The sequence below is a fragment of the Embleya sp. NPDC020630 genome (genome assembly GCF_044334985.1).
Classification (GTDB): Bacteria; Actinomycetota; Actinomycetes; order Streptomycetales; family Streptomycetaceae; genus Embleya.
Genome location: NZ_JBIRUB010000025.1, coordinates 1 through 56,785 on the forward strand (window position 1 = coordinate 1; position 56,785 = coordinate 56,785).

The 56,785-nt window shown below is 70.6% G+C and carries 57 protein-coding genes and 5 pseudogenes; 26 read left to right on the forward strand and 36 right to left on the reverse strand.

What is annotated here, in order from left to right:
* Positions 1-174: 174 nt before the first annotated feature.
* Positions 175-1,194 (reverse strand): restriction endonuclease, encoded by a 1,020-nt coding sequence (locus tag ACH4XV_RS41810; RefSeq protein ID WP_395798729.1) that lies wholly within the window; start codon positions 1,192-1,194, stop codon positions 175-177.
* 634 nt (positions 1,195-1,828) lie between these two features.
* Between ACH4XV_RS41810 and ACH4XV_RS41815 the strand changes: the two genes are divergently transcribed.
* Together ACH4XV_RS41815 and ACH4XV_RS41820 are read left to right on the forward strand one after the other, a co-directional pair.
* Positions 1,829-2,149: a hypothetical protein gene (locus tag ACH4XV_RS41815; protein WP_395798730.1), complete on the forward strand. Its 321-nt coding sequence runs from the start codon at positions 1,829-1,831 to the stop codon at positions 2,147-2,149.
* 584 nt (positions 2,150-2,733) lie between these two features.
* The gene (locus ACH4XV_RS41820; RefSeq protein WP_395798731.1) at positions 2,734-3,438 is read left to right on the forward strand and encodes an AAA family ATPase; all 705 of its coding nucleotides are present in this window, start codon (positions 2,734-2,736) and stop codon (positions 3,436-3,438) included.
* A 174-nt stretch (positions 3,439-3,612) separates the two neighbouring features.
* Here ACH4XV_RS41820 and ACH4XV_RS41825 read toward each other — a convergent pair whose 3' ends face one another.
* Complete coding sequence (locus ACH4XV_RS41825) at positions 3,613-4,398, reverse strand: hypothetical protein (RefSeq protein ID WP_395798732.1); 786 nt, start codon at positions 4,396-4,398, stop codon at positions 3,613-3,615.
* Positions 4,399-4,975: 577 nt separating this feature from the next.
* The gene (locus tag ACH4XV_RS41830; protein WP_395798733.1) at positions 4,976-5,812 is read right to left on the reverse strand and encodes a hypothetical protein; all 837 of its coding nucleotides are present in this window, start codon (positions 5,810-5,812) and stop codon (positions 4,976-4,978) included.
* Positions 5,813-6,540: 728 nt separating this feature from the next.
* On the opposite strand from ACH4XV_RS41830, the gene ACH4XV_RS41835 reads away from it, so the two are divergent.
* Positions 6,541-6,708 carry a hypothetical protein gene (locus tag ACH4XV_RS41835; RefSeq protein WP_395798734.1) on the forward strand — a complete coding sequence of 56 codons (168 nt, stop codon included), beginning with the start codon at positions 6,541-6,543 and terminating at the stop codon, positions 6,706-6,708.
* A gap of 200 nt (positions 6,709-6,908) precedes the next feature.
* Here ACH4XV_RS41835 and ACH4XV_RS41840 read toward each other — a convergent pair whose 3' ends face one another.
* From ACH4XV_RS41840 to ACH4XV_RS41870, 7 genes are all read right to left on the reverse strand, one after another.
* On the reverse strand, positions 6,909-7,052 hold the full coding sequence (locus ACH4XV_RS41840; RefSeq protein ID WP_395798735.1) for a hypothetical protein: 144 nt from the start codon (positions 7,050-7,052) through the stop codon (positions 6,909-6,911).
* A 215-nt stretch (positions 7,053-7,267) separates the two neighbouring features.
* Positions 7,268-7,519 carry a type II toxin-antitoxin system RelE/ParE family toxin gene (locus ACH4XV_RS41845; RefSeq protein WP_395798736.1) on the reverse strand — a complete coding sequence of 84 codons (252 nt, stop codon included), beginning with the start codon at positions 7,517-7,519 and terminating at the stop codon, positions 7,268-7,270.
* A complete protein-coding gene (locus ACH4XV_RS41850) occupies positions 7,516-7,812 on the reverse strand; it encodes a hypothetical protein (RefSeq protein WP_395798737.1) in 297 nt (98 codons plus the stop codon). Before ACH4XV_RS41850 ends, ACH4XV_RS41845 begins: the two co-directional genes overlap by 4 nt.
* Before the next feature lie 340 nt (positions 7,813-8,152).
* Positions 8,153-9,316, reverse strand: coding sequence for a methyltransferase domain-containing protein (locus tag ACH4XV_RS41855; protein WP_395798738.1), 1,164 nt, complete (start codon positions 9,314-9,316; stop codon positions 8,153-8,155).
* Positions 9,313-9,435, reverse strand: coding sequence for a hypothetical protein (locus ACH4XV_RS41860; RefSeq protein WP_395798739.1), 123 nt, complete (start codon positions 9,433-9,435; stop codon positions 9,313-9,315). The genes ACH4XV_RS41855 and ACH4XV_RS41860 overlap by 4 nt, the downstream gene beginning before the upstream one ends.
* A 200-nt stretch (positions 9,436-9,635) precedes the next feature.
* Entirely contained in the window at positions 9,636-9,977 is a 342-nt protein-coding gene (locus ACH4XV_RS41865; protein WP_395798741.1) for a hypothetical protein, read from the reverse strand.
* A gap of 455 nt (positions 9,978-10,432) precedes the next feature.
* Complete coding sequence (locus tag ACH4XV_RS41870; RefSeq protein WP_395798743.1) at positions 10,433-11,749, reverse strand: tetratricopeptide repeat protein; 1,317 nt, start codon at positions 11,747-11,749, stop codon at positions 10,433-10,435.
* A gap of 144 nt (positions 11,750-11,893) precedes the next feature.
* Here ACH4XV_RS41870 and ACH4XV_RS41875 point away from each other — a divergent pair, with 144 nt between their 5' ends.
* Positions 11,894-12,217: a DUF6210 family protein gene (locus tag ACH4XV_RS41875; protein ID WP_395798745.1), complete on the forward strand. Its 324-nt coding sequence runs from the start codon at positions 11,894-11,896 to the stop codon at positions 12,215-12,217.
* Between the two features lie 250 nt (positions 12,218-12,467).
* Here the strand turns inward: ACH4XV_RS41875 and ACH4XV_RS41880 are convergent, their stop codons facing one another.
* The gene (locus ACH4XV_RS41880) at positions 12,468-13,364 is read right to left on the reverse strand and encodes a hypothetical protein (protein ID WP_395798747.1); all 897 of its coding nucleotides are present in this window, start codon (positions 13,362-13,364) and stop codon (positions 12,468-12,470) included.
* Positions 13,365-13,724: 360 nt separating this feature from the next.
* Here ACH4XV_RS41880 and ACH4XV_RS41885 point away from each other — a divergent pair, with 360 nt between their 5' ends.
* Positions 13,725-13,970: a hypothetical protein gene (locus ACH4XV_RS41885; RefSeq protein WP_395798749.1), complete on the forward strand. Its 246-nt coding sequence runs from the start codon at positions 13,725-13,727 to the stop codon at positions 13,968-13,970.
* 332 nt (positions 13,971-14,302) lie between these two features.
* On the opposite strand, the gene ACH4XV_RS41890 is transcribed toward ACH4XV_RS41885, so the two are convergent.
* Positions 14,303-14,734, reverse strand: a complete 432-nt coding sequence (locus ACH4XV_RS41890) for a DUF1877 family protein (protein WP_395798751.1) — start codon at positions 14,732-14,734, stop codon at positions 14,303-14,305.
* A 667-nt stretch (positions 14,735-15,401) separates the two neighbouring features.
* On the opposite strand from ACH4XV_RS41890, the gene ACH4XV_RS41895 reads away from it, so the two are divergent.
* Both ACH4XV_RS41895 and ACH4XV_RS41900 read left to right on the forward strand, forming a co-directional pair.
* Positions 15,402-15,836, forward strand: coding sequence for a hypothetical protein (locus tag ACH4XV_RS41895; protein WP_395798753.1), 435 nt, complete (start codon positions 15,402-15,404; stop codon positions 15,834-15,836).
* 139 nt (positions 15,837-15,975) lie between these two features.
* Positions 15,976-16,539, forward strand: coding sequence for a hypothetical protein (locus ACH4XV_RS41900; RefSeq protein ID WP_395798755.1), 564 nt, complete (start codon positions 15,976-15,978; stop codon positions 16,537-16,539).
* Between the two features lie 224 nt (positions 16,540-16,763).
* On the opposite strand, the gene ACH4XV_RS41905 is transcribed toward ACH4XV_RS41900, so the two are convergent.
* Positions 16,764-17,138 carry a hypothetical protein gene (locus tag ACH4XV_RS41905; protein WP_395798757.1) on the reverse strand — a complete coding sequence of 125 codons (375 nt, stop codon included), beginning with the start codon at positions 17,136-17,138 and terminating at the stop codon, positions 16,764-16,766.
* Between the two features lie 307 nt (positions 17,139-17,445).
* Between ACH4XV_RS41905 and ACH4XV_RS41910 the strand changes: the two genes are divergently transcribed.
* From ACH4XV_RS41910 to ACH4XV_RS41925, 4 genes and pseudogenes are all read left to right on the forward strand, one after another.
* Positions 17,446-18,279, forward strand: coding sequence for a hypothetical protein (locus ACH4XV_RS41910; RefSeq protein WP_395798759.1), 834 nt, complete (start codon positions 17,446-17,448; stop codon positions 18,277-18,279).
* Complete coding sequence (locus ACH4XV_RS41915) at positions 18,276-19,250, forward strand: helix-turn-helix domain-containing protein (RefSeq protein WP_395798760.1); 975 nt, start codon at positions 18,276-18,278, stop codon at positions 19,248-19,250. Before ACH4XV_RS41910 ends, ACH4XV_RS41915 begins: the two co-directional genes overlap by 4 nt.
* 316 nt (positions 19,251-19,566) lie before the next feature.
* Positions 19,567-20,043, forward strand: coding sequence for a hypothetical protein (locus ACH4XV_RS41920; RefSeq protein WP_395798762.1), 477 nt, complete (start codon positions 19,567-19,569; stop codon positions 20,041-20,043).
* Between the two features lie 78 nt (positions 20,044-20,121).
* A pseudogene (locus ACH4XV_RS41925) lies at positions 20,122-20,892 on the forward strand (transposase).
* A 34-nt stretch (positions 20,893-20,926) separates the two neighbouring features.
* Here ACH4XV_RS41925 and ACH4XV_RS41930 read toward each other — a convergent pair.
* Positions 20,927-21,781 carry a carbohydrate-binding protein gene (locus tag ACH4XV_RS41930; RefSeq protein WP_395798873.1) on the reverse strand — a complete coding sequence of 285 codons (855 nt, stop codon included), beginning with the start codon at positions 21,779-21,781 and terminating at the stop codon, positions 20,927-20,929.
* Positions 21,782-22,472: 691 nt separating this feature from the next.
* On the opposite strand from ACH4XV_RS41930, the gene ACH4XV_RS41935 reads away from it, so the two are divergent.
* The 5 genes and pseudogenes from ACH4XV_RS41935 to ACH4XV_RS41955 all read left to right on the forward strand — a co-directional run bounded on the left by ACH4XV_RS41935 (position 22,473) and on the right by ACH4XV_RS41955 (position 27,311).
* Positions 22,473-23,660: a HAMP domain-containing protein gene (locus ACH4XV_RS41935; protein ID WP_395798764.1), complete on the forward strand. Its 1,188-nt coding sequence runs from the start codon at positions 22,473-22,475 to the stop codon at positions 23,658-23,660.
* 55 nt (positions 23,661-23,715) lie between these two features.
* Complete coding sequence (locus ACH4XV_RS41940; RefSeq protein WP_395798766.1) at positions 23,716-23,913, forward strand: ATP-binding protein; 198 nt, start codon at positions 23,716-23,718, stop codon at positions 23,911-23,913.
* 217 nt (positions 23,914-24,130) lie between these two features.
* Positions 24,131-25,522: a DUF4082 domain-containing protein gene (locus ACH4XV_RS41945; RefSeq protein ID WP_395798768.1), complete on the forward strand. Its 1,392-nt coding sequence runs from the start codon at positions 24,131-24,133 to the stop codon at positions 25,520-25,522.
* A 254-nt stretch (positions 25,523-25,776) separates the two neighbouring features.
* A pseudogene (locus ACH4XV_RS41950) lies at positions 25,777-26,507 on the forward strand (M4 family metallopeptidase); the annotation flags it as partial.
* A gap of 243 nt (positions 26,508-26,750) precedes the next feature.
* Complete coding sequence (locus ACH4XV_RS41955) at positions 26,751-27,311, forward strand: TetR/AcrR family transcriptional regulator (protein ID WP_395798770.1); 561 nt, start codon at positions 26,751-26,753, stop codon at positions 27,309-27,311.
* 342 nt (positions 27,312-27,653) lie between these two features.
* Here ACH4XV_RS41955 and ACH4XV_RS41960 read toward each other — a convergent pair whose 3' ends face one another.
* The 5 genes and pseudogenes from ACH4XV_RS41960 to ACH4XV_RS41980 all read right to left on the reverse strand — a co-directional run bounded on the left by ACH4XV_RS41960 (position 27,654) and on the right by ACH4XV_RS41980 (position 32,474).
* Complete coding sequence (locus ACH4XV_RS41960; RefSeq protein WP_395798772.1) at positions 27,654-28,586, reverse strand: hypothetical protein; 933 nt, start codon at positions 28,584-28,586, stop codon at positions 27,654-27,656.
* A 353-nt stretch (positions 28,587-28,939) separates the two neighbouring features.
* Positions 28,940-29,652: pseudogene (locus tag ACH4XV_RS41965) on the reverse strand (methyltransferase domain-containing protein).
* A gap of 96 nt (positions 29,653-29,748) precedes the next feature.
* Positions 29,749-30,150: a GNAT family N-acetyltransferase gene (locus tag ACH4XV_RS41970; RefSeq protein ID WP_395798774.1), complete on the reverse strand. Its 402-nt coding sequence runs from the start codon at positions 30,148-30,150 to the stop codon at positions 29,749-29,751.
* 42 nt (positions 30,151-30,192) lie between these two features.
* Entirely contained in the window at positions 30,193-31,224 is a 1,032-nt protein-coding gene (locus tag ACH4XV_RS41975; RefSeq protein ID WP_395798776.1) for a GlxA family transcriptional regulator, read from the reverse strand.
* 653 nt (positions 31,225-31,877) lie between these two features.
* The gene (locus ACH4XV_RS41980) at positions 31,878-32,474 is read right to left on the reverse strand and encodes a PP2C family protein-serine/threonine phosphatase (RefSeq protein WP_395798778.1); all 597 of its coding nucleotides are present in this window, start codon (positions 32,472-32,474) and stop codon (positions 31,878-31,880) included.
* A gap of 553 nt (positions 32,475-33,027) precedes the next feature.
* Between ACH4XV_RS41980 and ACH4XV_RS41985 the strand changes: the two genes are divergently transcribed.
* Positions 33,028-33,297 (forward strand): hypothetical protein, encoded by a 270-nt coding sequence (locus ACH4XV_RS41985; protein WP_395798780.1) that lies wholly within the window; start codon positions 33,028-33,030, stop codon positions 33,295-33,297.
* Between the two features lie 22 nt (positions 33,298-33,319).
* Here the strand turns inward: ACH4XV_RS41985 and ACH4XV_RS41990 are convergent, their stop codons facing one another.
* From ACH4XV_RS41990 to ACH4XV_RS42000, 3 genes are all read right to left on the reverse strand, one after another.
* A complete protein-coding gene (locus ACH4XV_RS41990) occupies positions 33,320-33,523 on the reverse strand; it encodes a hypothetical protein (protein ID WP_395798782.1) in 204 nt (67 codons plus the stop codon).
* 279 nt (positions 33,524-33,802) lie between these two features.
* Positions 33,803-34,834 (reverse strand): transposase, encoded by a 1,032-nt coding sequence (locus ACH4XV_RS41995; RefSeq protein WP_395798784.1) that lies wholly within the window; start codon positions 34,832-34,834, stop codon positions 33,803-33,805.
* Positions 34,835-35,682: 848 nt separating this feature from the next.
* Positions 35,683-36,705, reverse strand: coding sequence for an NAD(P)-dependent alcohol dehydrogenase (locus tag ACH4XV_RS42000; RefSeq protein ID WP_395798786.1), 1,023 nt, complete (start codon positions 36,703-36,705; stop codon positions 35,683-35,685).
* Positions 36,706-36,823: 118 nt separating this feature from the next.
* Between ACH4XV_RS42000 and ACH4XV_RS42005 the strand changes: the two genes are divergently transcribed.
* A complete protein-coding gene (locus tag ACH4XV_RS42005; RefSeq protein WP_395798788.1) occupies positions 36,824-37,654 on the forward strand; it encodes a helix-turn-helix transcriptional regulator in 831 nt (276 codons plus the stop codon).
* A 158-nt stretch (positions 37,655-37,812) separates the two neighbouring features.
* Here the strand turns inward: ACH4XV_RS42005 and ACH4XV_RS42010 are convergent, their stop codons facing one another.
* The gene (locus tag ACH4XV_RS42010; protein WP_395798790.1) at positions 37,813-39,090 is read right to left on the reverse strand and encodes an MFS transporter; all 1,278 of its coding nucleotides are present in this window, start codon (positions 39,088-39,090) and stop codon (positions 37,813-37,815) included.
* 18 nt (positions 39,091-39,108) lie between these two features.
* Here ACH4XV_RS42010 and ACH4XV_RS42015 point away from each other — a divergent pair, with 18 nt between their 5' ends.
* From ACH4XV_RS42015 to ACH4XV_RS42025, 3 genes are all read left to right on the forward strand, one after another.
* Entirely contained in the window at positions 39,109-39,714 is a 606-nt protein-coding gene (locus ACH4XV_RS42015; protein ID WP_395798792.1) for a TetR/AcrR family transcriptional regulator, read from the forward strand.
* 131 nt (positions 39,715-39,845) lie between these two features.
* Positions 39,846-39,956, forward strand: coding sequence for a transposase (locus ACH4XV_RS42020; RefSeq protein WP_395798794.1), 111 nt, complete (start codon positions 39,846-39,848; stop codon positions 39,954-39,956).
* Between the two features lie 606 nt (positions 39,957-40,562).
* Entirely contained in the window at positions 40,563-41,462 is a 900-nt protein-coding gene (locus tag ACH4XV_RS42025) for a GNAT family N-acetyltransferase (protein ID WP_395798796.1), read from the forward strand.
* 380 nt (positions 41,463-41,842) lie between these two features.
* Here ACH4XV_RS42025 and ACH4XV_RS42030 read toward each other — a convergent pair whose 3' ends face one another.
* Positions 41,843-42,985 (reverse strand): hypothetical protein, encoded by a 1,143-nt coding sequence (locus ACH4XV_RS42030; RefSeq protein ID WP_395798798.1) that lies wholly within the window; start codon positions 42,983-42,985, stop codon positions 41,843-41,845.
* A gap of 1,160 nt (positions 42,986-44,145) precedes the next feature.
* Positions 44,146-45,432: a WD40 repeat domain-containing protein gene (locus ACH4XV_RS42035; RefSeq protein WP_395798800.1), complete on the reverse strand. Its 1,287-nt coding sequence runs from the start codon at positions 45,430-45,432 to the stop codon at positions 44,146-44,148.
* Between the two features lie 215 nt (positions 45,433-45,647).
* Here ACH4XV_RS42035 and ACH4XV_RS42040 point away from each other — a divergent pair, with 215 nt between their 5' ends.
* Both ACH4XV_RS42040 and ACH4XV_RS42045 read left to right on the forward strand, forming a co-directional pair.
* Positions 45,648-45,794, forward strand: a complete 147-nt coding sequence (locus ACH4XV_RS42040) for a hypothetical protein (protein ID WP_395798802.1) — start codon at positions 45,648-45,650, stop codon at positions 45,792-45,794.
* A gap of 67 nt (positions 45,795-45,861) precedes the next feature.
* On the forward strand, positions 45,862-46,008 hold the full coding sequence (locus ACH4XV_RS42045; protein WP_395798804.1) for a hypothetical protein: 147 nt from the start codon (positions 45,862-45,864) through the stop codon (positions 46,006-46,008).
* 261 nt (positions 46,009-46,269) lie between these two features.
* On the opposite strand, the gene ACH4XV_RS42050 is transcribed toward ACH4XV_RS42045, so the two are convergent.
* From ACH4XV_RS42050 to ACH4XV_RS42070, 5 genes are all read right to left on the reverse strand, one after another.
* Positions 46,270-46,998, reverse strand: coding sequence for a hypothetical protein (locus ACH4XV_RS42050; protein ID WP_395798805.1), 729 nt, complete (start codon positions 46,996-46,998; stop codon positions 46,270-46,272).
* A 158-nt stretch (positions 46,999-47,156) separates the two neighbouring features.
* Positions 47,157-47,588, reverse strand: a complete 432-nt coding sequence (locus ACH4XV_RS42055; RefSeq protein ID WP_395798807.1) for a hypothetical protein — start codon at positions 47,586-47,588, stop codon at positions 47,157-47,159.
* 281 nt (positions 47,589-47,869) lie between these two features.
* Positions 47,870-48,712 carry a hypothetical protein gene (locus ACH4XV_RS42060; protein ID WP_395798809.1) on the reverse strand — a complete coding sequence of 281 codons (843 nt, stop codon included), beginning with the start codon at positions 48,710-48,712 and terminating at the stop codon, positions 47,870-47,872.
* Positions 48,709-49,692: a hypothetical protein gene (locus tag ACH4XV_RS42065; RefSeq protein WP_395798810.1), complete on the reverse strand. Its 984-nt coding sequence runs from the start codon at positions 49,690-49,692 to the stop codon at positions 48,709-48,711. Before ACH4XV_RS42065 ends, ACH4XV_RS42060 begins: the two co-directional genes overlap by 4 nt.
* Positions 49,685-49,885 (reverse strand): hypothetical protein, encoded by a 201-nt coding sequence (locus ACH4XV_RS42070; RefSeq protein ID WP_395798812.1) that lies wholly within the window; start codon positions 49,883-49,885, stop codon positions 49,685-49,687. Before ACH4XV_RS42070 ends, ACH4XV_RS42065 begins: the two co-directional genes overlap by 8 nt.
* 375 nt (positions 49,886-50,260) lie before the next feature.
* On the opposite strand from ACH4XV_RS42070, the gene ACH4XV_RS42075 reads away from it, so the two are divergent.
* The 3 genes and pseudogenes from ACH4XV_RS42075 to ACH4XV_RS42085 all read left to right on the forward strand — a co-directional run bounded on the left by ACH4XV_RS42075 (position 50,261) and on the right by ACH4XV_RS42085 (position 52,291).
* A complete protein-coding gene (locus ACH4XV_RS42075; protein WP_395798813.1) occupies positions 50,261-51,250 on the forward strand; it encodes a hypothetical protein in 990 nt (329 codons plus the stop codon).
* A gap of 333 nt (positions 51,251-51,583) precedes the next feature.
* Positions 51,584-51,727: pseudogene (locus tag ACH4XV_RS42080) on the forward strand (hypothetical protein); the annotation flags it as partial.
* Positions 51,728-51,862: 135 nt separating this feature from the next.
* Entirely contained in the window at positions 51,863-52,291 is a 429-nt protein-coding gene (locus ACH4XV_RS42085; RefSeq protein WP_395798877.1) for a DUF3592 domain-containing protein, read from the forward strand.
* Between the two features lie 107 nt (positions 52,292-52,398).
* Here the strand turns inward: ACH4XV_RS42085 and ACH4XV_RS42090 are convergent, their stop codons facing one another.
* From ACH4XV_RS42090 to ACH4XV_RS42115, 6 genes and pseudogenes are all read right to left on the reverse strand, one after another.
* Positions 52,399-52,557 (reverse strand): hypothetical protein, encoded by a 159-nt coding sequence (locus tag ACH4XV_RS42090; protein WP_395798815.1) that lies wholly within the window; start codon positions 52,555-52,557, stop codon positions 52,399-52,401.
* Positions 52,558-52,575: 18 nt separating this feature from the next.
* A complete protein-coding gene (locus tag ACH4XV_RS42095; protein ID WP_395798879.1) occupies positions 52,576-53,130 on the reverse strand; it encodes a hypothetical protein in 555 nt (184 codons plus the stop codon).
* A gap of 160 nt (positions 53,131-53,290) precedes the next feature.
* A pseudogene (locus ACH4XV_RS42100) lies at positions 53,291-54,109 on the reverse strand (transposase); the annotation flags it as partial.
* 251 nt (positions 54,110-54,360) lie between these two features.
* Positions 54,361-54,717 (reverse strand): hypothetical protein, encoded by a 357-nt coding sequence (locus ACH4XV_RS42105; RefSeq protein ID WP_395798817.1) that lies wholly within the window; start codon positions 54,715-54,717, stop codon positions 54,361-54,363.
* Positions 54,718-54,781: 64 nt separating this feature from the next.
* Entirely contained in the window at positions 54,782-56,248 is a 1,467-nt protein-coding gene (locus ACH4XV_RS42110) for an NF041680 family putative transposase (RefSeq protein WP_395798819.1), read from the reverse strand.
* Positions 56,249-56,392: 144 nt separating this feature from the next.
* Positions 56,393-56,599: a hypothetical protein gene (locus tag ACH4XV_RS42115; protein ID WP_395798821.1), complete on the reverse strand. Its 207-nt coding sequence runs from the start codon at positions 56,597-56,599 to the stop codon at positions 56,393-56,395.
* Positions 56,600-56,785 lie beyond the last annotated feature (186 nt).

Sequence of the window (56,785 nt, forward strand, 5' to 3'; positions counted from 1 at the left end):
TTGGACCACACCGCCGAAGACCACTACCGGCCCCGAGCCGGCGGACGGACGCGCGCCGGTGGCCGCACACGCCGACACGGCACGTGAAGGCGACCGGAACCGGGCTCCTGGTCCCGGGAGCAGGAGCAGAGTCGGGATCGGGCGGACTGGACTCGGCCCATGGACGACGCGACGTCAGGCGTCCGGGGCCTTGTAGCGGCGCACCCTGTCGGACACGTGGCGGTCGAAAAGGTCCAGCGCATGCGTATCACCACCCAGTAGTTCGTCCACGTCGTCGCTGTCCCACAACAGGACGGTGCGTCCGTTGGGTTCGTGGAGTGCGTGTTTGCGGCATGCCTCGGTGAAGCCCGACATGGAGACGTAGAGGCCAGCGACGATGGACGGCCTCCTGCCCAATTTTCCCGTCAGGTCGGAGAGCGCACGCGGTTGAAGTGCTGGTTTCTGCCAGCGGCACTCGATGATGGCTCGGAAAGGCTTGTGCACGAAGAAGTCGATCTGCTCGCCGTCCCGCTTCTTTCCACGCTCGACCTCGCAGCCGTGCGCAGTGAGCAAATCACCGAACCATGCCTCGAAACGAGTGCCCCGCACCCCGTCCTTCAGTTCCCGGATCTCGGCCAATCGTCCGCGCAGGGATGCGAGGGCCTTCCTGTCGATGCCGCGGCCGGTCAACGCTGCGATCGCGTCCTTCAGTCCTGACATGGTCATCGCGCTCTGGGCATGCCTGTCGGCCGTCTCACGGCCCCAGTGGTGCGCGTTCGAGGTTCCGATGTCCGGAGCGCGGTCGATGTCGAACCGCTGGCCGAGTTCGTAGGTTTCCAAGAGCGTGAAGCCGTCGTCGACGGCCGCGATGTCGCGGACACGCCGTTCGTGGTCGGCTCTGGTCGCCATGTCCCACCGGGCCAGTTGTGGGTCCTCCCAACGCTCCAGCAGCGTCACGACGTCCTGCGGCGCGGGACGGACGAACACCCATTCCCGGACCAACGAAACCACCACCAGGATCTCCACGGGCCCGAGCAGCACGAACGATGCGGCGTGCGCGTCGACGAGTTCCTCGTACAGGTCTTCGACCCTTTGACGATATGCGGTGAGGTGGATCGACCACTGTTGCCGTGTGTACGAGGCCCAGCCCTCGGCATACGCCCGGGACGGCACGAAAACGCTCGCGTCCTCGAAACGAACGGAATCACCGGTCATCCCGCCACCCACCCCTCCGTAACAGCCGGCCGTTGGATCATCGAGACCAGGGTTCCCCAGTCCGCTCCCTGCGGCGGGACTTTCCCGTCGACCGAGGGATCGTGTCGCCGCTTCGGTGAAGCGCCCCCCGCTTTTGGGCGCCGACCGTCGGACCTTCACGTCGACGGCATGCGGCTTTCAGCCGGTTCGGCAACCACCGTCCGAGTCCACCGAATGGGCGGACACGCGGGTGGACGGGGTTCTACCGTCGACGATATGTGGGGTGGACGACGTGGCGAGGCGCCGGAGTTCGGTTTCGGGCGGCGTGGGCGGCCGTTGTGGACCGAGCGCGACCGTGACGCCGAGGACGTGCGCCGGGTGTTGCGGCGGGCGCGGTGTCGGGAGTTCTCCGATCGTCGTGGGGGCTTCGTCGTCGAGGGCGGCGCGGACGGCGGGCCGTTCGCTCTGGCGTGCGCGTCCGAGTCCCTGCCCGGTCGCGGGGAGGTCGCGCGGTACGCGGCTGCGCTGCGCGCGGCCGGGGTATCACGTCGAGCCCGACGCGGACGACGACGCCTCGCTGTCGGTGTGGCGGCCGGGAACGGTGCCCTCTCCGCGCCGGGTCGACCGCGCACCGGCGCGCGAGTTGGTGGCACGCGTGATCCGGACCGTCACGATCCTCGGCGACCCGAACACGCCGCCGACGCAACGCTGGGACCTGGTCCGCAGCGTCAACGCCGCGAAACCGGCCCCGGTCCGCCTCACCCGGCTGTCGGCCCGCGACCGGGCGACCCTGGAAACCGCGCTGCACGACCTGGCCGTCGCGCACGACAGGGACCTGTCGGCCCACACCCTGGTCATCGTCGAACTCCTCGACCGCCTCGCCCAGGCCACCGACCGACCCCGCGACGAAGTGCTCCAGGACGTGGCGCTCGCCTTGGAACAGGCCCTGCCGCCCAAACCGGACCACGGCACGTAACCTCCCGATCCCCCGCGACGCCGGCGGCACGCGACCGCAGGACCGACGGCGGCGCCGAACTCGATCGGCGACCGCGCTCGCCAGGGCCGGTCCGGTCCCGGCCGTCGGCTGGGCACCGCTGGAACCGTATCCCCGAGCGCTGGCCCCTTGGCGGTGCGTGTGCACGGAGTGCGGAACCGAGGGCTCGCCCCGGTACGCGCACCTGAAATCGCGCGGCCGCGCCTGCCGGGTCTGCTCCACGGCGCGTGTCGCGGCGCAGCTGCTCGAGGCGGAACGCCCGCGCGCGCAGACATGCGCGCGGCCGGGGTCTGGAGCCGTTGGAGTCCTTTCCGGGGGCGGGCGCACCGTGGCGGTGTCGGTGTCTGGCTTGTGGTCTGGTGGGCGCGCCCGCATTCGTGGGGGCCGTGTTCCGGCCGTGCTCGTCTGTCGAGGGTCGGCGCGGCAGTACCCGTTGTCACCGACGTGCATCCGCGGGAATCACCGGCGGTGGGTGCTTCCCCGGTTTCCGGGGCGTGGTGGGCCGTACGCGGTCAGACTGGGTCGGGTCCGGGGGGCCTGTGGTCGAGAGGATTCGTCGCGTGTGGGTGGAACCCGAAGTTGGCGTCGATGCGGTGTCCGGGTGGGGCACGGCGGTGACCGCCGGGCTGTTGGAGGTCCACGAGGCGGTGCGGGAGGTGGTCGCGACACCGGCCGTGTTGTGTGTCACCGGCGTGCCCGGGATCGGCAAGACCGACGCCGTCGCCGCCGCGTTGCACGCCCGGCGTGGGGAACGCGACCGGGATGCGGCGTGGTTGACGTTCCGCTCTCGCCCGACGATGCCGACGGTGCGTGACGCGCTGTGGCAGCGGCTGTGGCCGGGGAGGTTGACCCCGCGGTCGCGGGTCGACTTCGAACACGGGGTCACCCGCGCGTTCGAACGCAGCCCCCGCGCCGTGGTCGTCGACCGCGCCGACGTCTTGCCGAAGGACGCGTTGGAGTACTTCGCGGCGTTGGCCGAGGATCGACACGTGGACATCGCCCTGGTCGTGATCGGCTCCCCCGCCTGGGGTATGACGTTGCCGAAAAAGGCGCCGAACCTGTACTCCTTCACCTACCGCCGGGTGCGTTTGGAGCCGTTGACGGACACCGAGGCGGTCACGGTCGTCCCGGACCTGCACCCGGTGTGGGCCGACACCACGGCTCGAGAGATCACCGACCTGAACCGGCATGTCGCGGGGACACTGCACGGGTGGCACCAGGTCACCGCGCGCCGACTCGCCGCCGCGCCCACTCCCGCGTCGGGTGCGTAGCGCGTTCACCGAAGGCGGACCATCGCGTATCGAGGCCGACGGGAATTCCGACGGAGCACGGGAGTTCCGCCGCTGATCGCCACGGTCCCGGCAGACGATGTTCGTCCGGTTCGGGTGAACCGCCCACGCCGGTGGCCTGATCGGTGCGACGGGGTGCTCCGGGGTTGGGGATCGTCACCGGCTCGGGAAGGGCCGGTTCTCGTTCTCGCCGGGGCGGCAGCCGCTTTCGGTCTCGCTTGCCGCGGCGGCCAGCCATGTGCGACACGCGTCGTGGAAGTCCTTGCGCAGTGCGGAAAGCGCGTTCTCGAATGCGGTGGTCGCGGGATCGAGGAGGTACACGCCGTCCTCGAACTCTTCGAAGCCGATCTTCTCCCAGCCGGCGGTGATCCTGGCCGTGATCCGGTCCCACCGTTCCTGGCTCGGCTCCCAGCCGGCCTCGCGGTCGGAGATCCCGGGCATGCAGGCGACGGCCCTGGCTCCCGGGCGCAGCCGGTCGATCGCCTCCGCGGCCAGGATCGGGCCCAGGCCGAGCCCGCGCCACGGTCTGTCCAGGACGACCCGATCCATGACCAGCAGGTCGGATCCGGTGAACTCCAGGCATTTGTCGGCTCGTTCGCGGAAGTCTCCACTGTTCTGGTCGAGCAATGCGCAGGCGATCAGGTGGAGTTCGTGGGTCTCCTCCTCCATCGCCCGCCACGCGTTCGTTTCCTGGTACAGGTGGATCCGGAAGAACTGCATCCGGCCCACCTCGATGCCGTACTCCTCGTATACCGGGCAGTCGGCGTCGTCGCAGTACTCCGGGCAGCGGGTGTCGTCATGCACCTCGTAGCCGTGTCGCACGATCACGCTCCAGCGCTCGATCGTGCGGTCGTGGGAAACGTCGCGCACCGGGTGCCGCAACGAGTACTCGAGGTGCAATGCGGACGGGTCGCCGGGCAGGCGTCGTGCTGTCGTGGTCACCTCGTCAGCCTAGGGCCGGGCCCGGAACCGAGTGGCTCGTCGCCAGGACTCGCCTCGCCGGGGCCGGCGTATGCCGCGTTTCGTCCGCTCCCGGCCGCGATGACGCCGTCGATGCGCGTGTTCACGGTGCGGACGGACCGGTCGGCGCCCCCGCGTTCGGGGGACGCCGGCCGCGCCCTCCACGTCGTGGCGCACCGGGCAAAGGAGTACGTCCCGCCGGGTGCGGTGGTCCGAGTCGCGTCCTCGCCCGTGGCGTGGCCCGTCGTTGCGCACTCTCGGCCTGGGGCATGGGTCGCTTCGGTCGCTGGTTGTCGGAGAGGGGCGGCCGGACGGTCGCCGAACGGCTCCGAGACAAGTGGGGGCGGTGACCGGGTGGCGACGAGCGGTCGGCCGACGCACCGCGGGCCGGAGGCATTGCCAACCGTGTCCCGGATGTCATCCAGAGCCGTTAGTTTTTCGGTCCCCGGAATACGGGAGCCGGGCGCGAGGCTGGCGCCCGGGTATCGAGCTGTGACCGCGAACTCCGGTACATGGAAAGGCAGTGTCGGGTTCGTCGGGCAGTGAGCCGTGCCGTGGATCAGGCACACGCGTGGGATTCCACGTGTCCCGGGTCGGCGGCTTCGACGAGGCGCGAGTCGGACAACTCCCAGGCGTGCCGGTACGCGGCCGGGCCGCGGGTCACCTCGACGGGAACGGGTGGCAGAGCCGGGTTCCTTGCCTCGGTGGCGGCTGCGGGAGTCGGCTTCGCCTTCGCCCCATGGAGGCAGTTCATGGGTGTGACGGCGAAGGGGCGGCCGTTGTTGGTCACCAGGAGATGTCCCGGTTTGTTCCGGATGCGGTAGTCGATGCGAATGTCGAACGACACGGCGTGCGTCGTGGTGATGGATCTGATCATCAGGACGTCTTCCCGATCGTTGAGTGTCAGGGTCTTGCCCTGGAAGAAGAGACCCCCCGGACGGGGCTGCAGGTCGTCGCCCTCGACCGCCACGCGTGCGCGCGGTTCGATCTCGTCGAGATCGAACATCATCTTCAGGGTCGTCCCGGAATCCTGAGGCGGTACGTTCACCAGGGTCCCGGCGTAGGGCGCGGTGCGTCGGATGTCGACCGGGCGGATCTCGTCCACCTCGATCGGCTCTCCTCGTGCGGACGTCAGCGGGACACGCAAGGTGAGTCGCCCCAACTCGGCTCCTCCGGCCACTCGCAGTTCGGCGGCCAGCCGGTCGAAGGTGTAGGAGTCGTCGTACGGGGGTCCCAGTGTCCAGCGACGCATGTACGCCTGCTGTTCCGGAGTCGGCTCGACGCCGACGGGCAAGGCGAGAAGCCAGCCGTTGTCCTGGAATTGCACCGTGTAGCGGATGTCGGGTTCGACCTGGGCGGAACGTCGAGTCGCCTGTTTCCGCTCCCACGGAACCACGGGGTGGTCCTGGAACCGCGAGGCCGGTCACGGTGCCCACCAGGACGGCGGCGATCCCCACCCTGCCCCGCGTGATCCACGGGAAGGACCGCGGCGCATCCTTCGGGAAGGACGCGGGCGATCCGGCGCTCTCGCCGGCCGGGGACGCGGAACTCGACACCGGGTGCGCGACCGGTCTGCTGGGGAGAGCGCGCGCGTCGTCGACGAACCCACCATGTACACCACGCCCTCGCCCGGGCCGGCGTTGCGCCTCCGCGGCGGCCCGAAGCTCGAAGAGGTCCGGCAAGGGCCTGCGATTCGGATTCTTGGCCGCGAGCTCTTGGAGTCGTTCCACCAGGAACCGAAACACCGGAGAGTCGCCCGGGACCACCGGTCGGTCCGCCTGGAACCACTCGCTCAGCGACGCCTTCCTCAGCGACACCCGTGGTTCACGGCGCGCTCCGGCATCGATGAGGCTCTGATAGGACGGATTTCCGGCGTCCTCGCGCAGGACACGCAGAGCGGTCTTGAACGCCTCCACGGCGGCGCCGCTACGCGTCACGGGCAGCTCGCGACCGTTCGGCGCGTGCGACCCGAACCCCGCCCCGGACACTTTCTCATCCGACATCCCGCCAGCGTAGATGTGCCGTTAGCCGCGCGCAGCCACTCGCCGAACCCCTTCCCCGAACTCCCCGGATTGGTCCCACCACCCGGCCCGCATCGGCCGGACCGACCCGCAAGGAGACACGATGAACCACCGGCGCCCCCACCACTCGACCCAAGAGACCGACCCCGCCCCCGCGTCGACGCCTCGAACCGCCTCAGGACTGCGAGGGCCGATCCTCTCCGGCACCGCCTCGGGCATCGCGCGGGCCGTCCTCGACTGGATCATCGGCCGGATCACCGACACCCGGTGAGACACCCGACCCGACGACCCGTGCCGAACCTTCGGCCCGACCTTCCCGAACGGGGCGACGAAGAACGACGGTTCGGCGCGAAGACACCGAGTGCTTCACTCGTGTCCCGAACGTGTTCCGTCCCGACGGCGGCGCGCCGTCACCCGCCGAAGGGTTGCGGGTGTACCGGCAGCGGTATCCATCGCAAAGGGCGCAAAAAGTCACTCCACGCGTGGGTGACGGCCGCGGTAGGAGAGGACGCGTTGGGCGACGAGTTCCTCGAGGACCATCTCCGGAAGGCACACGCGGTGTTCGACGTGCCCGGCCGCGCGGATCACGTCGTAGCGCTCGTCGTCCAAGTCCACGTTGAACAGAATGTTGGTGTCGAAGAAGATGACGCCACCGCGCCACCCGAGAGGGCGGGCGGATCAGGCCGCAGGGCCTTCCCCGGCATGGCTCGTCGGTCGCGCGACCGGCCCCTGGGTTCGGCGCGACGCGGCACAGGTGTCCGCAACGTGGTGGACGAGTGGATGGGGTGTCCGGTGTCGCGGGCTTGTCGTTGCCATCGCGGTTTGCGGAATCAGCGGGCGACGAGTTTGACGACGGTGACCAGCAACACCGACCGGGACACCTGGTAGGTGATGATGGCCACACCGCCGACCTGGGTAATCCGGTGGTCGTCGCTCCCGCCGCCCGGGTACGGCTTCGAGCCGGCTCCGTACGGGTCCCGGGCGACGGCGGTGATGCCGTTGTCGAACGCAGCCCGGGTCTTCGCGTCCATCGCCCGCAGCTCGGCCTGCGGCGGGTTCGTGTACTCGATCCGGTACGTCACCGCTCGCCCGTCCGGCCCGACCAGCCCCGAGCCTCGTCGGAGACCGGATCGGCCGGACGGGACTGAAGTGTGCCGGCGTCGGCGGCCCGCAGGTCCGCGATCACCTGCGGGTCGTGCCCGCAGGTGGCGATGCCCCACCACAGGAACAACAGGTCGTCCACCGCACCCAGTTCAGCGTCCGCGAGCTCCTCCTCGAACGCGGCGCGCTGCTCCTGGTCGAGGGCACGGCGGACCCCGCGAATCGTCCGCGGCACCGGTGGACCCGCCGGCGCGTGTTCCGGCTGAGCACTCATGTCGTCCCCTCGACGCGAGATGGGCGAAGCCCCTTCCGAAGCCACGGTACCTGCCGGTCCGCGCCGCGGTCATCGGCTCGGGCGGGCCGGCGTCGGCCAGCCCGCGTTTCGACGAACGCGACCGCCTCGGGGCCTGCTTTGCCGCCGGTCGGCATGAGGGCTCGCAGCCGACCAACGGCCGGTCCCCGTCAAAATCCGACCCGGACCCCGACGGTCGTCCGGCGCCGTCACGTTCGCCGGCGCCGTGGTCGACCGCATCGAGATCGGACATCGCTCACCGTTCACTGTGGAAAAAGCGGTCGGCTCTCCGCGTGGGCGCAGCCCGTCGTGAGCCGGTCGATCAGCCGGTGACCGGTGCCGGTGCGGGAATGGACCATCGGCGGCCGGTCGTAGCATCGCCCGCCCAGACGAACTGCTCCCCCATGGTGATCGTGAAGCCGTGGTCCCAGCGGCGGATCCGGCCGTCTCGCTCCCACGCGTCCCACGCCGCCTCGATCTCGTCCACCAGGCGCCGAGGACCACCGTGACCGGCGCGGATCCGGCCGTCGGGCAGCGTGGTGAGCACCGCCCACGATCGGGCGCCGTCGTGGATCCACGCGTTGACGCCGTCCTCGTCGGTGTCGGTGGTGTACACGACGTCGGGCAGCGCGACGCGCAACGCCCACAGCAGGTCCCGATCGGTGTGCAGCGGCGCCGCGTCGCGAGCGAGCAGGCGCTCGCCCTCCGCGGCGTGGCCGGCGCGGATCTCATCGAACTCCGGGACGGGGGCGGTGTCTCGGGCCGGCATGAACTGGGCCAAGCCCTGCAGCCACCCGGTCGCCGAGCGGCCGTCGGCGGCCGCGGTCACGGCGAAATGCCCTAACCGGCCCCACGGGAACACCAGATCCCCACCCGGGCGCAGTTGTTCGATCCACCTCCAGGGGACGCGGTCGACGGCATAGGTGGCGATCACACGATCGTACGGGCCGGTGTCGGGGTGGCCGAGGGCGCCGTCGCCGCAGACGACGGTGGTGGTGTCGGCGAAGCCGGCCCCGGCCAGGGTGGCGCGGGCGTTCGCGGCGAGATCGGGGGCGGCTTCCACGGTGGTCACGTGCCCCGTGGGGCCGACGCGGTGTGCGAGGAGGGCGGCGTTCCAGCCGGTGCCGGTGCCCAACTCCAGGATCCTGTGGCCGGGTTCGACGTCGAGGGCGTCGAGCATGCCCGCCACCACCGACGTGCACGACAGGCTGGAGGACGGGCGACCGGCGGTGATCTCGGTGATCGCCGCGTCGTACGGGCCCGCGTACACCAGCCGAGCCCAGGCGCTCGGGTCGGCGTCGCGGTCGACGGGGACGTAGGCGTGGCCGTCCCAGTCCCACAGCCGGTCCGGCGCGAACACGTGCCGTGGGAGCGCCTCGACGGCGTCGCGCACCCACGGCGCGTGCTTCGGCCACGACCGACGGGCGTCCATCGCCTCCATCGCGCGGTGACGATGCGCGTCGAGGTCGGAGGCGGGGTTCGTCACGGCTTGGGCTTCCGGTGTTGGCCGTCCGGCTCCGGTTCCTCCGGGACCTGGCCGTCCTTGTTCCCCGGCGGCGGCTTGCCCTTCGACGGATCCGGATCCGGCTTGTTGTGCTCGCCCACGTCCCGCCCCCTTCCCGTCGCGTCACGGTGCGGAGTTTCATGATGACGTACGGTCGGGCGGGCAGGGAAGCGTTCGGCCGCAGTCGGCGCGCGGAAGCCGGCAGGACTTCACCGACCCGATACGTAATTCCTCACCGCATGCCTCGCGGGAACATTCCTCACACGCCGCCCGGAATCGCAGGTGTGTCCTCGCCCGAAGTTCATGCCGCCGGGGCGGGGTCGCGCCGGAAGGGCCCGCCGAGTTCGACGGCCGCCTCCCCAAGCCGCAACACGCTCACGTCCGACTCGTCGCGCCCGGCCAGGTGCACCGCCCCGTCGATCGCGACCGCGCCGGTGGGGAGGATCGTCCCCATGCGTTCGCCGTCGTGGCCGCGGTCCCAGCGCAGGCATCGGGTGGTGTTGCTACGGCGGGGCGGCACGAGACGCGCACGCGATCCGAAGGCGTTCCACCACAGTCCGGCGCGGGCCATCAGCGCGCTGCGCAACGCGGTGCACGCGGTCGGACGCCAGTGGTCCGCGGAACGTTCCTCGACGGGGGTCACGGCCGCTTCCTCCCACACGGGACGGCGATGACGCATGGCGGGGTGGTCCGACACGAACACCCTCGTGGTCCCACTCCTGGCGGGCGGAGCGTGTCGAGCCGGGCGAGGTCTCGCGCAGTTCCAGCAGGTCGCCGGTCGGCAGGTGTTCGAGGAGGATGCCGCGGCCGGTGAGTTCGCGAAGGCGCAGTACCCCGCCGCGATCAGGTTCGTTCATCCGGCCCATGGCACCTCGGCTGAGTAGGTGCACCAGGCTCCCGACCGACGACCGGCCCGAAGGCGTGCGAAAACGAACACGAAACCGCACGCAAAAGCTCGGCGGGGAACCCGAGGAGCACCACACGAGGGGACGGGACGGACGCGGTGCGCTTCGACGTCGATCGCCCACCCCCGGAATGACGGCCCGTCATCACGGGCCCTCGGTCAGGGCTATTCGTCGGTCCACGGGTACGTCGTCGTCACGAGCGGTGGCGGGGGCTCGTGTGCAACAGGACGTCCAGGGCCTCCTCGACGCGGCCGAGGTCGACGAGGTGGTGGGCGAGGTCGTGGCCGATCCTGCGGTCGTGCCCCTGGAGGACGGTGACGGCCTCCTCGGTGCGCCCAACACCGGCGAGCAGGCGCGCGATGTCCTCCGCCGCGTACCAGGTGTCGCCCTCGGGGTGGGCGCGGGCGCGTTCGACCGCCTCGTCGACGCCGCCGCAGGCTGCGATCAGCGGCAACCGTACGCGACACAACTCCCACTCCTCCTCGCCCCCACACCGGACCCGGAGGGCATCGAGGTGGGCCAAGCCCTCGGCGGGGCGACCCCGGCCCAGGCACAACTCGGACAAGGCGTGGAGAATCCAGTCGTCGCCGGGGTGGGCGTCGGCCACGGCGCGCATCACGGCGATCGCCTCCTCTCCCCGTCCGTGCCGGGTCAAAAGCTGCGCGAGATCGTAGGCCACATTCGGGTCCCGGGCCGCGGAGCCGTCGGTCGGCCCGTACACGGCGATCGCCCTGTCCACGTCGCCGCCCTTCTCCAGCAGTTCCGCCAACTGCCGTACTGCCTCCTCGTGTCCGTCGCGCGCGGCGTAGGCGCGTAGGTCCTCGACCCGGCCGTGTCGGGCCAACAGGTCGGCGAGTTGGTCTCGCCCGTTGACGGAGACGATCTGCCGGCGGTGGAGCAGGGTGACGGCCTCGTCGATGCGGCCCTGGCGTTCGCCGATCGTCGCGAGCAGGCTCAGCGCCGTGTCGGGGTCGAGGCCGCGGCGGCACCACGGCCCGTCGCAGCGATGGTCGGGCCGCATCAGGCCGGCGAGCAGCGCGGCGGCCTCCTCGTCGCGGCCCGCGACATGGGCGACGTCGACCAGGGCGGTGGCGACCACCCAGTCGTCGACATGCGGCACGAGCAGGTCGAACGCCTCCCCGGCGCGGCCGTGCCGGGCGAGCAGCCTCGTATAGGCATCCAAGGCCATCGGGTGCCCGGCCTCCATGCGCTTTCGGGTGATGTCGATCGCCTCGTCGACCCGGCCCCAACCCTCCAGCAACCCCGCCGCGCCAACAACGGCCGTCCACCAACCCGTTGCCACATACGGGGCCAGAAGCTCCCACGCATCGCCCTCCCGGCCCCGATCACCCAGCGCCCCTGCCCACGCCAACGCGCAGAACCACTGCCCGCGCCCGGCCTGCGCCTCCACCACGTCGGCACGGCCTCGCTCGAGCAACCGCGAGGCGAGTTCCGGCGGAACGCAGCCGGACCGCGTCCGGGCCCGGAAGTCGAGATCGTTGACGTCCACGACCGGGCACCGTAGCGCCCGACCCCGACACGGAGCCGACAGCACCGACGACTTCGCGTCGGACCGATGGAGACCACCGGCAGGACCCCGCGCCGGGTCGTGGGTCGGCGCCGCGGGACCGGTTTGGACCGAGGGGTTGTCCGCGTGCCGACGTATCGACGCGGGTCCTCCCTCGGCCGGGACCGGCACACGTCCGGTGTAGCGCGGGGCAGCGAGTGGGACCTGTTCGTGAACCGGCTGCGCAGCGCGCCGGTGGCGATGGCGTCCATTCCCGGACACCTGCCCGCGCTGCGCGCGGCCGTCGCCATGATCCGGATCCCCGCGACCAGCGAACCGTCACCCCCCCTACGGCGACGACCTGACCGCATCGTCGTCGACGAGAGCCGCATGGAGGAGATGAGCGAGGCACACGTCCCGGTGACCACGGAGTTCGGCCCCGGCATCCTGGTCTGGTCCAACTCCGACTGACCCCCCGCCACCGGGCACGCAGGCACGGCCACATCGGCAAGGACCGGACCGTGTCCCCGGCACGCGACGACCGCCCGCCCCGGGCGCGCCTCGGGTCCAGGACCCGGGGCCTGCGATAGACGCGTTCCATCACGGCGGTGTCGACGGCGTCGGCGACTTTCGCGCCGTCGAAGCGGGTGGTGCGCGGCGGTCGGAGCCCGTCGTTCGCGTGGTCGACCGTCCCATCGTGGGCGGGTGACGCCCCACGACGTCAGACCAGGGGATCGCCGTTGCCCGGGTACTCCTCGGAGGGGAGCGAGTCCCATTCGGTGTTCGCGCCGTCGCGCGTGACCATGAACAACGGGCGCGATCGCATGACCGACCCGACCGTTTGCTCGCACATCACGATCCCGGAATCGTCCGGTCCGGCGTAGCCCGCGTGCGAGTAGCGAAGCCAGACGCCCCGTGTCCGGGCGTACGCGATCGCCTCGTTCTCCAGCTCCGTTCGGTCCCTGCCGACCAGCGCGATTCCGTCGTAGGCGACTTGGGGGCCGTGTTCGGCGTCGACGGCGACGCAGAACAGCCCCGCAGCCCGGCTGACGTACGCCGTGACCGCGGGCGGTGAGGAAGCGGGCTCGCGGCGGCGGACCTCGATCCTCCACGTCCGGGAGAAGGTCGTGTGGCCCGGCGCGCAGTCGCCGACGCTCGTCCGGCCGGGTGTCCCGGCCGCCGCCTCGACCGTTTCGTCGACGGTCATGCCGAACCGGAGCGGGCCGACGCCGACGGCGGGCGCATAGACCCACTCGTCCCATCCGGCGGGCCCGGCCCCGAACACCGCAGCCGCGGTCGCCCCCGTGAAGGCATCCGAGACCCGCCGCCTCGCGGACCAGGCACCGTCCGGCCCCCGGGTCGGCGGCCCCTCCGGCACGCCCGCACCCGCGAGGACGTCCTCGACCGGTGGACGCGGGGGTCGGTCGGCGAGGACCTCCTCGAGGTTCTCGTGCTCGTACCGTTCGATCGCGTACACCAACGTCTTGTACACGTCCTCGGCCAATCGGGGCCCCCACCCCCTGCGACGGGCGTCGTCCGCCGCGAAGACGGCGGCGACCGCCCGGGTGTACGCGTCGAAATCGGCGAGCGGGGCGCCGGGCACCCGAGGATCGGTCACGGGAACGATCATCACCGATGACCCCGACACACACCCGAGGCCACGTCGAACGCCGGGTCGACGACCGCACCTTCCCCGGCCGCCACTGGCATCGACGCACCCGTCGAGATCGCTCCGGGGCCTCCCCCGCCCGCATCGGAGTGACACTCCCGTCGGCCTCACCCCACAACGGGACCCACGACGACGCCCGATCGCTCGACCACCTCCTCCTCACACCGGGCACCGGACCCTAAGGTCCGGGACCGGAGGCAGGGGTCCGGCTCATGGGCGGGTTCGTCGCGTCCGGTGCGCCCCGAGGGCCGTCGCTGCCTACGGTGACGGCGGAGCCCTCGCGACGTCGGCCGGGAGCCACGAGGGCCCTTGGAGACCAACCCCGCCGCGCCGTTCCGGGACCGCATCGGCGCCACGATGCCTGCGACGATCATCGCGCTCCCCGAGCACGGCGCCGCCGTGAGCGCCCTCTCGGACTTTCTCGTGAGCGGCCTGGCGCTGACCGACGAGGATCGCGCGACGGCGCGCGAGGGCGACAGAGTCCACATCAGGATCTGCGCAGTCGACCTCGGAACCGAACCCGGAACCCACCGGGTGACCGTCGCCACGCCGTGAGGCCGACGAAGCGCACGTCGGCGGGCGGCGTGGCGCCCGAGATGGGCGGCAAATGCGTCGGGTCGGGCCGGTGGGGGTCCGTTTCGGTCTCGACGACGTTGCCGCCGAAGGCAAGTCGTGTTCTCCGGCGCCGATGCGACAGTGGCCCATTGCCGCGCATCCGCTCGATCTCCCGAACGAGGATGACGCGATGCGGGCGCCGAGCGACGCCCGCCCGGGGTAGGGAGTTGCGCATGCCGTCAACCGGGTCGGGTCGGAGTCGAGTCCCGGAACCCCGGCCGCGGAGGGACGTCGCGTGGGCGCGGTCGGTTCCGGACCGCGTCGAACGGCCCTCAGTCGATCCACACCACCATGGCCAGGTCCCGTCGGGCGGCTTCCGCGTAGAACGCCCGCAGCCGGTCCAACGCGCCCGTCACATAGGGCACGAGCCCGATTCCGGCCATGAGAGCGACGATGTCCTCGACGCGGAATCGGAACACGGTGGCGGTCTCCTCCGCGGTCGGGGGTATCGCGGCGAGGACCCGGTCGGCGTCGATGGCGTCCAGTGCGGCGGCGATTTCGGCGACGGCCCCGGGGGCAAGGAGGGCGGGTGGCTCGCTCATGCCGCCGTAGACCCCGTCGTGGTCCAGGAAGGCGATGTCTCCGCCGGGGTCGCCGTCCAGGGCACGGTCGATCGCCGCCACCGACGCGGATTCGAGGCCGGCCCGACGAAACAGCGCCGGCAAGGGCCAGGCGTCCCAGTTCAGGTCGAGGCAGTCGTCCACGGGCGGATCCCAACCCGGATCACCCGTGGAGGACTCGGCCGCCCGCCGACAACAGGCCTCGATATGCGCCGGAGTCACCCTCGCGAACTGCTGTGTCAACGCCACCGGCACAGTCTTGCGCACCCCTGCGGTCACGTCGCCGGAAATAGTCTCCACCGTCTCGTGATGCCCGCGGGAACGTGGAACACGTCACCGTCGACGGCGCCGGGCGCGGTGAATCCGGGCGTCGCACCCATCGACGCACGACAGCGACCGGCGAGATCGCCGACCACGCGGGCGGCCTTCGGACCCACGAGCCGGTTGTCCTGGCCAGCGTTGTTCGAGCGTACCGTCGGGTTCCGCCACGCGCACCGCTGCGGCCTCGTTCCCGCCGTCGCCGGGGATCGCGAAGGGCGTGGGTGAATTCGGAACGATCCAGGCATCGGCTCGACCGGCGTCGCAGATCCGCAACTCGCGCACCCAGGCGATGTGTTCGTTCGCCGAAGGCTGCTCCGGGATCGCGAGGCGCTCGAACGGCTCGGACGTCACGATCGCCTCCACCCATGCCTGTGCCGAATGACCCCTGTGTGCCACCGGACACCGACGTCATCTCGAGGAAACGCGATCCGCGCGCCGGGCACCGCGACCCGTCCGCGTGCGGCTTCCGTGGCGCCGATACCGTGGGGTGATGACCGGGTTCGACGACACCGCCCGACGGCAACTCTCCCTGATGCTGCACGAATACGCCGAACACGTCCTGGACGAGGTGGCCATACTGCGGGTGCGGACGAAGTACGGGGACGTGTACCTCGAGATGTTCCGTACGTGTCCCCCGGGCACCACCGACGGCTACTTCCACTCGATCGACCCTCTGCTGCCGCCGCTCGGCGCGCGGGAGAACCGGTTCACCCCCGCCCACGAGATCCGACTCGCCGTCCTGCTCCACGCCTACGCCGAACACGAACTCGACCAGTGGACCGCGCTGGAGACACGCACCACCCGCGGTCCGGTCCACATCGGCATCACCAACTCGACTCCCCACAGCGGGACCCACGACGACGCCCGGCCGCTCGATCACCTCCTCCCCACACCGGCCACCGACAACCGAAGCGACGCCCGCTGAACCCGGTCGACTTCGAGCGGTGCCCTTCCGCGGGTCCCTCGCGGAAGATTCTGCGGTCGGCGCCGCCCGGGACCGGCCGCGGCTCGTCCACACCCGTCCGGCCTTGTGGGCGCCCGGCGGGTCCTGGCAGGTTGGGGGCGTGATCCTGTCGTTCGTGCGCGAGGGGCGTGCCGGTTCGGTGGAGGCGACCGTCGAGCGGGTCGAGGATCCCGCCGCGGTCGGACAGACCGCCGAGGCCAGGGACTTCCCGTGTCTGACCGCCCGCGTCGCCTACCCCGGTCGGGGCTACGACGGCATGTTCGGCTGGGTCCAGCTCGTGCGCTCCAGCGACGACGCGTCGGGCGGCGCGGTGTTCGGGATGGACCCGTTCGTACTCTTCCCCGATTCCCGTTCGCCCTACTGCTACTTCGGCCTGGCCCCGACCCTGTTCGACTCCCCCGCCAGACTCGACCGCGCGCCGATGTCCTGGCTCGCCCACACCTTCCTGGCCTGGACCCCGATCACCGAGACCATCCAACGCCACGTCGTCCCCCTCGTCGGCTTCGCCTGGGGCTTCGACATCGACACCAGCGAGAACATCACGATCCACGGGCCCACGCCCCTGCCCGACACCACCTGGACCGCCCACCTCGCATTTCTCCGCGCACAACACCCCGCGTGGACCTTCGCCCCACAACCCACCACGCGAAACCGGAACACATAGCACGCGACAGGCTGTCCTGACGAAGCCGGGACGTGCCAGTACTGCCAGATGGTGCGGGTCCGGCGAGCGAGACGAAGAGGAGTACGGAAGGAACCGGCGTTGTTGCGTTGTTACGTCCTTCCATCCCAACACCGGCTCGAACCTGGCGGATCTGGGCCGGGCGCGGTGCGTCCCGCCATCCGAAGAGGGGCGGTGGGAACTCCCGGCTACCGAGCACAAGTCGGTCAGCGGTCGATCACCCATGGCACATCGGCCGGCGGGATGCCCACGGAGACGATGTGCCGGACGATCCGGAATGCCTCGGCGAGAGGCACCGTGTCCGCGTTCGCATACTCGTCGCTCTGCCCGTTGGCCAGGACGAACCCGCTGCCGCACCCTTCGGCTCCGGGGTCGGCGGCGTGTTCGCCCGGATCATCCACGCCGTCGAGCAGCATCACCATCGCGCGGTCGGCGTTGCTCACGACGGCCAGCAGTCGACCCGACGAACTGGTCAGCCACGACTCGAGCCTCCCGTCGGCGATTGCTCGCCGGAGCGCCTCGACCGCCGACTCGGCCGCCACCGGCCCGAGGCCGTCAGCGAATCTCCAGCTCTCATCCACGGGGACGACCCTCTCACGCCTCAACTCGGAGACCCGGCTGGGTCAGGCAAGACGAGACATCGGGCGTTCGGGGCAGTTCGACGACCGGCTCTGACACGACGGATCGTCCGGTCCGCGCGCCCGAAACGCCGGCCGGGCACGTCTTCCCGGGCCCGCGGCCGTGGACCGCTCACGGCCCGGACAAGGCGCGGGGCCGTCACGTTCGGCGGCCCCCGAGGTCGGCCCGCCTTCTTGCACGGTCGGACCGCGCCGCCACTGCCTTCCTGCGGCCGGGGTGCGTGTCTCCCGGGCGCGGTAGCCTCCACCGGTGACCCCCAGTCCGCTGCCCGAGGCGTTGCCCGAACACCGGGTGATCCTGGAGAACACCGACTGGGCTTCCCTGATGGCCCCGCAAGAGAGCGGTGGGTTTCTGCCCGAGGCGCTGATGCGACTCCTCGACGCCGACCCCGCGGTCCGGGCGGCCGCCGCGGAGGAGGCGCTGATCGGGCACCAGAACACCATCTACGAAGCCACCGTGCCCGTCGCGCGGTTCGTCGCCGCGATCCTGGATCATCCGGCCGTCGCGGCGGGCGAGGACGAGACCGCGGCACACGGGAGCGCGTCACGCCCGCCGACTCGCGCGGTCCTTCTGAAGTGGCTGGACGACACGGCGTTCGACGCCGACGACGAAACCGTGACCTGCGGCAACCGGGCCTGCCAGGGCCGTTACCTCGACATGCATGTGGACCTGAAGGCCTTCCGGGACCTTCGCCCATGGTTGTTCCGCGCGGTCCGGCCGTTCCTCGACGCGGACGACCCCGCCGTGCGCGACGCCGCCGTCCTCGCCGCCATCCCGCTCGCGGAACACCCCGACCTCACCGGCCACCACGACGAACTCGCCGCGCGCGCCCGTCACCTGCTCGCCACCCGCACCGACCGCTACACCCGCGATCGCGCGCTGGACGCGCTCGAAAGCTGGGGCCACGACATCAGCGCTCTGGAGAGCCCCGACGACATCGAAGCCCGTGAGACCTGGCGCCGCCGGATGTCGATACGGCTCTTCCTCGTGCGTGGTTGGTTGGGGAGGATGCCCGGGTGTCTGTCGACGAGGAATCTTCGCGGGGTGGGTCCGGTGGGTCCGGTGGGTCGGGGCTTTCGGTGAGGAGTACGGATGGCGTTCCGCCGGCGGAACGGTTCGGCTGGTGGGCGGAGTTGGTCGGCCGGCACGTCATGCCCGTGTCCATCCGTCCGCACACGGCCGCGTTCCGCGGTCGGGTCGAGGCCGTGGAGACGCCAAACACCCAGGTGGCCGACTTCGGGTTCTCGCCGATGACGGCCCGCCGTTCCGCCGTGCAGATCCGCCGGCACGACCCCGAGTGCTACCTCCTGGTGCTGGTGCGCGGCGCCCCGATCTCAGTGACCCAACAACGCCGTACCGCGTGCCTGGAGGCGGGTGGGATGGCGCTGTTCTCCACCTCCCATCCCCTGGACAGCGACCTCGTCGAAGTCGGCCGACAGTCCCGACTGACGCTGATGCGCCTGCCGCGGGCCACGCTCCCGCTGCCCGGCGGCCGGGCCGACCGACTGCTCGGCGAACCCCTGCCCGCGCGCACCGGCCCGGGCCGACTCCTCGCCTCCTACCTCGCGCACCTCTCCGAAGCCGCACACGACAGCACCCCCGCGGACCTGGCCCGGCTGGGAGCCATCGGCGTCGACCTCGCCGCGACCGTCCTCGCCGCCGCCCTCGACAACCACCACCTCCTGCCCGACACCACCCGCAAGGCCGCACTTCGGGCCCGCGTCCACGCGTTCATCGAACGCCACCTGCACGACCCCGAATTACGGCCGGCCACGATCGCCGCCCACCACCACATCTCCCTACGCGGCCTCCACGAACTCTTCCGCGACGAACCCGAATCGGTGGCCGCGTCCATCCGGCGGCGCCGCCTTCAACGCTGCCACGCCGACCTGACCGATCCGACACTGCGCCACCGCACCATCGCCGAGACCGCCACCCGCTGGGCCCTGCGCCCCGGTGACTTCAGCCGCACCTTCCGCAACGCCTACGGGACCACACCCCACGAAATCCGCGCGCCGGCCCGGAACGCGGGTGGCCTGCCCTCCGCGCGCTGAGGGCCGACGCGGCCCGCACGGGCCGGGCCCCGCAGGGCCGGCGCGACCGTGGTCGAACACGCGAACGGACCGAGCCCCCATTCCCACTGCTGTGCGCACGATGCGGAGGAATGCTGCGCCGCGTGCGGATGACCCCGGTGTACCGGCTGCGCCAGAGTGAGGGGGCACCGCGAGGCACTGTGCAGGGACCGAGCCCGCCCTACCGACACGATCCGCCGTCCGGCGGGTCGGCCACCGCCCCGATCAGCACTCCTGTGGCGATCAACCGTGATCGTTGCCTGTCGCGAGCTGCCGTCACGCCACCCTTGGGGGAATCATGAAGAAGCCCGGAATTCTTGCCGTTCTGACCCTGGCGCTCGTCGCCGTGCTGAGCCCTGTCCCGACCGCACAGGCGGCACAGGCACCCACCCCCCACGACGCCACCGTGGGTCCCGCCATTCCCGTGACCGGTACGAGCACGGCCCGCACCGACGGCTGCCCCTGGTCCACCCCGGGCGGCCCGGCCGAAGGCACCTTCCTGTGTGGCAGCCGCATTCAGCCGGTGTCCTGGGCGGATGGACGGGACGAATACTTCGGCCTGGGTACCGACCGCCAGGTCTGGCACAGCTACCAGTACAGCGCGGGCGGAGCGTGGTCCCCCTGGGGCAGGCTCGGCAACAGCAACAACGTCCGGGACGGCGTCGACGGGTGGTTCTCCGGCGGGGCCCTCATCGTGCAGGTGCTCGGTGGTGACAACCGGTACTGGTGCAACGTCTACAGCGGCGGCTGGAGCAACTGGGGCCTCTGCACCTGATCGACCCGCTCGTACGCGAAAACCCCGCCTACCAAGGCTTGTCCCGTAAGTGTTGATCGCGGGTGGGATGATCTTGGTGTGGCCGGTGTGATCACGGCGTCGGAGCCGTCCTGGGCAGCCCCGTTCACCGGGCTGAGCCCGCGTCAGTTCGGCAAGCTGGTCACCGCGTTGCGACGCGAGGGTGCCGAGCCGGCCCGGAAGGGCCGGCCATGGGCACTGCCGTTGGAGGACCGGGTGCTGCTGGTCCCGGCGTACTGGCGCACGAACCTGACACTGCGCCAACTCGCGCCGCTGTTCGGCACATCGAAGTCCGCAGCCGATCGCGTCGTCGACCATCTCGGCCCCATGCTCGCCCCCCGGCCACGCAAGCGTTTCCGCAACGACACGTGCTGATCGTCGACGGCACCCTCGTCCCCGCTCGCGACCACACAGTCGCCGAAAAGTCCGAGAACTACCCGTTCTCCACGAACCACCAGATCGTCATCGACGCCGACACCCGCCTGGTCGTCGTGGTCGGCCGGTCTGTCACCGGCAACCGCAACCACTGCAGGGCCTGGGAGTTGTCCGGTGCCAAGGCTGCCGTCGGCACCGCGCGGGTGATCGGCGACGGCGGCTACCGCGGCACCGGCGTCCCTGTCCCCCATCGCCGCGAACGCGGCCAGGACGAACTTCCCGACCGGAAACACGAACACAACACCTCACACCGCAGTGTCCGCGCCCGCGTCGAACACGTCTTCGCCCGCATGAAGACCTGGAAGATCCTCCGCGATTGCCGGCTCGAAGGCGCCGCCCGTCCACCACGCCATGCTCGGCATCGCCCGCCTGCACAACCTCACCCTCGCCCGCTGACCCAGCGAGAAACCCCGATCCACCCGCCCCGAGATCAATTACGGGACAAGCCTTGGATGCGCCGCCACAGGAACGTGTAGTTCGGCGGCTCCCAGCCGGGTCGGGACAGGTGGGCCACGAGGCAGCGGTAGGTCGAGCCGCCGTAGGTGACCTGGTCGCCCACCGCGTAGTTGACGCCGGCCTTCCACGCGCGGCCGGTGGGCGGGGTCGTCGGCGGTGTGCCGTTGATGTCGAGCACGAAGTCGAAGGACGCCTCGCGCCCCGAGCCCACCTGACGGACCGTCATCAGCAGCCGGGGGTCGAAGATGGTGTCGGTGTTGTTGCGCGGTTCGTTCGGGAAGTACGTCTGGGTGGTGAGGATCGGCTTGTTCGGCGCCTGGACCTTCACGTGCAGGTGGCGGGTGCGACCCGGGTACAGACCGGGCACGATCGTGGTGAGCGTGTACGCGCCCTGTGCGTTGGTGAACTGGTGGCCGCGGAAGGCGAACCCGACGTTGTCGTACGTCCCGTTGGTGTCCGCCTGCCAGAAGTCCAGCAGCACGTTGGCAAGTGGCTGACACTGCCGACCGAAGACAAAGCCGGTCACGGTGAGGGGGATGCCCGGGGTGCTCGACGTCGCGAGTACCGTGCGCAGCGGCGAGTTGGGCTTGAAGTACGGCCCCTCCGTCTGCTCGATGGTGGGCGCGTCGCCGTCGTGGCAGAACGGCGTCGGCGCCAGGTCGTTACCCGAGTCGCGGGCGGAGCGGGCCAGTGCGGGGACGCCGCCGATCAGGAACGGCAGCGGCGCCGCCACGATCGCGGCCTTCAACAGGTTCTTTCGGGTGATGCCGCGCGATGCGGTTTCCTCCGGTCCTTCGCTGTACAGCTTGTCGATGTCCGTGTCGTCGATGTCCACGTCGACCTTCCTCGTCGGCGGCGGGCACGGGCGCGTCGGTTCGACGGCGTCGACTCACACCGACACCGAGGTCACCGCCCGCGATCGGTTCGAACCTATGCGGGCGGATGGGGTGGGTCGATACACAGAACACCGCCGTCGTAGTACTTTGCGCGGATGTCTTCGAGATAGTCCCTCGAGGGGCGACGCGTACGTACGGCTCCACGGGGAAGATTCCGCTTCCCGCAGTCACCGCGCAGAACTTGGGCTCCGTCGCTCTGGGCCAAGGGATCGGATCATGGCCGCCGAGGTCTTCATGCGTCACACTCTCTCCCATTGTGCGTACTCCGATTGCCCTTCGAAAATTACGCGGCGATCCCTATCGTCCACATATCATTCGGGCGTCGAGCGCGCGAGGCGAGCGAGAGCACCGTCGGCAGGGCGACGTCGGCGCGGCGGGCCGGCGCGACCAGGTCGCCGCCGGGTACGGGGCCGCAGACGACCACCCCGCCGACCAGGTGGGGAATGCCGGCGCTCCCGGGCCAGGGTGGTCCACTCCTGCGACAGTTGGTCGTGGCGCTGTCGGGCGGTGGTGAGCAGGTCGGTGCAGGCGATGCGTTCCGCGGTGATGGCGGCGACCCGGTCGCGCGCCTGTTCCCCCTCGCTGCGTGCCTGTTCGGCCTGATTCGTGGTTTGTTTCCTCTTCATGGACGAGCCGGGCCAGCGCCTGGGCGGGATGTTCGCGGTCGCCGAGCAGGCCGTCGCGGCGGGCGGCTGCGAATTTGGCCTCTTCGGCTTCACGGGCCTGTTCGGCGTGCGTCGCCAGGCTCTCGGCGCTTCCGAGCGCCGACGTTGCCTCGCCGTGCCGGCGCCTTCCGTCCTCGGCTTGCGCGGCCGATCTCTCGCGCTCGATACGGAGTCGATCGCACTTGGTCGAAAGCCGTGCCATGCCGTCCTCGAGTTTGGCGTACAGTTCCGCGCCGGCATGCGCCACCGCTTCGCGCAGTGGGGCCTGCTCGCTTCGCCCACGGGCCAAAAGTTGTTTGGTCTCGCGGCGTTCGCCTCTCGTGGTCCGCCAAGTCGCGGAGCCAGGGAACCGCCTTCCAGGCATCCGCCTCGCGTTGGGCGCCCGCAACCGCCACGATCCTGGTGGTCGCCCATGCGCATCCCTTCGGCCGTCTCCTTGGCCTCGGCCACCCGTTGCCTGCGCTCGCCGATCCTGCCCACCCGCAGCGACGCGCTCAGCGCGCTGCTGACCCAGGGCGGCATCGCCGTCGCCGCGGTCGGAATGGCCGCGACGCTGCTGGCATGGCTGGTCGCCGGGCGCATGCTCCAACCGTTGCAGCGGATGACCGACACCGCGCGCCGCATCGCGGAAGCCCCGGCGGCCGACCGCAACTTGCATGAACGCATCGCGCTGGCCGGTCCCGAGGACGAACTCAAGCGCCTCGCCGACACGTTCGACCTGATGCTGGAACGGCTCGACCATTCGTTCGACGGGCAGCGGCGGTTCATCGCCAACGCGTCCCACGAACTGCGCACGCCCCTCGCGCTGAACCAGGCGCTGCTGGAAGTCGCGGTCTACCGGCGGGACGCGTCCGACGACGTGCGGCACCTGGGCGAGACCCTGCTCGAGATCAACAGCCGGCACGAGCGGCTCTTCGACGGGCTGCTGCTCCTCGCCCGCTCGGAACACGACGTGGTGGACCGGTCGTTGGTCGACTTGGCGGACATCGTCGAGCACTTCGCCTCGCAGGTGCCGTCCGAAGGCTCCGTCAAGGTCGAAGCCGCCGCCGAGGAGGCCGCGACGACGGGGAACCCCGTGCTCCTGGAACGCACAACCTCGTGGAGAACGGGATCCGGTACAACGTGTCCGACGGCTGGGTGCGGCTGAGCAGCCACACCGCGCCCGACGGATGGGCGGTGGTCGAGGTCGCAAATACCCGGTCGTGCCGCGCTACGAAGTCCCCTCCCTGTTCGAACCGTTCCGCCGCCTCGGCGACGAGCGCCTGGCGCGCCGGACGAAGGCCGCCGGCCTCGGCCTCTCCATCGTCCGCGCGGTCGCGCGAGCCCACGGCGGCGAGGTCACCGCGGAGCCACGCGACGGCGGCGGACTCGTGGTCCGACTACGCCTCCCCGGCACATGACCTCCGGGGTCGATCGAGGCGATGTGCATCATGACACCCCGGACCATGATGCGGAACTCCGCAGCCCGCTTCGCGGCAGGGCAAACCCCGGACAACGGGCCGGGGCGTGCGCCAGAATTTCCCACGGCTCGGCCCCGGGACAACCGTCTCGGGAACTGACGTTGGGTGGGGGACACTCATGTACATACCTTGGCCAAGGCCGCACAGGGCAACTATTTTGACAATCCTCGCGTTACTGTTCGCATTAACCATCGCCGCACCGGGGGCATCCCGGGCGGCCGCGAACGACCCGGCCCCGCCGGCCAGCTGCCCATGCACGCTGTGGGCGTCGACCGAACAGCCCTCCTCCGGTCCCGATCCGGACACCTCCGCCACCGAACTCGGCGTCAAGTTCCAGGCGGACCAGGCCGGTTACATTACTGGCGTACGTTTCTGGAAGGACGCCACCAACACCGGCACGCACACCGGGACCCTGTGGTCGGCGGCCGGCGATCGTCTGGCCACCGCCACGTTCACCGACGAGTCCGAATCGGGCTGGCAACAGGTCAACTTCGCCCAACCCGTCGCGGTCACCGCCGGTACCACCTACGTGGCGTCCTACCAGGCACCCAACGGCAGGTACAACGCCGACCAGGGCGGCCTGACCACCGCGCACGTGCGCGGGCCGCTCACCGCACCCGCGAGCGAGGCCGCCGGCGGCAACGGCGTGTACCTCTACGGCGCCGGATTCCCGAACTCGACCTGGAACGACTCCAATTACTGGGTCGACCCGGTGTTCAACACCACCGACGTCCCCGGCCCCGCGCCGGCTGTCATCGAGATCTCCCCGGCACAAGGGGAGGTCTCCGTCCCGGTCGACACCAACATCACCGCCACCTTCGACCGGGAGGTGCAACCCTCCAGCATCCGGTGGGTGGTCTGGCAGGGTGAGAGCGGCGGCCGGCCCGGCAGCACGACCTACAACGCCGCCTCCCGCATCACCACCTTCGATCTCACCTACCATCTGGCGCCCGCCAACACCTACTTCGTCGACCTGGTGGGCGTGAAATCCCTCGACGGCACCCCGATGCCGACGAAGAGGTGGTCCTTCACGACAGCCGACAGCCCGCCACCGGTCTGCAACCCGTCCTGCACCATCTGGCCGGCGACCGCGACTCCGGACGTGCTCGCGGACACCGACGCCACCGGCATCGAAGTCGGCGTCAAATTCGGCGTCAACACGCACGGGTTCGCCACCGGCCTGCGGTTCTACAAGGGCCCGGGCAACATCGGCCCGCATACCGGAACCATCTGGATGGGCGCGGGGTTTCCCATGGCCACCGCCACGTTCACCAATGAGTCCGAATCGGGTTGGCAGCAGGTGACGTTCGACCAACCGGTCCCGATCTACCCCAACGTCACCTACGTGGCCTCGTACTTCGCCCCCGCGGGCCGATACTCCTCCACCGAGGGCGGATTGACGGACGCGGTCGGAGGCGCGATCATCGCCCCCGCGTCCGGCAGCGTCGGCGGCAACGGCGTGTACAAGTCCGGCGCGGCCGGCTATCCGACCAGCTCGCGGAACGCCACCAACTACTGGGTGGACGTCGTCTTCACCACCAACAGCTAGACCGTTCCTTCATCGCGATCGAATACCCATCGCCTCGCCGGCCGGGCCCGGCCGGCGAGGCGATGGGTCACAACGGCCCAGCCGATTTCGGGATCCGGCCAGGGTGGCCGGAGCGATCTCGACGACGGGCCTTCGCCCCGCCCGCGAACCGCTGCGCGTGGCGAGCCGCCGAACCCCACGCCGATCTCCGATAGTGACAAGAAACTCACTGTGTGTCACATTGATGCGCATGGAAACAACCGCCCCTCTGCACGATCGTCCCGCCGCACATTTGGACGCGCTCGCCCAATCCGAGAACCCGTTCGCACACGAGGCCGCCCGGCGCACACTGGAACACGACGCCACGTTGCGTATCCAACGGCGGATCGCATCGGGAGGGTCGGCCGCGGACGCCCCTGCCGGCACCCCCGCCTAAGGGCCGCGTCGCACCGTCCACGATGCCCGGCACCAGTTCGCGACGCCCGGCGCGAAGGCGCGTGCCGAAAGTGACCAACCCGCCAGGGACCAGACGGTCAACCGCGCATACGCCGGGCTTGGCACGACGTTCGACTTCTACCTCAAGGCGTACGGTCGGCACTCGATCGACGACTCCGGACTGCCGCTCGACGCCACCGTCCACTACGGCGAGCAGTACGGCAGTGCGTTTTGGGACGGCCGGCAGATGGTCTTCGGGGACGGCTTCGGGGACTGTCTCCTCGACCTCACCACCCAGATCGACGTCATCGGCCACGAACTCACCCACGGTGTCATCCGGTACACCGCCGACCTGGAGTACTACGGGCAAGCCAGCGCGCTCAACGAGTCGATCTCGGACGTCTTCGGCTCGCTGATCAAGCAGTACTCACTCGGCCAGAGCGCGGACCAGGCGGACTGGCTCATCGGCGCTGGACTGCTCGGCCCCGCCCTCCAAGGCCGGGCGCTGCACTCCCTCAAGGCCCCGGGCACGGCCTACGACGATCCCCAACTCGGCCGGGACCCTCAGCCGGGACACGTCCACTTCCCAGGCTCTCCTGCATGACGGCTTCCAGGCGGTCGATGCGTGTATCCCCCGGACGTCTGAGGAAGTGCAACAGGAACAGGTAACTGCCGGGTGCAGTGAGGGATTTGTACTTCTCGACGAGTGCGTCGGGGTGTTCCTCGTCGCCGAGGTGGTGAACCACGGGGCCCGCCCTTTATCTCGAGTACGATACGGAGGGGCCCGCCACTTAGCAAGGTCGGAGACAACGCCATGACGGTCCAGCGCGCGGATGCACGGCGCAACTACGCACTCATCCTCGCCGTTGCGGAGGAGGAGGTCGCCGCGCACGGGGCCAACGCCTCCCTGGAGCAGATCGCCCGCACCGCCGGAGTCGGATCCGCCACCGTGCGCCGGCACTTCCCCAGCCGGCAGGCTCTGCTATCGGCCGTGTTCGGCAAACGGATCGACGACCTGCGCGCCCGTGCCGTGGACCTCACCGACGCGGACGATCCCCGGGCGGCCCTGCTGGACTGGCTGAACGCGCTCACCGCGTACGCGACCTCCGCGCGCGGCATGGCCGATGCACTGCTCCAGGACACAGGGGACGACGCGGATCACGTCAACGCGTGCTCGCTGCGGCTCGGCGAGGCGGTCGATCCCCTGCTTCGCCGTGCCGTTCGGGCCGGCGCGGTGGCACCCGGGGTGACCACCGCCGACCTGATCACACTCGTCACGGGACTCGCACTCGCCACGGAGCATCATCCGGACCCCGCCGCCGAGGCGAACCGACTGCTCGCCCTGACGGTACGAGGGATCAGCCCGCGGTCGTGAACGAGCCGGGCCGGACGCGGTCGTCCCGCCGCGTCGCGGACGAGGACCTCGACGGCGACGCGCCCGTGGAACCGGTTCGCGATGCGCCCCCGCGGCTCGTGGGAGACCGCCCGGCGGCACGGTGGCACCTGCCTGCCGTCGGCGTACATCCGCCGGCCGTCGAGTGGGTGTCCCCCATCCCGGCGGCGCGGGCCTGCCCTCGGGCGACGTGCGGGACGGCCGGCCCCTTCGGCCCGGGTGCCCGCCGCATTCGGCCTGCCACGACCGATGCGGTGCGCCGTCGTCGTCGCCACCGCCACCGTCGGCGGCATGCCGGTGGCGGGTTGGCGTGACCGTCGGGTCTCAAGGGGTGTGGCGGCGCAGTGGGCGCCAGTCCTCGGTACTGCCGACCCTCGGGTCGAATCCGGCGGTGTCGCCGATCACATATTCGCCCCGGGCATTGGCCCAGGCGGTCGCGGATCCCGCGGGCAACTCGACGGTCCGTCCCAAAAAGGGGTCGGTGAAGGTGTCCACGCCGCCCAGGATCTCGCGGATCGCGAAGTTCTGCCGGGCCTGGGCGACTTCGCGTTCCTCCCATGCCGCACGGTGCGTCTCGTTCGCGTCCTCACGGTTGCGGCGCATCGTCTCGGCGAGTCGCCGCAGGTCGGCCTGCTCCTGGACGATGCCTCGGCGGAACATGCTCCGCACCTGCTCCAGGTAGGCGTGCCACTCCCGGGTCACTCGCACCGACTGCACAGCCGCCGACAACACGGGTGTGAAGCTGTCGAGTCGGCCCGCCGGCGCCCGCATCGTGTGGCCGTCGCTCCACCACATGCGGGTCCAACCATCGGACGCGGCAAAGCTGAGCACGACCGTCACGTCCTCCTCCCACCGCTGCCCCGCGTCGTCGTGGGCGAATCGCAGTCGTACGGCCCGTACGGTGATGTTCGGCGGCACCCCCCGCGAGATCGCGTCGGCCAGGCTCGACAGGTCGCGGACGTCGAGCAGCCGGGCAAAGGCCAGGTGCGACAATGGCCCGGGGAACAGCACGGTCCGGGCGAAGTCCAGTGGGTCGGCCGGCGGTGGCACCATCACCGACCCGTTCCAGGTGCTGCCGGGTTGTGCGACCAGGCCCGGCAACTGCTGCTCCGGCCACACGAACTGCTGCGCCGGAAGGGTCCGGACCTCCGCGCCGCTCACCGGATCACCGAGCCGCAACAGCAGGTTGGCCTGCATCGACAGATACGGCGTCCACACGAACCCGCCGTCCAGCCGCCACCCCTGCGGCACCAACACGGTGGCACCTTCCATGCCACCGGCCGCCGGATCATGAATCACCGCTGTACGAAACCGAATCACCATAAAAGCCCCCCCGGGCACGACATGCGCCCCAGTATCGCCCGTGCCGACCCGTCGCGCCGGGCAAACGCCGACGTTCGACAACGCCGCGCTCCCCTGTCCTGCGACAGGCGGGGGGTTGGGCCCGAGGGGTGCACCGCGGAATCGTACGGCGCAGCCGTGATGCGGCGCGCGCCCGATCCGTTCGCGCTTCCCGCCGAGCGCGGTGACGGTTGCCCCCTGACCTCGGGGCCGCGTGCGGGTCGGCGGCGGGCGACCGGGCGCCGTCGTTCGTGGGACCGGTCGTCACGTCAGCGGCGGGAGCGGTCGGCCGCGGCGTTCGCGGCGGCGTCGCTCGCACCGTCGGGGTCGGTGGGTGGTTTGACGGCGCGGACGATCGCGGAGTGCATGCCGTCGGCGACGGTGGGTGGGGTGATGTCGACGTCGACGAATCCGGCGGCCTCCAGTCAGGCGCGGTATTCGGCGAAGGAGAGGGCGCCGGCGATACAGCCGACGTAGTCGCCGCGTTCGGCGCGCTGTTCGGCCGTGAGCACGTCGTCGGCGACGACGTCGGAGACGCCGATGCGTCCGCCGGGCGCCAGGACACGGAAGGTCTCGGCGAACACGGCGGGCTTGTCGACGGACAGGTTGGCGGGATGGCCTCGGTGGTGCCCTTGAGGAATTCGACGTTGGTCGTGCCGGCCTTCGCTTTGTTGGCGAAGGCGAGGGCGAGCATCTCCTCGGTCATGTCGAGCCCGAACGCGCGGCCGGTGAGGCCCACCCGACGGGCGGAGAGCAGGACGTCGATGCCGCCGCCCGAGCCGAGGTCCAGGACCCTCTCGCCCTCTCGCGGTTCGGCGACCGCGGTGGGGTTTCCGCAGCCCTGCGACGCGGCGACCGCGTCGGCGGGCAGTTCGTCGCGGGCCTCGTCGGAGTACAGGTCGGCGCCGAATCCGGCGTCGACGGTCACCCCGTCGGACCCGCAACACGCGCGCTCGGCGCCGCCGCCGTCGTCGACGATCATCACCGCTACCGGTGCGTCTCGCCGGCGAGGAGAGCCGGCCTGCACCAAGCCCGCGACCCTCCGCCCGCGTCGATTCTCACTCGCGACGGTATTCGGTCACCGCGGCAAGCCAGTCCCGGTGTTGGCAAGGGCCACTGCTGCCCGCAGCGTGCGCAGCCCGTACCGCGTTCTCGCCAACCCGCACAACCCCAGGACGGCCGCCGTCGCCACGCCCCGGCCGGTGGCGTGCCGTGCGACCCGGTAACCGATGTCGGCGCTACCGTCCTTGAGGTCGTACAGGTGAACCGGCCCAGGATCGAGCCATCCTCGGCGACGAGTACGTAGAAGGCGGAGTCCGGCCTCTTGTTCGACGAGCAGGGCGGCGTGCCGGTCGGCGAAGCGGTCGTAGTACTCGTCGCCGCGATCCGAGACCGAGGCGGCGAAGTAGTCACGGTTCGCCACCTCGAAGGACAGGACCGCAGAGGCATGGTCGGCATCCGGCCGCTTCGATTCCGGCACGACGCCACCCTACGCCGAGGCGGGCTTCGAAGAGGGCCACGTTCATGGGTGCTCGAGGTCCAGTGGGCCCGTGCCGATGTCGCTCGTGGGGTCGGTGGCCCGACGGTCGCGGGAGTGGTCGGTTCCGTCGGTGGTCCGGAACCGGTCCCGGTAGTCGGAGGGTGGAACGCCGAGGTGACGGTGGAAGGTGCGGCGCAGCGTCTCGGCGCTGCCGAAGCCGCAGCGCCGGGCCACGGTGTCGATCGGCTCGTCGCTCTCGACCAAGGCGCGCCGGGCAGCTTCGACGCGTACCCGTTCGACGTAGCCGGCGGGCGGGATGCCCAGGTCGGCGGTGAAGCGACGTTGGAAGTGGCGCGGGCTGAGGCCGCACCGGCGGGCCAACTCGTCGATGGTGTGCCGGGCACCGGGATCGGCGTGCACCGCGTCGACGGCCGGGCGCAGCGTGTACGGGGCGGGGCGGGCACTCCACAACGGCACGCTGAACTGGGATTGGCTTCCTGGGCGACGCAGGAACAAAACCAGGTCACGGGCCACGCGGTGGGCGATCTCGTGGCCGTGGTCGTGTTCGACGAGGGCGAGCGCGAGGTCCATGCCGGCGGTGACTCCGGCGGAGGTCCACAGTCGGCCGTGTCGGATGAAGATGGGGTCGGCGTCGACGATCGCGTCGGGGTGGGCGCGGGCGAGTTCCTCGGCCTGCCGCCAATGGGTGGTGACTCGGTGGCCGTCGACGAGCCCGGCGGCGGCGAGCAGGAACACGCCCGTGCACACGGACGCGATCCGCGGGGCGTGTCGTGCGGTGTCGGCGATCCAGTTGACCAGGACAGGGTCGGCGCACGCGCCGCGTACGCCGGGACCACCCACAACCACAAGGGTGTCTACGTCGTACGGTTCGAGGTCGGCGAGCGAGGTGTCGGCGTGGACCGGAATGCCGCCGGCGCCCCTGATCGCTCCGGCATGGGAGGCGACGATGCGGCTGGTGTAGTCCGGGACATGGGAAAAGACACTGTGTGGGCCGACGAGGTCGAGCGGTTCGAAGCCGTCGAAGATCAGGAAGGCCACGCGGTGTCCGGTCATGGGTCCACCCTGCGTGCTCGACGCCGTGACGTCCAGATCAGGCGTCCCACCGATCGTGCCATTGCGAGGTCGGCTGTCCGGCGTCATATCGGCGGGCCCCAGTGCAGCAGCGCGATCACTGCGGGCGGCAGCGCGGAGGTGTGCGAGAGGTCGGCGGAGCCGGCCTCGCCGCGGCGGCGTCGGCGGCCGGCGAACGGAGCACGGCCGGTCGCGAGTACTTCCGATTCGGGGGCCGGTGCGGGGTCCGGCCCGGCGCCGGGCGCGGGCGACGCGCGTGGTTGCGGCGCTGCGCGGGTTGGGGTGGGAAGAACGGTCGCGGCCGGCGAAATCCGATCCGCTTCGGTTGTCGCTTCGCCGGTAACCCGGGAGTCTCGGAAATCGCGGTCGGTTGTGTGGGTCGTGGGCTCGGGTCGGATCTGTCGTGTGGTCATGCCCCCAGCCTGGGGGTGTTCGGTTCAAGGCGTCTACGACAGGCACCCCACGGATCGCGCCATCACTCGCGCCACCGCGCGGTGAGGGTCTTCTCCGTGCCGGCCAGGCGCGCGGCCTTCTCCTTCCAGTACGGGACCTGGTGGCCCTGTCGGCTGCTGCCTGGCCTCCCCGGAGGCCGGCGTCACCTTCGACCTCGGAACGGTCCTGGGGCTTCGGCGTGCTCAGCGCGTGGCGGTGGGCCTCGGGAGCGCGTCCCGGAGTCGGTCGTGGTGATATTCGCGGATCGCCCGGATGAGCCGGGGCAGGGTCTCGGGTGCGGGCAGGCCGTCGGCCATGTGCCGGATGACGAAGTCGACGAACCGGTCGAGGCCGAAGCTCTCCCCCCGGGGGTTGCGGGCCTCGGTGACGCCGTCGGTGTAGAGCAGCACCCAGTCGCCGGGTTCGAGCTGTTCCTCGTACAACTCGACGGGCAGGCCCATGGCCGTGCCCATCGGGTGTGCGGGCGGGCGTTCCAGGGTGGCGACCCACCGGCCGCTGCGGATCAGCACCGGCGGGTGATGACCACGGGCTCCGGTGGGCAGGGCGAGTTCGGCCAGGATCGCGGTGGCGTACCGGCTGCGGCCGAACTGTTCCAGCAGGGCGGCCTCGATCGCCTCGCTCGTGGCCACCGGACCCGCGCCGTGCCGGCGGCTGCTGCGGCAACCCGCCAGGGCCAGGGCGGCGGTCGGGCCCGCGGAGGTGTCGTGGCCCATCGCGTCGAACACGGCCAGGTGCGCGGTGTCCCCGTCGACCGCGTACTCGAACGCGTCACCGCCCATCTCGTACGCCGGCTCCATCGGAACGCAGGCCCCGGGGGGCGCTTCTCACGGCCGGCGCCCCAGGCCGTCCGCGAAACGGCGTCGAGCCGTGGCGGAACGCCGGGGGTGGGGCGGGTCACGTCGGCCGGCGGGTGGGCTCCGTTCGGGCCCATGCTTCGTCCTTCGATCACGGATGGCGGAACGCGGCGGTTTGTGTCGTCACAAAGGAGAACCCAGACGGGAGCAGGCCCAGGCCAGGAGGGCGCGGTCCGCGTTCATGCCGGGCTCGCGGCGGCGGGCCGCGTACAGATGGGACGTGATCTTCGCCCAGGAACGGAAGTGCCCCGCGCGCACATCTGGTCCGCATGGGCACATCCTCGTCGGCGACGGCATCCCACAACGGGTGGAACAGACCCAGCACGCCCAGGACTTGAGACGCCTCCAGACGTGGCATCTGCGGCCAGGTCAGGACGCGGACGGGGACGCGGCACGGGAGCCCATGCCAGGATGCGCTCGGAGCCCGCCCCGCACAGCACCATGCCGGTGTGGGTGGTGGGGCGTCCACGAGCAGGCGTTGGTAATCCGGTTCAAGAGCGACGACGCGCCGGACATCGTCGACGACCAGGCGCCCGGCTCCTTCGGCGCGTCGACGAGTACGCGGTCGGCCGCGTCCGTGCGGTTCGTCAGGTGGGCGGCCGGCAGGGTGAACGCCGTGAGCAACGCGGCCCGCAACCGGCGCAGGGCCGGTTCACCGGCGCTGGCGCGCCCCGGGACACGGTGTACCGCGACGCGACTCGACAGCAGACGCAACGCCCGGCCGACGGCCACCATCGACACCACGTAGACCCACTTGCCGGCAAGTGGGTCTACGTGGTGTCGATGGTGAGGTGGAAGGTGCAGGCGGCGTTGGGGGTTGTGGTGGCTGTGACTTCGAGGTCGCCGGGGGTGGGGCCGGCGGTCAGGGATAGGGCGGTGGCGGTCCCGTCGGAGCCGGTGATCGCGGTGCAGGTGGGTTGTGCGTCGGGGAAGGTGGCGTTCGCGGTCGGGCCGGATCGGACCGTGAAGGTCACCACCACCCCGGGCGCGGGTCGGCCGTCCTTGTCCCGGGCGAGGGCTTTCAGGGACGCTTCGAACGCGGTGTTCCGGTGAGTGTGGCGGCTGTCGTCGTCACCCTCGGAGGACGATCACAACGAAGGTGATGTTGCCCCGGTTTCACGGACTCGGGGGTGAGGAGATCAGCTTCGGCGGGTGGGTGTCGGTTTCGAACTGTACCGGGGTCATGTAGTCCAGGGCTGAGTGTCGTCGGCGCTGGTTGTAGAACCCTTCGATGACCCTGTTGCCCAATTCGGCTATGCCACGAGTTCGAGAGCCGGCAGGTGTGAGGTTCGGGTGGATGCAAGTGGGGTCCCTATCCACCACGCGTCGAGTCGGATCAGGTTGACGGCTGCGGCTGTGAGGACATGCGCGAGATGGGTCTTGGCGAGGCCGATATATCGGGTCTTGCGGGTGCCGGCGGCGGCGACGGCGACGGTCTGGTGGATGGTGGACTCCACTCCTGCCCGGGCCGCGTAGCGTGTTCTCCAGTCGGCGGTGTCCTGCTCGGCCCGCGCACGTTGGAGCAGGGCGTCTTGATCCCGCGGGCGGACGGTCAGCTGCCGGCCGTACAGTTCGGAGCGAGTGCACTTGTCGCGTGCGGGACAGGGCGCGCAGGTGGTGGCGAGGAAGCGGATGCGGATCGCGGGCCGCCTGTTGTGGTCCGATCCTTCGGTCCAGTAGCGGCTGACGGCACCGTTCGGGCAGGTGGCCCGCTTGGTGTCCCAGTCGATGGTGAAGGAGTCCTTGTCGTAGCCCTCCGCGCGGACAAACTGGCGGGTCCTGTTGCCGCGCACCGGCCCGACGATGGTGACGCCGTGTGTGACGGGCGCGGTCATCAGGAGTTCGGCGGAGGTGTAGCCGGCGTCGAGGAGGTGCTCGCGCGGCATCGGATCCTTGTCGGACAGGCGGTCGTGGACGGTATCGACGACTTTTGCGTCGTTGACGGTGGCGTCGGTGGTGACGACGTGCGTGATCAGGTGCGGTTGTTCGGTGTCCTCCGGGCCGGCGAAGCACTCGCTGACGTGGACCTTGTAGCCGATCCAGGTGAGTTCGCCCTTGCGCGAGTAACGGACGTGGGGGTCGTAGGGCAAGGCGATCAGGGATCCGCCCGGCGGAAGATCGTCCCTTCCCCGCCAGGCCACGTCCTCGGTCCCGTCGGTCACAACCCGGGTGAACTGCTGCAACCAGAGCGTTCGCAGCGTCGACACGGCGGGCATCTCCCGCAGCCAACCGGGCGCCCCCTCCGCGAGGACGGCTTCGAGCAGCCGATACCCGTCGGAAGCCATCTGCCTTGCCAACGCCTCGCGTTCCCGTTCCGCGGCCGGTAGGCGGTAAGCGTCGATCCGTGCTCCGTACCGTCGCCGCCAGGCCGGATCGATCCACCGCCCGAGCCACTGCGGTGCGGCGACCGCCGGCGCTTCCAGGGCCGCGCGAAGCGCCTCTCCGACGAGTTCGAGCCGGTTGAGACAGCGAACCGCCGCCAGTACATGGGTGGAGTCGGTTCGCTGACGGCCGCCGGAGGAGACCAGGCCAAGCTGCACGAGCCGTTCGAGGAGCAGGTCCAGGATCCTCTCCTCCAGGCCGTGCCCCAGTAGGCGGCTACGGAAGCCGGTCAGTACGGTGAAGTCGAAACCCGGGTGGGACAGTTCGAGACCGAGTACCTCCTCGGATCAATCGAACCGAATTCCTCGTGATTCGCGCGGGAATCCTTCCTGAAACCCACCCTGCCCAAGCGCTGCTGTCGAGTCATTGGCATTGCGCGCCCTCCGCTTGGCATTGCGCGCCCTCTGCCGGCGCGAGATGCGCCGGTGCGGATCGCTCCGGGATGAGCCGGCGGTCGGGAGAGGGACCCTGCCGCCGAGACGGCCCAACTGGCCCGCGTGCCGGCCATTGGGGACGACGGCACCGTGTCACCAGTCGATCGTGCCGCCGCGACCGTTCGGGCTGCCGGGCCGGTAGTGGTTCGCCGGATCCGGGAGCGGATAGTGGACGCCGTCGGGGCGAGATGGTCCCGGTGGCACGGTCCGTTTCCACCCGGGCCGAGCCGGAGCCGCCGAACTTCGTCGTGCGCGGGCTCGCTGTCGGGGAGGGGCACCTCGATCCTTGTCGTCCATGGTTGCCGGGTGCCGGGCGGTCAGGCGGTGGTGACGACGATCTTGCCGAAGGCGCCGCGTTCGAGGTGGGCGAGCGCGGACGGGAGATCGGACAGGGCGTACTCGGCTGCAATCGCGGGGCGCGGGAGGAAATGGTCGGCCGCGTGGACCAGGTCCTCCAGGGATCGCCGGTGCCCGACCTGGATGCCGTCGATGCGCAGCTTCTTGCGGGCCAGGTGGGCGACATGGCCGGAGATTTCGTAGCCCTGAAGGATGCCGATGAGGGAAATGCGGCCGCCGACCGCCGCCGCCTCGATCGAGCGGGAGAGGTGGTGGCCGCCGAAGGTCTCCAGGATGTGGTCGGCTCCGTGGTCTCGGGTGAGTGCGTAGACGGTCTCGACCCAGTCCTCGGTGAGCCGGTTGATCCCGTGGGCGGCGCCCAGGTCCCTGGCGCGGGCGAGCTTGGCGTCGTCGCCGGAGACGACGATGACCTCGGCCCCGTGGGCCGTGGCGATCTGTAGGCCGAAGAGTGCGACGCCGCCGGTCCCCTGCACCACCACGGTCTCGCCGGCGTGTACCCGGCCCCGCTCGATCAGGGCGGTCCAGGCCGACAGACCGGCCATGGGGAGCGTGCTCGCCTCGATGTCGCCGAGGTTGTGTGGTGCCCGTACCGCCCAGTCCTGGTCGAGTGCCACGTACTCGGCCAAGACGCCGGGGTGGTGGCCGCTGCCCAGGGCTTCCGGACCGCCGATCCGGGCATTGCCGGGGCCCGGACCCTCGATCCAGCCGGGCAGGCAGGTGGAGATCACGCGGTCGCCCGGCGCGAAGCGATCCACGTCCGTTCCCGCGCCGACGACCTCGCCGGCCATGTCGGATCCCGGCACGAACGGGCCGGCGTCGGGGAAGACCATGGTCAGCCCCTCCTCGATGGCGATCCTGTCCCGGTAGTTGAGTGAGACGGCCGAGACCTTGACCAGGATCTCGCCGGGGCCCGGCTCGGGGATCGGGGCGTCGGTGAGTTCCAGGTTGGCGCGACCGACCGTGTTCATCGTCCATTGCTTCATGGTGCGCAACCCTCGCCCTTGCGAAGATCGGCCTCCAGACCATGGCGTGGATGGTCACCGGCTGCCTGGCACTGCCAGGGTCAGGCGGCCGGGCGAACGCGCGGGCACCATGGGACGCATGGAAACCGGTACCACGCTCGGCGAGTTCCTGCGGACGCGGCGCGGCAGGCTCAGCCCGGAGGACTTGGGGATCGCCTCCTACGGAGCACGTCGTGTCCCCGGGCTTCGCCGTGAGGAACTGGCCCGGCTCGCGGGAGTGAGCGTCACGTACTACACACGGCTGGAACAGGGCCAGAGCCACCGGGCGTCGGAGTCGGTCATCGAGGCGCTCGCCCGCGCGCTGGAGCTGAGCGACGACGAACGCGGCTACCTGCACAACCTTGCCAGACCCCGTCGGGCTCATCGGCGTACGGCGGCGCCCACGACGGCGCGCCACGGCACCCGGCAGCTCATCGGCTCCCTGAACGTGCCCGCCGTCGTCGTCGGGATGCGCACCGAGGTACTGGCGTGGAACCCACTCGGCCACCGGCTCCTGGCCGGTCACCTGGACCCGGACGCGCCGGATCGTACCGACCGACGCCCCAACCTCACCCGGATGTTGTTCCTGGATCCGCACCACCGCGATCTGTACCCGCGCTGGGAAAACTCGGCGTCCTGCGCTGTCGCGTCGCTGCGGCTGGCGGTCGGCCGGCACCGGGACGACATCGAACTGGCCGCCCTCGTCGGTGATCTCGCCATGAAGAGCGAAGAGTTCGCCACGCTGTGGGCCGCCCATCCGGTCGCCGAGCACGCCTCCGGGCCGCGTCACCTGCGACATCCCGAGGTCGGCGAACTCACCGTGGAGCTGGAGACCCTCGTTCTGGCCGACGAGCCCGACCATCGCCTGCTCGTCTACAGCGCTGCGGACGAAAGCCCGTCGCAGGCCGCGCTCCAACTGCTGGGGGCCTGACCCACGGGTGGCACCACGGGGTCCCCGGACCCGGCCGGCAGTGTCGGCAACGTCGGCACGGGATGGCGAGTTCAAGCGGTCAGGTGACGGTTGGCCTCGGGGCTGCCCGGGTACCGGAGGTCCTTCTCCAGTACCCGGGCAGCCCGAGTGGATCTCGGTCAGCGCACGGCGTCGTTGGTGCGGGCGGTCCAGATCGCCAGGGCGGCGAGCAAGGCGAAGGCGCCACCGAGCCAGAGCACGCCTTGGAGCGTGAGCTTGTCGACGATGATGCCGCCGGTCAGCGCGCCGAAGCCGATGGACAGGTTGAACACCGCCACCCATAGCGAGGAGGCGGCTTCGACAGCCTGCGGAGCGGCCTTGATCATCCAGGTCTGGAGGCCCACGGACACACCGCCGAAGGCCAGGCCCCAGACGATCAGCACAATGGCGCCGCCGATCGCGGTCCGGCCGAGTAGCGGGAAGAGGGGCATCGCGGCGGTCATGGCCACGGCGATGGTCAGCACGCTGCGGTGCACGCGGCGGGAGAGCGCCGCACCGGCAAGGAAGTTGCCGATCATGCCGGCCGCGCCGAATCCGAACAGCAGCGGACCGACGTAGCGTTCGTCGATCCCCGACAGTTTCTGCAGCGCCGGGCTCACGAAGGTGTATGCGGCGAAGTGTCCGAACACGAGGAGCGCCGTCGCGATGATGCCGACGCGCACGCCCGGATTGCGGAGTTGCTCCATGAGTAGCTTGGGCCGGATGGCCTGGGAGGCGACCAGCCTCGGCAGTACCGCCAACAGGGCGATCAAGGTCACGAGGGCCAGGGCGCTGAGCGAGGAGAAGGCGATGCGCCATCCGGTCATGTCACCGATCAGGGTGCCGAGCGGAACGCCGAACACGTTCGCGGCTCCCACGCCGCCGAAAATGACCGCGGTGGCGCGAGGTACGTCGGCGGGGGTGACGAGCCGGACCGCCAGGCCTGCGGCAACGGCCCAGAAACCGCCGACCGCTATGCCGACCAGCACCCGGGAACCCACCAGCACCGCGAAGTTCGGCGCCAAGGCGGAGCCCAGGTTCGCGACGGTCATCAGGGCCATCAGCCCGAGCAGCAGGATGCGTCGGTCCAGCGACCCGACGATCATCGGGACCAGCGGTGCCGCGACCCCGGCGACGACGCTGGGCACCGTCACCATCAGTCCTGCGGTCCCCTCGGAGACCGACAGCGCGGACCCCACTGTGGTGAGCAGGCCGATCGGCAGTTGTTCGGCGGTCACCAGCAGGAAGGTGCCGAGAGTCACCACGCAGACCGCCATCCAGCGACTCCTGTCCGGGGTCGCTGGTTCCTGTGTCCGGGTGGGCGTCTGTTCTGCGTTCGTCAACGGATCCTCCTCCAGCGATTCGGGAGCGATCGCTCCCGAATCGGAGACCCTAATATGGGAGCGAACGCTCCACAAGCTGGGTAAGGTGAACCCATGGCACGCCCTCGACAGTTCGACGAGCAGAACGCGGTCAACTCGGCGACCGAGCTTTTCTGGCGGCGCGGTTACCACGCCACTTCGGTGCGCGACCTGGGCGACGCGCTGAAGCTCACGCCCAGCAGCCTGTACCGGACGTTCACGGACAAGCACACACTCTTTTTGCGCGCACTCGACCACTACCGGGCCACCGAGTCGACGCAGGCCCGCAGGCGTCTGGACGCGAGTGACCGCCCGGTTCGTGAGGTGCTGCGGGAATGGATGTTGTGGCTGGTGACCTGCCCGGCGGACGGTGAGTCCGGTCGCGGCTGCTTCGTGGTCAACACCGCGTCCGAACTCGGCACCACGGACGCCCAGGTCCAGGAGCGGACCGAGGCCGCGTTCGCGGTCACCCGGCAAGCCCTGCGTGCGGTGCTGACCGAGGGGCGGGAGCGAGGCGAACTGTCCACCGATCTCGACATCGAGGGGGCCGTGGAATTGCTGTTCACGACAGTTCTCGGCCTGCGAGTCCGGGAACGCGCCGGCCACGATCCGGAGCGCCTGGCCACCACGATCGATCTCGCGATCCGAACCCTGGGGACCACACCCGCGCAACCCGCCTGACGACAGCCGGAGATGCGAGGACAGGTTCGAAGCGTTGATCACCTCCGGTGCATCACCTCCCGGTGAGCCGCGGAGACCCGACAAACCAGCGGTGGGGGCGCCCGGAGCCACTGCTGCCGCCGATACCGCCGATGGCACGCCCGCCCAGGGAGGGCCGCCAGGTGTTCAACGCGATCCGGCGGCGGTCCAGGACCGGCTCGCCGTGGCGCGACATCCCCGAGCGGTACGGACCATGGCGGTGACGCAGCCCAGCGCCGGGTCGAGCGTGTCGGTGTCCCGTTCGTCCAGCCAGTCTTGGGTCCATCCGGCCTGCCGGGAGACGAACGCCCCCTTGGACGCGGCCCGCCAACGGCCGGCGGGTGTGCCGCCGGGCAGGTCTGCGGCCTCGTGCCGGGTGACGTTCTCGTCGATGTCGTAACCCGTAGTGGGAATGGCGCGTCCACTCCGCGTGCTTGCCGACCCGGCCGCCGCGTCCGGCACACCGAGCCGTCGAAGCCGGAAGGCCCGGACAAGCGAGCAGAACTCCGATCCGGGACACGACATGCGGGCCGCGCCGTGGTGGTCGGGGGTGCGCGGCCGAGAAGATGCGGTCCGCCTGGCCGGGTGCCGCGAGCCTTCTGGAAAACGCTTCGCGTCGTCTCGCGGACCCCTCCTCTCCAAGAGCGCGGAAATCCGTGGACGAGCCTGCGGGAGATCTCGTACGGTGGGACTTCACGCCCCGAGATGGACGGAAGGAGGCGAGTGCCGTGCGGTTCGCAACGTTCCAGCGCTCCCTGTTCCGCTGTCCCGGCGTGGTTCGCCAGTTCTGACCGGGAGCGCTCCAAGCAGCCTGTATCCCGGAGGAATCCATGACCGATCCGGTCATCCGCGCGCTCTCCGCGAGCGACGCTCATCTCTTCGACGTACTCCCCGACCCCCTGGGCGCCCGTGAAGCCCATCGACGTACCCGGTTCCGCCCCGACTGGAAGCGCGTCGCGCTGCGCGGCGGCGAAGTCGTCGCCCGCGGCGCATGGTGGGGCGGCCCCGAAGACTCGGAGCCCGTCAACATCAACTGGTTCGACGTGGCCGAGGGCGAGGAGGAAGCCGGGGCCGAACTCCTGCGCTCCGCTCCCTGGCAGGTCGAACTCGAGATCAACCTGCCCGGCAGCTGGCGGGAAGAGGACGACCTTCGCGCCGGCGCCGAGACGCGCTTCGCCGCCGCACGAGCGGCAGGGTACGAACTCCTGGTGGAACGCTTCCTGTACCGATGGACCCCGGACCTGGGTCTGCCCGAGAGGCCCGGACGCCTGCGCTTCGGCGCCGAGCCCGACGACACCGTGTTCTTCGACGCGTTGCGCCTCATCCACTCCGCCACCCTGGACGCCCACGCGCTCAGGGCCATCGAGGAGGGTGGCCTCGACCAGGCGGCCCGGGAGGAACTCGACTTCTTCCACTGGTGCCCCTCCCCACGGGAGTGGTGGCAGACCGCACACACGCCGGAGGGCAATCTGGCCGGCATCCACATCCCGGCCCACAACCCCTCCGGCCCGACCATCGGCTTCATCGGAGTCGTCCCGCAACAGCGCGGTCACGGCTACGCCTACGACCTCCTCGCGGAGTGCACCCACTTCCTCGTCGAGCAGGGCGCGGAGTTCGTCAGCGGAGCCACGGACTGCGGTAACTTTCCCATGGCGGCGAACTTCGCCAGGGCCGGCTTCCCTGTCGTCAGGGAACGCGTCAACTTCCACCCGCCGGGCCGATCGGCCTGAAAGTTGTCGCGGCAGGCTGGTCGCGACAGGCTGGTCGGGGCGTGATGAGCGCGGTGTAGGGGGATGTTCACCGTGTCCCGGCGGTGTTGTGAAACGTGGCGGCGACCCGGGTGGCGTGGTGGAGGGCGTCGCCTTTGACGCAGCGGCCACAGGCCCGGTCCGTGTCCGTACCTCGCCCCGAAGCGAAGAGCTCCGGGGCGAGGACGGACCAAGGCGTCGTCGAGCCGGGCCGTGCCGACGGCGGACGCCATCGCCGGGGATGGGAGCGGTCGTCCGTCTCGGACCTTGGGGGTCGGCCGGCCATGCGGGTATGCCGGGTGGTCTCTCGTGCCGGGCGTCGCGCTTTGGCGGCGACAACCCGCCTTCCGCGACCCGCGGGCTCAGGAGGTCGGTCCGGTGAGGTGATGGGCCAGATCCGGAACCAACGGGGGGTGTACGGCGGCGGCGCCGACAACGCGGAACTCGGTGATCGTGGCGGGACATCCGTCGCCGACGAGGCGTGCCACCGCGGCGAGACGGTGGTTGCCGTCCAGGACGAGGATACGATCGGACGCGACGGCCCAGGTCGCGAGCGTGAGGTGGATGGAGCCGCTGATCGCCCGGGTGGAGTACCAGGTCTCGACCGCGGTGATGCGCGCATCGCGTGCGGGCTCCACAAGTGTGCGGTCGTGGGCCGCCTGTTCGTGTCGGATCGGGTGGGCGCCGGGCGCGTCGTGGTCGACTTCCGCCCGTGACGGGGACGCGGGGTCGTGGTACCAGGGCGAGCGGTAAGGGGCCAGGGCGGCGAGGTCGCAGGGCTCGATCGCCGTCTGCACGCGCTCGATCCGTACCCCACCGTCGTGGGCGCCGACGAGGCCGGCGAGTCGATCCCAGTCGAGCCGGACACGGATCCGATCCCGACCGCGCGTGTAGTGGTGGCGAAACGCGTCGAAGGGCACCCGAGTGCCGGTGAACGCGGCGAGGCGGCGGGCCGCGGGGGCGATCGTGGCGGTCCGGTGCGCGCGCACGATCGCGGATCGGCGCGCGGCCGCCTGCGCGGCTTCGGCCAGACGCGTCACGACGTCGCGGAAGCGGTCCCATTCGTCCGCGGTCCATGTGGCGTGGAGATCCAATGAGGTGGCGAGGCGGCGCTCGATCTCGTCGAGGACGGCGCCGACAGTTTCCAAGTACTCGGTCTGCATGGTGCTCCGGGCCAACGGCAGCAGGGCCATGCCCGCGCGGGCGTCGTAGCAGGCCCGCACGATCTCGCCCGAGGACGAGCGGCTGTGCAGATGCGGAACCTGCGCGGACAACACCGCGACCTTCTCGACCAGTTCGAGGTCGGCCAGTGCCTCCTGAATCAGGCTCTGGCGGCGGGCGAGCAAAATGCCGACGGTGACGGTGACCAAGGCCCCGAGCACCACGCTCGACGCCCAGTCCGCGAGACTCCATGCCTGACCGCGCCAGGCGAGGACCGCGTCGAGCGCCGCCGCCACGACAGGGACGATCGCGAGCGGCCAGTAACTGCTCACGAAAGAACGCACGTTCGACACGCATCCCCCTCGGCCCCCGCCCCGCACGCGTGCGTTCAAGAATCGCAAACGAAGGCGCCCCGGGGAAGCCGTTCGACCTCCCTACCCTGCCTCGGGTCATGTTCCCTCGACAAGGCCCGGCCGTACAGGTTCCGCCGCCCCGAGACCGCCGGCAGGACCGCCGTTGTGTCCGAACCCGCCTCCCGCACGATCACGGGCCAACCCGAGGCGCGATCCCCGCCTGTACCGCGTGCGGTCGCGTGCGCCGGCGACACCACTCACGGACCGCCGGCCCGACGCGGGACCTGGGGGTGCGGTGCCTCGGCCGCCCGCCGGGTGAACGGGACGACGGCTTCCGGATAAATGGCCGCGACAGCAGTACCGCCCCACGCCCCAGGCCGAGGTGGAGCCGTACGCGTTCGCCGGCGAGCGCCATGGAGGCGGCCCGGCCCGGCCGGGGCGGAAGGGCGGGTCGAGCGGGGCCTGGGTGCACGCGAGTGGCATGGAGGTGGCACGGCCCGGTGGTAGGGGCCGGCGTCCCGTCCATCCGGTCAAGGGGGCGTGGCGACCCCCCTGAACGAACAGACGCCGGACAAGGGAGGTGCGCGCAGGATGCCGGCGTACGCGGGAGGGGCCCGCGCGACTGGAGGCCGACCGTGGAATTCGAGTTCGAGGACCATCCGTTGCGGGCGCGGGTGCTGTCGATGCTGGGCGCGGTCCGGGTCGCGGACACCGCGCGGCTGCATCTCGCGTTGACACCGAATCTGGCCTCGCCGGCGTACGTGCGGCGGGTGGTGACGCAGCTGCTCGACGCCGGCCTGGTGGGCCGGGTGCGCCGGGGTCGAGCGTGGGTGTGGCACCGGACCGAGACCGGCCGGCGCGCCCTGGTCGAGGCCGGGGCACCCGAGCGGCGGCACGCCGCCACCGGCGAGGCGGCGCTGCGCAGCGGACTCGCCGCGCATGCGCTCATCGTGACGGCCACCGCGATCGAGTTCGCCGACATCCCTCCCTGGTGTGTACCAGCACCGGGAGAGACGGCCCTCCCCCTCGCTTCCCCATCCCGGTGGCCCCGGCCGGGGGGTGCGCGGCGAGGAGGGCCGGGAGCAGCGGCGCGCCGGGGAGTTACGGCGCCGTGTGCGGGTCGAGTCGGGTACCGGCGGCGGGGAGCGCGGTCATGTCCTGGGGTGCAGGGTGTGGACGCGGATGCCGGCGGCCTCGGCGACGGCGAAGCGGGTGCCGTCGGGGGCGAAGGCGAAGCGCAGGATGGTGTCGGGGTCGTGGGCCAGGCGGTCGGCGAGCGGGCGGCCGGTGGCCGGGTCCCACAGGCGCACGCCGCCGTGGACGCTGCTGGTCGCCAGGAGTGTGCCGTCGGGGGAGAAACGCATGAGCCGGACGTCGCCGGTGTGGCCGTCGAGCGGGCGGCCGCTGCGGTCGCGCAGGCTGTAGGGGTCGAACAGGTGCACGGCGCCGCCCGAGGCCACGGCGAGCGTCGTTGCGTCCGGGGACAGTTCCACCGCCTCGACCCGGCCGGGGACCCGGAAGGGTTTGCCGATCACGCGCAGGGAGGCCGGGTCCCACAGGTCCACGCCGGAGACTTCCGAGACGGTCACGATCAGGTCGCCGTCCGGCGCCACGATCACGTGTGAGATCTGCTCCGGCCGCGAGGGCGGATAGCTGTCGCGCGGATTCGGCACATCGTGTGCGTACGGGCTCCGGGCCTCCCCGAGCGCGTGCCCGCGGTACACGAACAGGGTGCTGCCGATCGCGAACGCCCGACAGGTCCGGTCCGACGAGTACGCGATCGGGGTGAGCGTGTCGCCGGGCTGCACGATCGCGGTGCAGGTGATCGTCTCATAGTCCCGCTCGTCGACCCAGGGGCTGCGGATCTCCACCCTCCCGTTCCCGTCGGGCAGCGTCACCCACACGGCGATGGAGCCGTCCCGGTCGACCTGGACGTACCCGCGCTCGCCGACCTGGCGCTGCGCCGCTGCGCGCCGGTCGGTCCAGGAGGTGTCCGCGAGCCGGTCGCCGGTCTCCAGGTCCACCACGGCCTCCTCCCCCTTCGCCGTGCCGACGTACACCCGCAAGGGGTCCCGTCCGAAGATCGCGATCCACGCCGGGGGGCCGGCGAAGCCCGCGAGCAGGTGGCTGCCTCCCAGCTGGCCGCCGTCGTGCGGGGCGTCGGTACGGCGGGCGTTGCGGGCCTGGGCGGCACGGGTGCGCGCCTGTTGCCAGAGCCTGGCCCGCTCCGGCGGGACCCGGCACGCGGACAGCAGTTCGTCCAACGGGCCGGCCTGGGGGATCGCACCGGCACGCCAGTTCGCGATGCTGTTCTCCGCGATGCCCGCGGCCCTCGCCAACGCGGCCGCCGATCCCGCCCGCCGCACCGCCCGGTCCAGCAGCGCCCCCAACGCCGCGGTGAAATCCTCCGGCGTACCCACGTCCTCCAGGTCCTCCACAGCGCGCCCCTCCCCCGATGTTGCGCCGCAACTTGCGCCCCAACCCGCTTCCTGAGCCTAGAACCGCACCCGCGCCCCCACCTGCGAATCCCCCAACCTGCCCGGGTGCGGCGCGACTTCGCGCAGGATGCACGGAACTGCGGCGGCGCCCGCCTATCAAGGAAGGACCGGAGGCACCCGCCACCGGAAACACGACCCGCACCCCGGGGGACGCCATGACCTTCACCCGACTGCTCCTCGAACAGGCCACCGTCGGCCTTGCGGCCGGTCTGCCCTCCGCACTCGCCGCCGCCTTCGCCCCCTCGGCCCTCCGCCGCCTCCGCAACCGCCGACACACCCGGCGAGGCGACCAGGCCGAGTGACCCGTCGTAGGAGAAACCGACAGTCGGCGCCGGTCGAGCCGAACTCGACCGGCGCAGCGACCGCGTGATGCGCGCCGCGCTGAACGTGCCGGCGGTGCGCGACGGGGCGCCGGTCGTCAACGTCTGCCGCTTCGACACGCTGCGCGAACACGGACCCGACGCCACGATCCGGACGAACTCCGCCGAACTCCAGCACCGGGGCACCAACCGGTAGCCGCGAGGGTGGGCCTGTGGGTGACCATGACCAGGAGCAGGCGGGCGAAGTTGTCCGGCGAACGGATCGCGGAGTTGGACGTGTTGGGCATGCGCTGGACATGACGAATGTGTGGCTCGTGTCGGATCCGTGTGTGATCCGAAGGGCTGATCCGCCATCGACCGTGTCCGGGCCGGGACTTGGGGCGGTGGGGGTGTCCGGATGCGGGTTCGGATCAGCCGAAGGGGGCGACGACCTGAACGACGGTGACGACCACGACGTTTACAGCATGGCCGTCAGTGCTGCGGGATATTGGTAGACCCCGTCCACGGCGCTCATTTCCGTCGCACCCCTGCCCTGGGCCTTCTTGATCATGTCGGCCACCGGGGCGAAGCTCGCTGCGGAGATCTGCCGGGATCGGACGGTGATCCTGTCCGTGAGGGTTCCCGCCAGACCGGGACCGGTAATCGTCCCGGTGAAGCGGGTAGCTCCAACAGGAGGACTCCCCAGGTCAAAAATGACGATGAAATCTCCGCCGGTGATGCGTCGCATCACCGTCTCGCGTTCCAGCCAGGAGGTCCACCCGGGGCCGATCGGGATCGTCAGACGGTCCGAGAACTTCTCTTCTCGCCGCCATTCCTGGCCGTAGGAGGCGGTGACGGATACGTCAACCACCGAGAACAGGGACGCCTCCACCGTCGTGGAGACGGAGAAGTTCTTGGTGGTCCCCACAGTGACCTCCCCGCCGATCTCCCGTGAAATCGTCTCGGGGGTGTCGTTGAACACGGCCGGCCCCACGGAGATCGGTGCCGCATAGTCGAACGACTGGCGCTCCGAACGGGCGATGATGTCGTTCGGACGATCCCGCAGGTTCAAGCCGAATGATTCGGCGAACCTCGGGTCGGAAAGGTCGAGCGCGCGCTGTTCGTACAGCCGGGCCGGGTCAATGCCCCTGGTGCGCAGCCAATGGTCGACCTGGGTGTTGTCCGCTTGCTGTTCGAGAAGCGTCATCGAGATCTCCCTCGAATCCGGGCAGGCCCCGGACGTTGCCGCAGGCACGGTCGGGCCAAGCATGTTCACGATGGGCCGTCGCACGGCGCCTGTTCGCGGGAACCTGCCTTGAACTCGTTCTGCAGTTGGCCGAACATCCTCCCCCATGCCGGCGGGCGTCACGTGCCGAGGCGTGCCGGCACACGACCGCTGTCCTGACGGACCTTCCCGCCGCCTGCCGCAGCGGACTCGTCCACCACCGCGCCCGGACCTCTACCACCATCCCCGCCCGGCACCACCACGAGAACACGGTTCAAGAACTGCCCGATGCGCTGCGGCTCCGGCTGGTCGGTCGGGTCGGGTGTGCGCGACCGAGCGTTCCACCGCTCTCCGGCCGGCGCCCGCTCCACCAGGCCCACGGCGCGCTCCGTCGCCGCGGCGTGGGATCCCTCGTACTCGTACATCCTCAGCACCCCGTCGATCGCGTGGACGGGGATGGCGTCGCGCAGGCCCAGGCGGGCGGTGCCGTAGCCGTCGCGGGCGGCGGCGAGCGCGGCCTGGACGTGTCGGCGGGCCATGCGGGCCAGGATCACGGGGTACTTCCGCAGCACGTCGTGGTTGCGGTACCCGGGTCGACACAGGTCGAGCAGCCACGCGACGGCGGTGTCCTCCCATCCCGGGTCGCCGGGCGGACGCGCGCCCCGAGGCCATCCGGGCGGCGGTGGGGCCGGTCGGGCGTGGGTGCGTCGCCACTGTCGTCCATATGCCGATTATGGGTGTACATCCGGCATGGCTTCGTGGGCGCCGGCGGGCGGCGTGCCTCGGCCCGCGCCGACCGATGCGCGGCTCATGTTGCGAATCGGTCCGGCGGCGTCGGGATCGTGGGATCGGGTCACGCTCGCACGCGCGGTGTCGGGGTGGATTCGGCTCGGGTGGTGGGGTCGAGGGACATGTATGCGTCCAGGAGGGTTTCGAGTTCGGCGTCGGGCCAGGGGCGGGTGTCGGCCCAGGTGGGGCGCCGGCGGCCGGTGGCGATGTCCTCGTACAGGTCGGTGACCGTGACGTCGGTTCCGATGTCTCGGGTGCCGGCGGGCGAGGCTCCGGTCCAGGCCCAGCGGATCGCCGCGGCGAGGCTGTACCGCTCCGCGGCGTCGGTGAGTTCGATGTGGGTCTCGGGCGGGGTGTCGAGGATCAGTCGGGCGATCTCGGGGGCGGTGGGCTGGTGCATGCCGCCGCGGTAGGGCACGGTCGGGGGCAGGTCGGCGTGTTGGGCGAGGTCGTGGTCGATGAACGCGATGTTCGTCTCGTCGTCGGCGATGAGGATGTTCGTGGGTTGGATGTCGCCGTGGTGCCATCCGGCGGCGTGCAGGGCGTGGAGGGCGTCGAACGCGTGGTGGGTGATCGCGCGCAGGCGCGGTCCGGTGTCCGGGGTGGCGCGGCCCTCGCGGGTGGGCAGGCACCACATCCACAGGGTGGTTCCGGCGCGCCACGGGAGCGCGGTCCACACCCCGTCGCCGACGCGTCCGCGGGCGCCGGTCGCCGGGTGGAGGCCCTGGGCGTGCAGGAGGTCGACGGCGCGGACCTCGTGGAGGAGGTTGGCGACGGGGACGGCTTCGGTGGCGGCTTTGATCTTCCAGTCGCCGACGCGCCAGGCGAGGGTGTGATGCTCGGTCAGCGGCTCGGGAGTGTCGGTGAGGTCGAGGGCTTCGATCGCGGCGGCGAGCAACGGGTTCATGTCCCCATCCTGGCGCGCGGCGGCGGGGTGTCGGTGTCGTTTCGCCCGGCGCGGCCGTGGAGCAGCAGGTCGGCGATCGCCTGTGCGATCGGCTGGTCGGCGAGGGCCTGGACGAACCCGAACTCGCCGTTGGGGTTGGTCTCCAGGTACCACCAGCCCTGCGCGGTGACGACGAAGTCGAGCGCGACGTAGACGAGTCCCAGGTCGCGCACGTGCGCAACGCACGCGTCGGCGACGGCGGCGGGCACGACGAGCGGTGCGTGGTGGCAGCCACCGCGGGGTGACGTGCGCCAGTCGAGGGCCCGATCGTCGGTGGTGATCCGGGCGCCGAACACAGCCCGGTCGACCACGGTCACCCGGGCATCGAAGACGCGGTCCTCGACCAGGGCCTGGAGGTAGTGGACGGTGCCCGCGACGCGATCCAAGTCATCGTCGGGTCTCACCCGGGTGGTCGGCACCAGGGGGAGGTCGCGCTGGGTCAGCGCCTTGACCACGACCCGGTCGTGGTGATCGCGAATGAACGCGCGGGCGCCGGCGGAGACGCTGGTGAACAAGGTGTCCGGCACGGCAAGTCCCCTGTGGTGGGCGGAGGCGAGCTGCGCCGGCTTGAGCGCGGCCGATGCCGCGGCAAGCGGGTCGTTGCACCACACCTTCAGCCGGTGCGCCTTCAGGATTCCGAGGAGCGCGGTGGTGTTCTCGTGGGCGCGCCACCGGTCGACGGAAGCGGCGATCGTCTCGGGTCGGGTGGGCTTGCGCCAGTACACCGCGCACGTGCGGTCCATCGGGACGATGCGGTCGCCGTGGCGCAGGACGCCGTGCCAACGGCCCGCCTGGAACCGCCCGTCGATCTCGAGGTCGTCGCGCAGCCGTCCCGGGTCCAGGCGCACGACGGCGGCGCGACCGCCGAGCCGGTCCACCACCAGGTCGGCGGTGAGATCGTGCTCGGCGGCCACGACCACGACCGAGGGCCGGTCAGTCATCCGTCTTGATGCCCTTCGGCTCCTGGGTGCCGGTGTAGTCGGCGACCAGCGACGGGTCGGCGGCGTGGATCAGCAAAACCCCGTCCGCGGTCACGTTCGCGGCGAGGTCGGGGTCGAAATGGTGCTCGGGCAGCGGCCGTACCGCGCCGGTGGGAGCCGTGAGCGCGCGGTCGAGGATCAACGGTCGAGCCATACGAGGGTTCTCCTGTCCGTGTCCGTGCCGGGTCGGGCCCGTCGGGCCGATGCCGCGGCGCCCCGAACCCACGGTCCACCCGCACGCGGCGGGCCAGGGAGGTCAAACCGGCGGACACTTCACGGACATCACGCGGACATCGCCTCGCCCGGCCGCGAAGACGGTGACGGCCGATCGGGTGCGGTCCTACCGTGGAGGTCGGGTTCGCCGCAGCCGCACGGGAGCGCCCATGGGCAGCACCACCGCGACCACACCGGGCACCGAACGGGTCCCGAACACGCGCCTGCGCCGCGAGGCCGGCGCGCGCGGATGGTCCTCGGCCCGGGAGTTCGCCGCCGGTCTGGACGCCGAGGCGCGGCGCCTGGAGCTGGGGTCGTGTTCGACGAACGCACCGTGCGGCGCTGGTTGTCGGGACACAGCCGCTGCCCCCAACGCGCCCACCGCCTGGCGCTGGAACGGATCCTCGGACTCTCGGGCGCCCAACTCGGGTTCGTCTCGCCCATGTGCGCCGACACGACGGCGTTCCCCGGGCATGCGGCAGAGCCCGCGAATGTCTTCGGCGTGCGGGACGGCGCGGATATCGTGGCGGTGTCGCCGGCGGCGGGAGGCTCGGACGTGGAACGGCGGGAATTCCTTGCCGCGACAGGCGCGGTCCTGGGGCTGCTGTCCCTGTCGGACGCGCCCTCCGCATCCGCGGCGCCGCTCGCGCGCACCGGCACGGTCCGCGTCGGCGCGGGCGACGTCGTTCGGGTGCGGGCCATGACCACGGCGCTGGGCAACGCGGCGGCCGAACTCGGCGGGGGTGTCGCGCGCACCGCAGCCGCGCGGTACCTGACCGACGAGGCGTCACCGCTGCTGGATGGCACCTACACCGACACCACCGGCCGCGAACTCCACGCGGCGGTCGGGGAACTCGCGCACCTGATCGCGTGGATGGCCCAGGACGAGGGCGCCTCCGGCCTCGCGCAACGGTACTTCGCGCGCGCCCACCGGCTCGGCGACCTCGGAGCGGATCGCGAACTCGCCTCGACCGCGCTGCGCGGCATGGCGGTGCAGGCGATCGACGCCGGGCACCGCGCCACCGCCGTGCGCCTCGCCGAGGAGTGCGTACGACACGCGCAACCGCTCGCCGACCCCCGCGCACACGCCTACTACGAGACGACCCTGGCACAGGCCGCAGCCCTCGACCAGGACCGCGCCACAATCGTGAGCGGTTCGTCGGACGGATTCCGGGGCCCGCTGGGAATTGCTCGCCGTGCTCGTGGTGGTGCTGCTTCCGGCGATCTTTCCGGGGAGTCTCCGCACGGGGCTCTCGCCGATCGTCTTCGGTGCTTTGCCTGTTCTTCGTCCACGGCCGACAAGTGAGTGGTCTGATCAGGCAGGGCGTGATCGACATCGTGCTCGACGACGAGGGGTTCACGCGTGATCGACCCGGTGTGGGCACGACGAGCATGCGTTGGTCGGCCACGCGGGATGTGCGGCGGCAGTTCGGCGTCCGTGCCGGGCCGCGCGTTCCGCAACTCCTCGTGGACCCGCGCCAGTCGAACCGCAGCACGTACTCGCGAGGAGCCACCCCCACGTACTCGCGAAACAGGCCCCGTATGCGCGCACCGGTGTGCCCCGGGGGTACGAGTCGATGCGGCGTCAGGAACCGGGTGACCGTGACCGGGTGGCCCCGGAGCCGGGCAGGGTAGCCGCTTGCCGCCACCATGGAGGTCCGGCCGTGACCGGGCAGCCGGCGATCCGTGCCCCTTCGGATCGGTCGAAGCCGACATCGACCACCTCGAGTCGGCATCCGGGGCGGCCGGTGTCGTCAAGACCGTACTGTCGATGCGTACGGGGATCATTCCGCGCCGACCCTGGGCACCTCGCGGCCGGCGGCGGTCTTGCCCCCTGCCGGGGCGGGCGGGCAAGCTGGAGGCGTTCTGCGCGATGGGTGATGGGATCGTTCGATCCGGTGTCTTCCCAGGGGTGGTCGTGGAGGCGTTGCAGTGGGTGGCGCGCGTGTTCGGGGTGATCATGGCCTGCGGTTGGGTCATCTACGCGGGGTCGACGGCGGCGCTGGTGTGGGTGTGCGCGTGTGGGCGTCGCGGCCGGGCAACGGTCGTGGAGGGCCCCTGGTCGGAGGGTGGGGGTGCCGACTGCGATCCGGAATACTACGTGCGCGTCGAGTTCGATCCGGGTGACGGCTCGGGATCACGAGTGCTGCGGCGGCAGTTGGCGTCGAAATCGCAGAGCCGGGAGCTGGCACGCGGTACCGTCGTACCGATCGCGTTCCGGCCGACCAACCCGGAAGGTGCCTGCCTGTTCCCCGACACGAGGCCCTTCCGCGAGATAGCCAACCTGGCGGTCACCGGCGTTTCGGTTGCCGCGTTCCTCATCGGGGGGTTCATCGGCATCGGGTAGGGCACGGGCCCGAGTCGAGATCGACGGGTGCCTCGGCCGACGCCGCCGGGCCGTTGCCCACCGATACAACTACCGATGCCGAATCCGACGATGTCCGGCGCCCACCTTTACCGGTCGGGAACCGCCGCCGCCAGGGCATGCGTGCCGGTGGTCGGGTGGGCGAGGAAGTCGGGTGGCAGCGTGCGTTCCCGGCCCACGGTGCGCCGGCGCAGTTCGATCGGTCCGGTGCCGAACGCGCCGACGGAGGGGTTCGGGTCCGGGAGCATCGCGACGTGTCTTGTTGTTTAACCCATTCTTCGAGGTTTGGTCCCTTTGTTATGGTGGCTGGGTCGGGTGTATGGCTCGCCGGTTTTGACGATGCGCCCGACGTCGTGGCGGGGTGCCGGTCTGTGGTTCCTCGAGCCTGGCGGTCGTCCGGGACCAGGGGTGGAGGGTTTGGGCGCGCCGGCCGGACGTGCTGTCTTCGAGCGGAGGTTCCTGAACCCTCTGCGGACTCGGGCCGGGGTCAGCCGGTTTGGTTCGGCAGGTCTCTCCCAGGGGCGGCGCAGGTCGTCGGTGAGCGGCCGGGCGAGGAACAGTTGCGCGTAGGCGGCGATCACGATCCACGTCCAGCGATCGGCGGATTCGGGGTCGCGGATCTTGGGTGCGGTCCATCCGAGGGTCTGCTTGAACAGGCGGAACGTGTGCTCGATGTCGAATCTTCGCAGGAACGATTGCCAACAGCGGTCGACGTCGGCTTCGGTGGCGTCGGTCTTGGACCACCAGAGCCAGACGGGCTTGGGGTCGCCGCCGGTGGGCAGGTGGTCGACCTGAAGCCGGATGACCGTTCCGGAGATCATCGGCAGTTCGCCGTCGAACCCTTCCCAGGCACTGCGGCGGGTCAGCCGGGGGTGGAGCCGGTCCCACGCGGTCGCGTTCGCGGTGCCATAGCGGGTGGTCTCGGTGGTCGTCGCGGCCTGCGGCTCGCCCCAAGTGCCCGGTTGTCCGAAAACGAACTCGTCGCCGTGCTTGGGTGGTCGGCCGCCCTTGGGGTCGTAGACGCGCAGGCGTCGACCGGCGCATGACGCGGTCCGAGCGCATCCGGCCGAGGACCTCGACCGGCAGGTCCGCGAGGAGGAAGGCGATGCGGGGGACGTCGTAGCCGGCGTCGAGCACGACGAGCGTGTCGGGGTCCCCGAGGTTGTACTGCCCGGCGGCGATCAGGCGTTCGACGACCGCGCGGAGTTGGACGGCGGTGGTGGCCGCGACGTCCTCGCCCGGCGTGAGTCGGATCGCGTCCAGAACCACGGTCCACGAGCTGCGGCCCGGCTCCAGTGCCGCGACGATCGAGTACGGCCAACCGGGCACCATCTGGTGCTTGCCCTCGCCCCGCCCGAAGGTGTGGCAGAAGGAGCGGTCCGGACTGGTGTCCGCGTCCGGCCGCAGCCACGGCGAGACGTCGACCGCGAGCACGATCCGCCCGTCCGCTGTCCTCGGCAGGGGCAGCCCGGCCAGGGCGTCCCTCAGTCGGTCGGTGTCGATCCGGCCGCGGTTGACCGCGTCGTAGAGCGCTCCGTGGCCGCGGCGGTGTTCCGGCGCGAGCGACAGTCCGACGAGTGATTTCACCGGCCCGTCCGCGCACAGCACCGCATCCGCCAGCTCGAACAGTGCATCACCGCGGCGGGTCGGGCAGGCGTGGAACTCGACCCGGAAGCGTGACAGTTCCGCGAACGCCTCGTCCCGTTCCGGACCGTACGGCAGACTCGTCACCACGGTCTTCGCCCCGATCGTTCCGTGCCTCCTGGTCGAAGCACAGGATCGGGCGAAGGCCGCCGACATCACCGGTGATCAGCGAAAGCCCGGACACACGGGCGTCAGGCTGCTACCGAACCAAGCCCAAGCTTGAAGGACAAGCTCAGGCCACTTGGTATTTGACAACGGTGTTACCACATTCGCGGCTGCGGTGCCGGAGAGTCGCCGGCGGAAGAGCTCCACACCCACCGTGACTCCTCGCCACTACCGACCATGGACACCCGAAGCCCCGTCGGCAGCAACATGGGACGCGCCTCGGACATCACCTGCCGTATCGGTCAAACGACAAGACCAGAGGTCGTCCCGGCCGGTGGGGTGTTGTGAGCCACGATGAGCTGAGCCATCAGGTGCATCCCATGCCAGAGGTGGGGGCTGTCGTCCTCGGTGAGCTCGGGCAGGATCTCTTCGAGTTGGCCGAGGATGAGCCTCACGGTCCCCATACCCCGCTCGTGAAGCGAACCACCGCTGGAGACCCACGTATACGTGCAGCCCCCCAGCCTGGTTTCGAGCGACACGAAGTCGACGCCCGCCACTTCAAGGGTGCTCAACCGCAGGGGCGGGAGCCGACGCATCTCGTTGTAGTGGTCCTCCCGCAACCGCGCCATCACGGCTACAGGGTCCTCGGCAGTATCCATGCCCCCATGGTTGCAGAGCCACCAACGCAACGAAATTGGTTAAACGACAAGGTATGCTTGATCTTTAACCCATTCTTCGGGGTTTGGTGCCTTTGTTGTGGTGGCTGGGTCGGGTGTAGGACTCGCCGGTTTTGACGATGCGCCCGACGTCGTGGCGGGGCGCCCGTCTGTAATTCCTCGAGCCTGGCGGTCGCCCCGGACCGGGGGTCGAGGGTTTGGGTGCACCGGCCGGACGTGCGGTCTTCGAGCGGAGGTTCCTGAACCCTCGACGGACACGAGCCGGGGTCAGTCGGTTCGGTTCGGCCGGTTTCTCCCAGGGACGTCGCAGGTCGTCGGCGAGCGGCCGGGCGAGGAACAGTTGCGCATAGGCGGCGATCACGATCCAGGTCCAGCGATCGGCGGATTCGGGGTCGCGGATCCTGGGCGCGGTCCAGCCGAGCGTCTGCTTGAACAGGCGGAACGTGTGCTCGATGTCGAACCTTCGCAGGAACGACTGCCAACAGCGGTCGACGTCGGCTTCGGTGGCATCGGTTCGGGACCACCACAACCAGACCGGCTTGGGCTCGCCCCCGGTGGGCAGGTGGTCGACTCGGAGCCGGACCACTGTTCCGGAAATCATCGGCAGTTCGCCGTCGAACCCTTCCCAGGCACTGCGGCGGGTCAGCCGAGGGTGGAGACGATCCCACGCGGTCGCGACCGCGGTGCCATAGCGGGTGGTCTCGGTGATTGTCGCTGCCTGCGGCTCGCCCCACGTGTCGGGTTGCCCGAACACAAACTCGCCCCCGTGCTTGGGCGGTCGGCCGCCCTGCGGGTCGTAGACCCTCGGAGGTGTGGGTCGGCGCATGACGCGGTCCGAGCGCATCCGGCCGAGAACCTCGACCGGCAGGTCCGCCAGGAGGAAGGCGATGCGGGGCACGTCGTAGCCGGCGTCGAGCACCACGAGCACGTCCGGGTCCCGAGGTGTGTACTGCTCGGCGGCGATCAGGCGTTCGACGACCGCTCGGACCTGGATGGCGGTGGTGGCCGCGACGTCCTCGCCCGGCCCGAGCCGGACCGCGTCCAGGACCACGGTCCACGAACTGCGGCCCGGCTCCAGTGCCGCGACGATCGAGTACGGCCACCCGGGCACCATCTGATGCTTGCCCTCGCCGCGGCCGAACGCGTGGCAGAACGAGCGGTCCGGGCTGGTGTCCGCGTCCGGCCGCAGCCACGGCGAGACGTCGACCGCAAGCACGATCCGCCCGTCCGCAGCTCTGGGCAGAGGCATCCGCGCCAGGGCGTCCCGCAATCGGTCGGTGTCGATTCGGCCGCCGTTGACCGCGTCGTAGAGCGCTCCGTGACCACGGCGGTGCTCCGGTGCGAGTGACAGCCCGACCAACGTTCTCACCGGGCCGTCGGCACACAACACGGCATCCGCCAACTCGAACAGCGCGTCACCGCGGCGGGTCAGACAGGCATGGAACTCGACCCGGAAGCGGGACAGTTCCGCGAATGCCTCAAGTCGCTCCGGCCCATACGGCGGACTCGTCACCACGGCCTCCGCCCCCGATCCCTCTGCGCCTTTTGGTCGAGGCAAAGGATCCGGCAAAGGCCGCCGACATCACACGCGATCACCGAAAGCGCGGACACACGAGCGCCGGACTGCTACCGGCCGAGCAGGAGGTTCAGCATCAAGCTAGAGGAGCCGCCACCGGCGATACACACGGGCCATGCCGCCCGCAGGACGTTCACGATCACCGGATGCACGCTCGACCACGACCCCGTCGTCCTCGGTCCACAGCCGGTCCCCGGCGTGCAAGAACAGCGGCTGCTCCAGTTCGAACACCGAGCACCCGGGCTCGAAGTCCACCCTGTTCAGCAGCAACATCCTCGGGGCCGTCACACGTTCACCAGTCAGCATCACTTCCCCATACTCTCGCAGAGGTCGAGTGAGCTTCCCGAGCGCGCCAGCGGAATCGATGATCGCGACCTGGGTTAAACAACAAGGTAAGTACCTGTTCCTGATCCCCTGGCGCCGGCGGTCCAACGCGTTCCGCAAAGTTGGTGAGGTTGAAGGGCTCTCCGTTTG

Coding starts and splice junctions, on each gene's coding strand:
- ACH4XV_RS41810 (WP_395798729.1), bottom strand. CDS start 1,194: ATGACCGGTGATTCCGTTCGTTTCGAGGACGCGAGCGTTTTCGTGCCG.
- ACH4XV_RS41835 (WP_395798734.1), top strand. CDS start 6,541: ATGAACCACCGGCGCCCCCACCACTCGACCCAAGAGACCGACCCCGCC.
- ACH4XV_RS41850 (WP_395798737.1), bottom strand. CDS start 7,812: ATGAGTGCTCAGCCGGAACACGCGCCGGCGGGTCCACCGGTGCCGCGG.
- ACH4XV_RS41895 (WP_395798753.1), top strand. CDS start 15,402: ATGACCGGGTTCGACGACACCGCCCGACGGCAACTCTCCCTGATGCTG.
- ACH4XV_RS41920 (WP_395798762.1), top strand. CDS start 19,567: ATGAAGAAGCCCGGAATTCTTGCCGTTCTGACCCTGGCGCTCGTCGCC.
- ACH4XV_RS41935 (WP_395798764.1), top strand. CDS start 22,473: ATGGACGAGCCGGGCCAGCGCCTGGGCGGGATGTTCGCGGTCGCCGAG.
- ACH4XV_RS41955 (WP_395798770.1), top strand. CDS start 26,751: ATGACGGTCCAGCGCGCGGATGCACGGCGCAACTACGCACTCATCCTC.
- ACH4XV_RS41975 (WP_395798776.1), bottom strand. CDS start 31,224: ATGACCGGACACCGCGTGGCCTTCCTGATCTTCGACGGCTTCGAACCG.
- ACH4XV_RS41980 (WP_395798778.1), bottom strand. CDS start 32,474: ATGGGCGGTGACGCGTTCGAGTACGCGGTCGACGGGGACACCGCGCAC.
- ACH4XV_RS41995 (WP_395798784.1), bottom strand. CDS start 34,834: ATGGCTTCCGACGGGTATCGGCTGCTCGAAGCCGTCCTCGCGGAGGGG.
- ACH4XV_RS42000 (WP_395798786.1), bottom strand. CDS start 36,705: ATGAAGCAATGGACGATGAACACGGTCGGTCGCGCCAACCTGGAACTC.
- ACH4XV_RS42005 (WP_395798788.1), top strand. CDS start 36,824: ATGGAAACCGGTACCACGCTCGGCGAGTTCCTGCGGACGCGGCGCGGC.
- ACH4XV_RS42015 (WP_395798792.1), top strand. CDS start 39,109: ATGGCACGCCCTCGACAGTTCGACGAGCAGAACGCGGTCAACTCGGCG.
- ACH4XV_RS42020 (WP_395798794.1), top strand. CDS start 39,846: ATGGCACGCCCGCCCAGGGAGGGCCGCCAGGTGTTCAACGCGATCCGG.
- ACH4XV_RS42025 (WP_395798796.1), top strand. CDS start 40,563: ATGACCGATCCGGTCATCCGCGCGCTCTCCGCGAGCGACGCTCATCTC.
- ACH4XV_RS42040 (WP_395798802.1), top strand. CDS start 45,648: ATGACCTTCACCCGACTGCTCCTCGAACAGGCCACCGTCGGCCTTGCG.
- ACH4XV_RS42045 (WP_395798804.1), top strand. CDS start 45,862: ATGCGCGCCGCGCTGAACGTGCCGGCGGTGCGCGACGGGGCGCCGGTC.
- ACH4XV_RS42050 (WP_395798805.1), bottom strand. CDS start 46,998: ATGACGCTTCTCGAACAGCAAGCGGACAACACCCAGGTCGACCATTGG.
- ACH4XV_RS42060 (WP_395798809.1), bottom strand. CDS start 48,712: ATGAACCCGTTGCTCGCCGCCGCGATCGAAGCCCTCGACCTCACCGAC.
- ACH4XV_RS42065 (WP_395798810.1), bottom strand. CDS start 49,692: ATGACTGACCGGCCCTCGGTCGTGGTCGTGGCCGCCGAGCACGATCTC.
- ACH4XV_RS42070 (WP_395798812.1), bottom strand. CDS start 49,885: ATGGCTCGACCGTTGATCCTCGACCGCGCGCTCACGGCTCCCACCGGC.
- ACH4XV_RS42090 (WP_395798815.1), bottom strand. CDS start 52,557: ATGCTCCCGGACCCGAACCCCTCCGTCGGCGCGTTCGGCACCGGACCG.
- ACH4XV_RS42095 (WP_395798879.1), bottom strand. CDS start 53,130: ATGATCTCCGGAACGGTCATCCGGCTTCAGGTCGACCACCTGCCCACC.
- ACH4XV_RS42105 (WP_395798817.1), bottom strand. CDS start 54,717: ATGGATACTGCCGAGGACCCTGTAGCCGTGATGGCGCGGTTGCGGGAG.